Annotated in this window: 38 protein-coding genes and 2 tRNA genes; 30 read left to right on the forward strand and 10 right to left on the reverse strand. The window is 68.9% G+C overall.

The window, feature by feature from the left end; genetic code table 11:
• Positions 1-197: 197 nt before the first annotated feature.
• The 3 genes from V7E09_RS02445 (at position 198) to ilvC (ending at position 3,592) form a co-directional block, all read left to right on the forward strand.
• Entirely contained in the window at positions 198-1,943 is a 1,746-nt protein-coding gene (locus V7E09_RS02445) for an acetolactate synthase large subunit (RefSeq protein WP_442956828.1), read from the forward strand.
• Positions 1,940-2,473, forward strand: coding sequence for an acetolactate synthase small subunit (gene ilvN / locus V7E09_RS02450; RefSeq protein WP_324510178.1), 534 nt, complete (start codon positions 1,940-1,942; stop codon positions 2,471-2,473). Before V7E09_RS02445 ends, ilvN begins: the two co-directional genes overlap by 4 nt.
• Positions 2,474-2,563: 90 nt before the next feature.
• Positions 2,564-3,592: a ketol-acid reductoisomerase gene (gene ilvC / locus V7E09_RS02455; RefSeq protein WP_324510177.1), complete on the forward strand. Its 1,029-nt coding sequence runs from the start codon at positions 2,564-2,566 to the stop codon at positions 3,590-3,592.
• A gap of 151 nt (positions 3,593-3,743) precedes the next feature.
• Here ilvC and V7E09_RS02460 read toward each other — a convergent pair whose 3' ends face one another.
• The gene (locus tag V7E09_RS02460) at positions 3,744-4,487 is read right to left on the reverse strand and encodes a transglycosylase family protein (protein WP_324510176.1); all 744 of its coding nucleotides are present in this window, start codon (positions 4,485-4,487) and stop codon (positions 3,744-3,746) included.
• A gap of 169 nt (positions 4,488-4,656) precedes the next feature.
• Here V7E09_RS02460 and V7E09_RS02465 point away from each other — a divergent pair, with 169 nt between their 5' ends.
• Positions 4,657-7,059, forward strand: a complete 2,403-nt coding sequence (locus V7E09_RS02465) for an HAD-IC family P-type ATPase (protein ID WP_324510175.1) — start codon at positions 4,657-4,659, stop codon at positions 7,057-7,059.
• Between the two features lie 40 nt (positions 7,060-7,099).
• Here V7E09_RS02465 and V7E09_RS02470 read toward each other — a convergent pair whose 3' ends face one another.
• Positions 7,100-8,173, reverse strand: a complete 1,074-nt coding sequence (locus V7E09_RS02470; RefSeq protein ID WP_324510174.1) for a 3-isopropylmalate dehydrogenase — start codon at positions 8,171-8,173, stop codon at positions 7,100-7,102.
• A gap of 124 nt (positions 8,174-8,297) precedes the next feature.
• On the opposite strand from V7E09_RS02470, the gene V7E09_RS02475 reads away from it, so the two are divergent.
• The 3 genes from V7E09_RS02475 to V7E09_RS02485 are packed head-to-tail and all read left to right on the forward strand — an operon-like array spanning position 8,298 to position 10,906.
• Positions 8,298-9,383 carry a branched-chain amino acid aminotransferase gene (locus V7E09_RS02475; protein ID WP_324510173.1) on the forward strand — a complete coding sequence of 362 codons (1,086 nt, stop codon included), beginning with the start codon at positions 8,298-8,300 and terminating at the stop codon, positions 9,381-9,383.
• Positions 9,384-9,392: 9 nt separating this feature from the next.
• Positions 9,393-9,923 (forward strand): hypothetical protein, encoded by a 531-nt coding sequence (locus tag V7E09_RS02480; protein ID WP_324510172.1) that lies wholly within the window; start codon positions 9,393-9,395, stop codon positions 9,921-9,923.
• On the forward strand, positions 9,920-10,906 hold the full coding sequence (locus V7E09_RS02485; RefSeq protein ID WP_324510171.1) for an N-acetylmuramoyl-L-alanine amidase: 987 nt from the start codon (positions 9,920-9,922) through the stop codon (positions 10,904-10,906). The genes V7E09_RS02480 and V7E09_RS02485 overlap by 4 nt, the downstream gene beginning before the upstream one ends.
• Here V7E09_RS02485 and V7E09_RS02490 read toward each other — a convergent pair.
• Both V7E09_RS02490 and tpx read right to left on the reverse strand, forming a co-directional pair.
• Positions 10,820-11,869, reverse strand: a complete 1,050-nt coding sequence (locus V7E09_RS02490; protein ID WP_324510170.1) for a hypothetical protein — start codon at positions 11,867-11,869, stop codon at positions 10,820-10,822. The genes V7E09_RS02485 and V7E09_RS02490 overlap by 87 nt on opposite strands.
• A gap of 66 nt (positions 11,870-11,935) precedes the next feature.
• Positions 11,936-12,433 (reverse strand): thiol peroxidase, encoded by a 498-nt coding sequence (tpx, locus tag V7E09_RS02495; RefSeq protein WP_324510169.1) that lies wholly within the window; start codon positions 12,431-12,433, stop codon positions 11,936-11,938.
• A gap of 163 nt (positions 12,434-12,596) precedes the next feature.
• Here tpx and cimA point away from each other — a divergent pair, with 163 nt between their 5' ends.
• The 6 genes from cimA (at position 12,597) to V7E09_RS02525 (ending at position 17,112) form a co-directional block, all read left to right on the forward strand.
• Positions 12,597-14,201 carry a citramalate synthase gene (gene cimA, locus V7E09_RS02500; protein ID WP_324522969.1) on the forward strand — a complete coding sequence of 535 codons (1,605 nt, stop codon included), beginning with the start codon at positions 12,597-12,599 and terminating at the stop codon, positions 14,199-14,201.
• A gap of 9 nt (positions 14,202-14,210) precedes the next feature.
• On the forward strand, positions 14,211-14,873 hold the full coding sequence (locus tag V7E09_RS02505; RefSeq protein ID WP_324510167.1) for a DUF1707 SHOCT-like domain-containing protein: 663 nt from the start codon (positions 14,211-14,213) through the stop codon (positions 14,871-14,873).
• Positions 14,874-14,937: 64 nt separating this feature from the next.
• Positions 14,938-15,753 carry a fumarylacetoacetate hydrolase family protein gene (locus V7E09_RS02510; RefSeq protein WP_324510166.1) on the forward strand — a complete coding sequence of 272 codons (816 nt, stop codon included), beginning with the start codon at positions 14,938-14,940 and terminating at the stop codon, positions 15,751-15,753.
• A complete protein-coding gene (locus V7E09_RS02515; RefSeq protein WP_324510165.1) occupies positions 15,750-16,784 on the forward strand; it encodes a CPBP family intramembrane glutamic endopeptidase in 1,035 nt (344 codons plus the stop codon). Before V7E09_RS02510 ends, V7E09_RS02515 begins: the two co-directional genes overlap by 4 nt.
• Before the next feature lie 112 nt (positions 16,785-16,896).
• A tRNA-Gln gene (locus V7E09_RS02520) sits at positions 16,897-16,968 on the forward strand.
• Between the two features lie 68 nt (positions 16,969-17,036).
• A tRNA-Glu gene (locus tag V7E09_RS02525) sits at positions 17,037-17,112 on the forward strand.
• Positions 17,113-17,170: 58 nt separating this feature from the next.
• Here the strand turns inward: V7E09_RS02525 and V7E09_RS02530 are convergent.
• Positions 17,171-17,896, reverse strand: coding sequence for an IclR family transcriptional regulator (locus V7E09_RS02530; protein ID WP_324510164.1), 726 nt, complete (start codon positions 17,894-17,896; stop codon positions 17,171-17,173).
• 102 nt (positions 17,897-17,998) lie between these two features.
• Between V7E09_RS02530 and leuC the strand changes: the two genes are divergently transcribed.
• The 6 genes from leuC (at position 17,999) to V7E09_RS02560 (ending at position 25,426) form a co-directional block, all read left to right on the forward strand.
• Complete coding sequence (gene leuC, locus V7E09_RS02535; RefSeq protein ID WP_324510163.1) at positions 17,999-19,405, forward strand: 3-isopropylmalate dehydratase large subunit; 1,407 nt, start codon at positions 17,999-18,001, stop codon at positions 19,403-19,405.
• A gap of 2 nt (positions 19,406-19,407) precedes the next feature.
• Positions 19,408-20,013 (forward strand): 3-isopropylmalate dehydratase small subunit, encoded by a 606-nt coding sequence (gene leuD, locus V7E09_RS02540; protein WP_324510162.1) that lies wholly within the window; start codon positions 19,408-19,410, stop codon positions 20,011-20,013.
• A 136-nt stretch (positions 20,014-20,149) separates the two neighbouring features.
• Positions 20,150-21,271: a D-alanine--D-alanine ligase family protein gene (locus V7E09_RS02545; RefSeq protein ID WP_324510161.1), complete on the forward strand. Its 1,122-nt coding sequence runs from the start codon at positions 20,150-20,152 to the stop codon at positions 21,269-21,271.
• The gene (locus tag V7E09_RS02550; RefSeq protein WP_324510160.1) at positions 21,271-22,227 is read left to right on the forward strand and encodes a thiamine-phosphate kinase; all 957 of its coding nucleotides are present in this window, start codon (positions 21,271-21,273) and stop codon (positions 22,225-22,227) included. The genes V7E09_RS02545 and V7E09_RS02550 overlap by 1 nt, the downstream gene beginning before the upstream one ends.
• 60 nt (positions 22,228-22,287) lie before the next feature.
• A complete protein-coding gene (locus V7E09_RS02555; protein WP_324510159.1) occupies positions 22,288-24,750 on the forward strand; it encodes an FtsK/SpoIIIE family DNA translocase in 2,463 nt (820 codons plus the stop codon).
• Between the two features lies 1 nt (position 24,751).
• Complete coding sequence (locus V7E09_RS02560; protein WP_324510158.1) at positions 24,752-25,426, forward strand: SDR family oxidoreductase; 675 nt, start codon at positions 24,752-24,754, stop codon at positions 25,424-25,426.
• A gap of 16 nt (positions 25,427-25,442) precedes the next feature.
• On the opposite strand, the gene V7E09_RS02565 is transcribed toward V7E09_RS02560, so the two are convergent.
• The 5 genes from V7E09_RS02565 to V7E09_RS02585 are packed head-to-tail and all read right to left on the reverse strand — an operon-like array spanning position 25,443 to position 36,432.
• Positions 25,443-26,981 carry an MFS transporter gene (locus tag V7E09_RS02565; protein WP_324510157.1) on the reverse strand — a complete coding sequence of 513 codons (1,539 nt, stop codon included), beginning with the start codon at positions 26,979-26,981 and terminating at the stop codon, positions 25,443-25,445.
• Positions 26,982-27,036: 55 nt separating this feature from the next.
• Positions 27,037-29,742, reverse strand: coding sequence for a beta-ketoacyl synthase N-terminal-like domain-containing protein (locus V7E09_RS02570; protein WP_324510156.1), 2,706 nt, complete (start codon positions 29,740-29,742; stop codon positions 27,037-27,039).
• Positions 29,720-30,568 carry a hypothetical protein gene (locus V7E09_RS02575; protein ID WP_324510155.1) on the reverse strand — a complete coding sequence of 283 codons (849 nt, stop codon included), beginning with the start codon at positions 30,566-30,568 and terminating at the stop codon, positions 29,720-29,722. The genes V7E09_RS02570 and V7E09_RS02575 overlap by 23 nt, the downstream gene beginning before the upstream one ends.
• The gene (locus tag V7E09_RS02580; RefSeq protein WP_324510154.1) at positions 30,531-35,240 is read right to left on the reverse strand and encodes an SDR family oxidoreductase; all 4,710 of its coding nucleotides are present in this window, start codon (positions 35,238-35,240) and stop codon (positions 30,531-30,533) included. The genes V7E09_RS02575 and V7E09_RS02580 overlap by 38 nt, the downstream gene beginning before the upstream one ends.
• Before the next feature lies 1 nt (position 35,241).
• A complete protein-coding gene (locus V7E09_RS02585; protein WP_324510153.1) occupies positions 35,242-36,432 on the reverse strand; it encodes an aminotransferase class I/II-fold pyridoxal phosphate-dependent enzyme in 1,191 nt (396 codons plus the stop codon).
• Between the two features lie 114 nt (positions 36,433-36,546).
• Here V7E09_RS02585 and V7E09_RS02590 point away from each other — a divergent pair, with 114 nt between their 5' ends.
• From V7E09_RS02590 to V7E09_RS02640, 11 genes are all read left to right on the forward strand, one after another.
• Positions 36,547-37,194, forward strand: a complete 648-nt coding sequence (locus V7E09_RS02590; RefSeq protein ID WP_324510152.1) for a MerR family transcriptional regulator — start codon at positions 36,547-36,549, stop codon at positions 37,192-37,194.
• A gap of 24 nt (positions 37,195-37,218) precedes the next feature.
• The gene (locus V7E09_RS02595; protein ID WP_324510151.1) at positions 37,219-38,190 is read left to right on the forward strand and encodes an NADP-dependent oxidoreductase; all 972 of its coding nucleotides are present in this window, start codon (positions 37,219-37,221) and stop codon (positions 38,188-38,190) included.
• A gap of 13 nt (positions 38,191-38,203) precedes the next feature.
• Positions 38,204-39,103: an aldo/keto reductase gene (locus tag V7E09_RS02600; RefSeq protein ID WP_324510150.1), complete on the forward strand. Its 900-nt coding sequence runs from the start codon at positions 38,204-38,206 to the stop codon at positions 39,101-39,103.
• A 229-nt stretch (positions 39,104-39,332) separates the two neighbouring features.
• Positions 39,333-40,778, forward strand: a complete 1,446-nt coding sequence (gene rimO / locus V7E09_RS02605; protein ID WP_324510149.1) for a 30S ribosomal protein S12 methylthiotransferase RimO — start codon at positions 39,333-39,335, stop codon at positions 40,776-40,778.
• On the forward strand, positions 40,775-41,377 hold the full coding sequence (gene pgsA, locus V7E09_RS02610; RefSeq protein ID WP_324510148.1) for a CDP-diacylglycerol--glycerol-3-phosphate 3-phosphatidyltransferase: 603 nt from the start codon (positions 40,775-40,777) through the stop codon (positions 41,375-41,377). Before rimO ends, pgsA begins: the two co-directional genes overlap by 4 nt.
• Positions 41,374-41,865 carry a CinA family protein gene (locus tag V7E09_RS02615; RefSeq protein WP_324510147.1) on the forward strand — a complete coding sequence of 164 codons (492 nt, stop codon included), beginning with the start codon at positions 41,374-41,376 and terminating at the stop codon, positions 41,863-41,865. The genes pgsA and V7E09_RS02615 overlap by 4 nt, the downstream gene beginning before the upstream one ends.
• 114 nt (positions 41,866-41,979) lie before the next feature.
• Positions 41,980-42,273 carry a helix-turn-helix domain-containing protein gene (locus V7E09_RS02620; protein ID WP_324510146.1) on the forward strand — a complete coding sequence of 98 codons (294 nt, stop codon included), beginning with the start codon at positions 41,980-41,982 and terminating at the stop codon, positions 42,271-42,273.
• Positions 42,274-42,275: 2 nt separating this feature from the next.
• The gene (locus V7E09_RS02625) at positions 42,276-42,470 is read left to right on the forward strand and encodes a DUF3046 domain-containing protein (protein WP_324510145.1); all 195 of its coding nucleotides are present in this window, start codon (positions 42,276-42,278) and stop codon (positions 42,468-42,470) included.
• A 206-nt stretch (positions 42,471-42,676) separates the two neighbouring features.
• On the forward strand, positions 42,677-43,732 hold the full coding sequence (gene recA, locus V7E09_RS02630) for a recombinase RecA (protein ID WP_324510144.1): 1,056 nt from the start codon (positions 42,677-42,679) through the stop codon (positions 43,730-43,732).
• Between the two features lie 89 nt (positions 43,733-43,821).
• Positions 43,822-44,283, forward strand: coding sequence for a regulatory protein RecX (locus tag V7E09_RS02635; RefSeq protein ID WP_442956829.1), 462 nt, complete (start codon positions 43,822-43,824; stop codon positions 44,281-44,283).
• A gap of 14 nt (positions 44,284-44,297) precedes the next feature.
• On the forward strand, positions 44,298-45,234 hold a 937-nt coding region (locus V7E09_RS02640), incomplete at its 3' end, for a MiaB/RimO family radical SAM methylthiotransferase (RefSeq protein WP_324522970.1).

Raw genomic sequence — 45,234 nt, forward strand, 5'->3', positions numbered from 1 at the left:
GGACGTCCGGGGTTCGGATGCCCGGTCGAGCGGCGCTATGCTCGGCCTCGTGCATATGTCGGCTCTCGTAGTTCGCAAGCGCGTCGCCTGACGGCAACGTCTACGACGCGCTCCCTCGTACGCCTTCTCGGCGACGGGGGTTTTTCTTTGCAATGAGGCAACCGAGCACACCGAACCGATCAGAGGGGATGATCACGATGACGCAAGAGCAGCAGTCCAAGATCCTGACCGGCGCGCAGGCGCTGGTGGAGTCGATGGAGAGGCTCGGGGTCGAGGTCGTATTCGGCATTCCCGGCGGCGCGATCCTTCCGGCCTACGACCCGCTCGGCCAAAGCGAGCTGATCCAGCACATCCTGGTGCGGCACGAACAGGGCGCGGCTCACGCCGCCGAGGGGTACGCGATGACCACCGGACGCGTCGGCGTCTGCATGGCTACCTCCGGGCCGGGGGCCACCAACCTGGTGACCGGCATCGCCGACGCCTACCTGGACTCGGTGCCGATCGTGGCGATCACGGGTCAGGTCGCCTCCGCGGCGATTGGCACGGATGCGTTCCAGGAAGCCGACATCCGGGGCATCACGTTCCCGATCACGAAGCACTCCTTCCTGGTGACCCGCCCCGAGGACATCCCGGCCGCGGTCAAGGCGGCGTTCCACATCGCCAGCACGGGGCGTCCTGGACCGGTGCTGGTCGACATCTCCAAGGACGCGCTGGCGTCCTCGGCCCCGTTCGAGTGGCCGGCCGAGATCGACCTGCCCGGCTACAAGCCGACCGTGCGGCCGCACGCACGTCAGATCCGGGAGGCGGCACGTCTGATTCGTGAAGCCCAGCGCCCCGTCCTGTACGTGGGCGGCGGCGTCGTCAAGGCGGAGGCCTATGAGGTCCTCGCGGAACTGGTGAAGCTCACCGGCATTCCCGTCGTCACGACGCTGATGGCCCGCGGGGCGTTCCCCGACAGCGACCCCCTCCACATGGGTATGCCCGGCATGCACGGAACGGTGTCGGCCGTGGCGGCGATGCAGCGCGCCGACCTGCTGGTGACCCTCGGAGCCCGGTTCGATGATCGGGTGACCGGACGCCTGGACAGCTTCGCGCCCGATGCCACGATCATCCACGCCGACATCGATCCGGCGGAGATCGGGAAGAACCGCAACGCGGACGTCCCGATCGTGGGCGACGTCAAGCTGGTGATCGAGTCGCTGAACGGGGTGCTGCGCGGCGAAGACATGGCGGACCGGTCCGCCTGGGTGAGCTACCTCCAAGGCCTCAAGCAACGCTACGCCCCCCACCCGGAGCCCACCAAGGACGGGCAACTCAGCCCGGAGTACGTCATTCAGCGGCTCGGGCAGCTCGTGGGCGACGCCTACTACGTGGCCGGGGTGGGGCAGCATCAGATGTGGGCTGCCCACTTGCTGCCCTTCGAGAAGCCCGGACGTTGGCTCAACAGTGGCGGCGCCGGAACCATGGGCTACTGCGTCCCCGCCGCCATGGGAGCCCAGGTGGGCGTGCCGGGGCAGACCGTGTGGGGGATCGATGGCGACGGCTGCTTCCAGATGACGAATCAGGAACTCGTCACCTGCACGCTGAACAACATCCCCATCAAGATCGCCGTGATCAACAACGAGAGCCTGGGCATGGTCCGCCAGTGGCAGACCCTGTTCTATGAGGGGCGCTACTCCAACACCGACCTGAAGAGTCGTCGGGTCCCCGACTTCCCGATGCTCGCCGAGGCCATGGGGGCCGTCGGGTTGCGCGCGGAGACCGTCGAGGAGGTCGATGACGTCATCGCGAAGGCGATGGAGATCAACGACCGACCCGTGGTCGTGGAGTTCCTCGTCCACAAGGACGCCATGGTGTGGCCGATGGTGCCCGCCGGCACGAGCAACGATGACATTCTGATCGCCAGGGACCTGGCGCCGAAGTGGGAGGAAGAGATCCTGTGAAGACCCATACCCTCAGCGTCCTGGTCGAGAACAAGCCCGGCGTCCTCGCCCGCATCTCCGGGCTGTTCGCCCGCCGCGGTTACAACATCGAGTCGCTGGCCGTCGGCCCGACCGAGCGTCCCGAACTGAGCCGGATCACCGTCCAGGTCGCCGCCAACGCCCCCGCCGTTCTCGAACAGATCACCAAGCAGCTGAACAAGCTCGTCGAGGTGATCAAGATCGTCGAGCTTGAGGACACGGCCGTGCGCCGCGAGATGATCTTGATCAAGCTGAAGGCCGATCCGGTCGCCCGCAGCCAGATCATCGACATCGTTCAGTTGTTCCGCGGCAAGACCGTCGACGTGCACAACGACTCGATGGTCATCGAAGCCACCGGCAGCCCCGACAAGCTGGAGGCGTTGCTGGAGATGCTGCGCCCCTACGGCGTCCGGGAGTTGGTGCAGTCGGGCCTGGTGGCCATGGCGCGTGGCTCGAAGTCACTGACCGATCGTTCGACCCGGGGGGAGCGGCTGAAGCCGTCCGCCTACTGACCGCGGGGCGCGCGGTGCGAACCGACGCCCCATGCTGGGTGGTAAGCCACCCGTACAGACCCATCAACAATGGAAAGAAGAGTTCCCGCTATGGCAGAGATGTTCTACGACGACAACGCCGACCTGTCGATCATCCAGGGCCGCAAGGTCGCGGTTATCGGCTACGGCTCCCAGGGGCACGCGCACGCGATGAACTTGCGCGACTCCGGCGTCGACGTCCGTATCGGGCTCAAGGAGGGCTCCAAGAGCCGCGCCAAGGCCGAGGCCGAGGGCTTCCGGGTGCTGACGGTCGCCGAGGCGTCCGCGGAGGCGGACCTGATCATGGTTCTGGCCCCTGACCAGCATCAGCGATCCATCTACACCGAGTCGATCGAGCCGCACCTGCAGCCCGGCGACGCGCTGTTCTTCGCGCACGGCTTCAATATCCGCTTCGGCTACGTGACGGCCCCGGCCGGTGTTGACGTTGCCATGGTCGCCCCGAAGGGCCCGGGTCACCTGGTCCGCCGTGAGTACGCCGAGGGACGGGGCGTCCCGGTCATCGTCGCGGTCGAGAAGGATGAGACCGGCAACGCCTGGCCGTTGGCGCTGTCGTACGCGAAGGCGATCGGCGGCCTGCGTGCCGGCGGCATCAAGACCACCTTCACCGAGGAGACCGAGACCGACCTGTTCGGTGAGCAGGCCGTCCTGTGTGGGGGCGTGTCCGCGCTGGTCGAGGCGGGCTTCGAGACTCTCGTCGAGGCGGGCTACCAGCCTGAGGTCGCCTACTTCGAGTGCCTGCACGAGCTCAAGCTGATCGTCGACCTGATGTATGAGGGTGGCATCGCCAAGCAGCGGTGGAGCATCTCCGACACCGCGGAGTTCGGCGACTACGTCTCCGGTCCGCGCGTCATCGACGCCCAGGTGAAGCAGAACATGAAGGGCGTGCTGTCCGACATCCAGTCGGGCGCGTTCGCGAAGCGCTTCATCGACGATCAGGACGCTGGTGCACCCGAGTTCAAGGCGTTCCGTGAGCAGGCCGAGAAGCACCCGATCGAGGCGACCGGGCGTGAGTTGCGCAAGCTGATGGCGTGGGTGAAGAGCCACGACGACGATTACGTCGAGGGCACCGCCGCCCGCTGACGCGGCGGTGAGTTCTCAGCGGGGCGCCCGGACCTGGTCCGGGCGCCCCGCTTTCATGTCTTCCCCTGACTGGGCCCGGGATCACCGCCCCGCGACATGCCGCGACGGCGGGGTGCCCCTGGGGACAGCCCGCCGTCGCGCGGTAGTGAACTCAGCCGATGGCCAACTGCTGGCCGACGAAGATGAGGTTCGGGTTGGAGACCTGGTCCTGGTTGAGGCTCCACAGCGAACGCCAGCCGCCATCGACGCCGTGCGCGGCAGCCAGATCGCTCATGGTGTCCCCGGCCTTGACCGTGATGAACCGCTTGCCGGCCGTCGCGGTCGACTTGACCGTGGTGGCGCGCTTGGCGCTCGTGGTGGTGGAGGACGACGTCGCCGCGCTCTTGGTGGAGGCCTTGGCCTTGGTGGTGCTCGTGGTGGAGGCGGTGGACGCCTTCGTCGTGGTCGCCTTCTTGGTGGTCGACTTAGTGGTGGTCGACTTGGTCGAGGACGATGCGGTGGAGCGGGTGGCCTGCTGCGCGGCCGCCTCAGCGGTGCCATCGGAGGAGCCACCGTTGGCCTTGGTCAGGCCCGCCTTCTTCGAGCAGGTGGGCCACGCGCCGGCGCCCTGGCCAGCCAGCACCTTCTTGGCCACCGCGATCTGCTGGGCCTTCGTCGCCTGTGCCGCGGTCGGGGCGTACGCGGTGCCGCCGTAGGCCCGCCAGGTGGAGGAGCTGAACTGGAGGCCGCCGGAGTAGCCGTTGCCCGTGCTGATCGCCCAGTTGCCGCCGGACTCGCATTGGGCGACCGAGTCCCAGACGTCCGCGTGTGCCGGGGCCGCCAAGGCGACGGATCCGCCGACGGCGACGGCCGAAGTGGCCATGATCGCGAGCAGACGCTTCGGAGTGTGGTTCATGGTTTTCCTTTCGAGCGGTATCCCCCCGGCGCAGGGCCGACCAGAGGATGTTGCAGCGTCAGCCTAAGCCAAAGTCTGAGAAAAACCAAAGTAACTTCACGGGAGTTTCTCAGGGATGTGGGGTTGGGGTCCCCCAGAGGGCTGGAAGGGGTCTGGCATTCTTGCCTGCGTGCAGGACATCCGAACCCAGGGACTGACCGCGGCAGACGTGGCCGAACGGGTCGCGCGAGGCCAGGTCAACACACTCCCTCCCCGTAGCGGTCGGACGGTCGGGCAGATCGTCCGAGACAACGTCTTCACCCGCATCAACGCCATCCTGGCCGTCTTGCTGGTCGTCGTCTTGACCACGGGATCCTGGATCAATGCGGCCTTCGGGCTGCTGATCATCGCCAACTCGGCCATCGGGATCATCCAGGAGCTCCGCGCGAAACACACGCTCGATTCGCTCGCAGTCGTGGGCGAGGCCCAGCCGCTGGTCCATCGAGCCGACGGCGTCCTGCGGCTTCCCCGAGACCACGTGGTCCTCGACGACCTCATCGAACTGGCCCCCGGTGACCAGTTGGTCGTCGACGGCGAGGTCGTCAGCGCCGACCATCTCGAGGTCGACGAAAGCCTGCTCACGGGAGAGGCCGACCCGGAGCCGAAGCAGGTCGGTGACTCCGTCATGTCCGGCAGCTTCGCGGTCGCCGGGGCCGGGCTCTATCGGGCCACCAAGGTCGGCGCCGATGCGTATGCGGCCCAGTTGGCGGCCGAGGCGTCCAAGTTCACCTTGGTCCACTCCGAACTCCAAGGCGGCATCAACAAGATCCTGCGGTTCATCACCTGGCTTCTGATCCCGGTCGGGTTGGCGACGATCGTCGTCCAGCTCACGCTGCCGGGAGTCGCCTGGAACCAGGCCATCCTGGGCATGGCCGGGGCCCTGGTCCCGATGGTGCCCGAGGGGTTGGTGCTCATCACGTCCATGGCATTCGCGCTCGGGGTGATCCGGCTCGGCCGCCAGAAGGTGCTGGTGCAGGAGCTTGCCGCCATCGAAGGGCTCGCCCGCGTCGACGTGGTCTGCGCCGACAAGACCGGGACCCTCACCGAACAGGGGATGCGCTGCCAGCGCATCCTCCCGATCGCCGACCTTGCTGAACCTGAGGTGCGCGACGTCCTGGCGAACCTCACCGCTGCCGACCCGCATCCCAACGCCTCCCTTGTGGCGATAGCCGAGGCGGTCGGGACGCCGGAACGTCCCTGGACGCCGACGCAGCGGGCACCGTTCACGTCGGCCAAGAAGTGGTCGGGGGCTCGGTTCGGGGACCGGGAGGGCTGGGTGCTCGGTGCTCCGGACGTCCTGGCGGATGGCCCGGTGGCAGCCCAGGCCGAGGAGTTGGCCTCCGGGGGGCTGCGGGTGCTGCTCGTCGGCCGCTCGGACGACATCGCCACCGAGTCGGCACCGGGGCACGTCGACCCCGTCGCCTTGGTGGTCCTCGAGCAGCGGGTCCGCCCCGACGCGCGTGCCACGCTGGAGTACTTTCACGACCAAGACGTGACCGTGAAGGTCATCTCAGGAGACAACGCCCGCTCGGTGGGGGCCGTGACATCGGCTCTGGGGGTCAGCACTGGGGAGCCGGTGGACGCCCGCACCCTGGACACCCCGGCCAGACTCAGCGAGGCCGTCGCGGAGCACAACGTCTTCGGCCGCGTCACCCCCGACCAGAAGCGCGCCATGGTCGGGGCACTGCAGCAGCAGGGCCACACGGTCGCCATGACCGGCGATGGGGTCAACGACGTGCTGGCCCTCAAGGACGCCGACCTCGGAGTCGCCATGGGGTCGGGCGCGCCCGCGACTCGGGCCGTCGCCAAGATCGTGCTGCTCGACGACCGGTTCGCCACCCTGCCCGCCGTGGTGGGGGAGGGGCGTCGGGTCCTGGGCAACATCGAGCGCGTCGCGAACCTCTTCCTCACCAAGACGATCTACTCCGCGATCCTGGCCCTTCTCGTGGTGCTGTGGCGGCTTCCGTTCCCCTTCCTGCCGATCCACGTGACCATCACCGGGTGGTTCACGATCGGGATCCCGGCATTCCTGCTGTCGTTGGCCCCCAACAACGAACGTGCGCGGCCCGGGTTCGTGCAGCGGGTCATGCGCCTAGGGCTACCTGCCGGCAGCATCGTCGCCGTGACGACGTTCGTCACCTATCTGATCCTGCGGAACGGGAACCAACTCGGTGATGCGGTCTCCCTGCAGGTCTCCACGGCCACGCTGGCGTGCCTCATCGTGGGGGCCACCTGGGTGCTCTCGGTCGTGGCTCGCCCTTATCGCTGGAGTCGTGTCGCCCTCGTCGCGGCCGCCTATGGTGCGTATGCGGCGATCTTCGTCCTCCCCGTCACCGCGCACCTCTTCCGGCTCGACATCTCGAACGGGCCGATGATGCAGACCGGCGTGCTGATGGGCCTGCTCAGTGCGGGACTCGTCGAGGCCGCCTGGTGGATCCGGGCGAGGATCTTCGGCGTTCCGGCGATCCTGTGGGCTCCTCGCGGTGAGGACGCCGAGGAGGCCGTCGTGACGAGACGTCACGCCGAGCGCTGAGCCTCGGCCCTCGGCGCGCAGGGACCTGGCGCCGCGGTGCTCAGCCGGCCACCCGTGCCGCGATGGCGTCCCCCACCTGCGACGTGCTGCGAGCTGCGGTGCCACGGCTGGCGACGTCGGCGTCCACGGCCTGCTCGATCGCCACGGCTTCGGTGTGCCGCCCGAGGTGGTCCAGCAGCAGCGCCATCGAGGAGATGGTCGCGGTGGGGTCGGCGATACCCTGGCCGGCGATGTCGGGGGCCGAACCGTGAACCGGCTCGAACATGGAGGGGAACGCTCCGGTGGGGTTGATGTTGGCCGAGGCGGCCAGCCCGATCCCGCCGGTGACGGCCGCAGCCAGGTCGGTGATGATGTCGCCGAAGAGGTTGTCGGTGACGATGACGTCGAAGCGCTGCGGATCCTGCACCAGCATGATCATCGTGGCGTCCACGTGCAGGTAGTCGGTGGTCACCTCGGGGTACTCCGAAGCCACCGCGGTGAAGACCCGGTTCCACAGCCCGCCCGCGTTGACCAGGACGTTGTGCTTGTGCACCAGCGTGATCTTCTTGCGGCGGCGCATGGCACGCTCGAATGCGTCGCGCACCACACGCTCCACCCCACGGGCGGTGTTCACCGATACCTCGTTGGCCACCTCCGCGGCCGTGCCGCGGGCGAGTGAGCCGCCCACCCCGGCGTAGAGACCCTCGGTTCCCTCCCGGACCACGGTGAAGTCGATCGGGCCACGCGCAACGATGGCGTCGGACAGCGGCGTCACGACCCCCGGGTACAGCTTGGAGGGACGAAGATTGACGTAATGGTCGAAGGCGAAGCGGAGCTTCAGCAGGAGGCCGCGCTCCAGCAGGCCCGACGGGATGGCCTTGCTGCCGGGCGCCGCGCCGACGGCGCCGAGGATGATGGCGTCCACGCCGGCCAGTTCGGTCAGCACGCTCTCGGGGAGCACCTCGCCGGTCCGCTGCCAGCGTTCGGCGCCGAGGTCGTAGGGGACGTAACTGAAAGCGTCCGCACCAACCGCCGCGTCGAGCACCTTCAAGCCCTCGGCGACGACCTCGGGGCCGATGCCGTCCCCCCCGATCACGGCGATGGTGGGGCGTGCGGCGGCAGCGGTGTCGGTCATGGACGCAGCCTAGGGAGGCGGGCCCACGGTGGACGAATCCGTCTCGCCTCTCGGGCCCCAGGATGCGGGATCGCACGGTGGTCGGACGCCCACACCGAGCGGTCCGGGCGATACTGTGATGGGCATGTCCGTGACGTTCGAGATTTCGCCCAACCCGTCGCCCCGCACCGATGCGGAGGTGGCTGACCTCATCAAGGATCCGGGTTTCGGCCAGTACTTCACCGACCACATGGCGCAGATCACGTGGACGAAGGGGCAAGGGTGGCACTCCGCCAAGATCGTGCCCTACGGCCCGCTGTCGCTGGATCCCTCCGCGGCCGTCTTGCACTACGGTCAGGAGATCTTCGAGGGCATGAAGGCCTACCGGCACGAGGACGACTCGGTGTGGCTGTTCCGCCCCGAGCGCAACGCGCAACGGTTCCAGACCTCCGCAGCGCGGCTGATGCTGCCCGAACTGCCGGTCGATCTCTTCGTGGCCGCGGTCCGTGAGTTGGTCACGATCGATGCTCGTTACGTCCCCGAGGCGCAGGGGGAGCACAGCCTCTACCTGCGACCCTTCATGTTCGCCTCGGAGGCATTCCTCGGGGTGCGGGCGGCCGAGGAGGTCACGTTCTACGTGATCGCCTCCCCGGTCGGGCCGTACTTCGCCCAGGGAGTCACCGGCGTGGACATCTGGGTCACTGACCGCTGGGCGCGTGCCGGCGTGGGTGGCACCGGGGCGGCCAAGTGCGGCGGCAACTACGCCGCCAGCCTGATCGCCCAGTACGAGGGCTACGAGCATGGCTGCAACCAGGTCATGTTCATCGAAGCCTCCGAGAAGGACCGCGTGGAAGAACTCGGCGGGATGAACGTCTTCCTGATCAGCGCGCAGGGTGAACTGGTCACCCCTGCCTTGACCGGCACCATCCTGGACGGCATCACGCGCGACTCGATCCTCGCGGTGGGGGCTTCGCTCGGGCTCACGCCCGAGCAGCGTCGGTTGTCGGCGTCGGAGGTCTTCTCCGGTATCGCCGATGGCACGTTCGTGGAGGCGTTCTGCTGCGGCACCGCCGCGGTGATCAGCCCGATTTCGGGGTTCGTGACCGAACAGGGAGAGTACCGGCCCAGCGGCCAGGGCTTCACCCAGACGCTGAGCATCCGCGACGCTGTGCTCGATGTGCAGTACGGCCGTACCCCCGACGTGTACGGCTGGCTGCAGCGCGTCGTCTAGATTGGTGTGGTGACCTATTCCAACCCCGTGCAGCCGCGCGGCAACGCGTGGCTGGGCGCCGCCTTGGGCGTCGTGGCCGGACTGGTGATTCTGGGGCTGGCCTGGTTCGCCCTGGGCGGCCCCGCCTCGGCACAGCCCGTGCCGTCCCCCTCCGTGGCAGGGACGCCGACGCCGACGCGCTCCTCGGCAGCGGCCACCCCGACGGCGACCGCCAGCGCCACGCCCACGGGTTCCGCCAGCGCGGATGTCCCCGGCATCGTGCGGGAGTTGGCCGCCGGTAGCTGGGTGACGGTGCTGGACTCGCTGCCACAGCAGGGCACCACACCGCAGGCCGCCCTGGCCCGCGCCGCCGCCCTGAGTCGCGACGGCTTCACCGCTTCCCCAGTCGACACCAACGCCATCGCTGGCCTCAACCCTGGGTTCTACGCGATCGCGGTGACGGGTCTCGGCTCGCAGGCCGACGCCTACGCCGTCTGCGACCAGATGGGAGTGCCCCGCGGCGCCCGCTGCTATCCGCGGGAGATCCAAGGCGCACGGTGAGTGTGCACCGGCGGCACCTGCTGGTCGCAGGTGCGATGCTTCCGCTCGCCGTCTGGACGGCTCCGCCGGTCGGCGCGGCTCCGGCGCTCCCGGTCATCCGGCCGCGCAGCGCCTGGGCTAAGGGGCTGATGCCCACCGGCACCCTCATGGCGGAGACGGACGTCAGGTTCCTCCTCATCCACCACACTGAGACCCCCAACACCGACGCGCCGGACGACACCGCCCAGCGTCTGCGGAGCATCTTCTCGTTTCACACCGGACGCCAGCGCGGCTGGCCCGACGTGGCCTACAACTTCTTCGTCGACCGGCATGGGGTGATCTGGGAGGGTCGCCAGGGCAGCATCGCGGGACCGGTCCGGGGCGATGCCACCGGCGGCTCGCAGGGCTTTGCCGAACTGGCCTGCTTCGTAGGGGACTTCACCGCCGAGACTCCCACGGAAGAGGCGTTGACCTCCATGTCTGCACTGCTCGCCTGGCTGGCCGCCCGCAACGGCCTCGACCTGACGACGCCCGCGACGTTCGTCTCGCGCGGCTCGAATCGCTGGCGCGCGGGCGCCCAGGTCACCACCGACCAGATAGCCGGGCACCGAGACATGTCGCGAACCGCCTGTCCCGGCGACGCGTTGTACCCGCTGCTGGCCGCACGTCTCCAGCCCGCGGCGGTTCGCCTGCTGCACGGAACGTCGCCGGCGACGGCGAGTCCTGAAGCTGATGCCACGGCGTCGGCGCCCCCCGCGCCCAGCCCGACCCCGACGTCGCCTCCGGTCGCCTCGGAGGTCCCAGCACCGACGGAGGCGATCCAGTGGGCGGGTGCTGCCCTCGCCGTCGCCGGGGCAGCAGGCGTCGCCCTCGCGAGCCACGAGATCCCTGGCGAGCCCGATGAGCGGGGAGTGGCGTCAGCCCAAGAGCAGGAAAGCCAAGACGATGCTGCCGAGCACGACGGTGAGCAGCAGCCCGATGACGAACCCGCGCAAGGTCGCTGAACCGCCCGGGCCCTCCTCTGCCACAGGTGCCAGCCGCGCCTCGGGCGTCGGTGCAGGTGCCCATGCCGGGCGCTGCGTCGGTGCCGGCAGGTAGTCGGTCAGATCGGGGAGCACCTGGGTGCGCTCGGGGATCGGGGCGGGCTCCCGGAACAGTTCGAACGGCGCTGCGGCTCCCCAGGGTGCCACCGGCTGTTCCCGCTGCACGGGTATCTCCTGGGTGGCTTCCTGCGCCGGATCGCCCCCAGGCCAGGGGACAGGGACCGTGCGGGTGGGCTCGGCGTCCACGTCGGGTGGGGTGAACGGCTGGGTGGCATCCAGGTCCACGGCGGATGGCTCGGGTAGCCGGGGGATCGGGCCAGTCTCCTCGACCGGTGCCGGGCTGACCGGTTGAATGGCCCGGACAGGTATGGCCGCGATCGGCGCCGCCTGGGCGGTCGGAAGGTCGCGGGTCGGGATCACGGTGGTCGGCAGTGACTCCTCGATCGCCACCGGAGCCTCGCGGAGCACCGTGGCGGGGGCGGGCCCGGGGACCGCCTGGAAGTGGCTGACCAACGTGGGCAGCAAAGCCTGGCTCCGGACCGGCGGAATCAGGAAGGTGAGCCGTGAGGCCAACCCGACGCTGAAGCGCACCCAGGACTCGCCCCCCAGGTGAACGGTGCTGTAGGTGGCTGGAGTACCTGCGGTGACGGAAACTGTCGCGTGCTGGTCGACGCCCGAGGCATCGCGCCACACCAGCCCCGCCGACTCAGGCTGCAGCACCAGTGCGCCATAGTCGATACGCTCACCGGCCACGCCGACCGGGATGACGTAGGAGATGGCTTGTCGCTCGTCGATGATCTTCGTGAACCGGGACGCCCCACCGGTCAGCACCTGCCGAGACAACGCCGCGAAACGCTCGTCGAAAGGCGCGAGATCGAGAGCCGTCACCGCGGCACGGCTGATCCGATCAGCGAGGTCGGGCATGGCTAGGCGCTCCCTTCGTCACCGCCAGCATAGTGGCGCTGGCGGTGACGACGGATCGCGGTCGTCTCAGGCCAGGGCCGCGACAGCCGCGTCGTAGTCCGGCTCGGTGGTGATCTCGGGAACCACCTCGGTGTAGAGCACCGACCCGTCGGAGTCGACCACGACGACGGAGCGGGCGTTCAGCCCGGCCAGGGGTCCGTCCGTCATGAGGGTGCCGTAGTCGCTCGGGAATGAGGAACGGAATGTCGAGCCGGTGGCGACGTTGTCGATCCCTTCCGCCCCGCAGAACCGGCCCAGGGCGAACGGGAGGTCGGCCGAGACACACACGACGGAGGTGTTGTCCAAGGACGCGGCGAGTTCGTTGAAGCGACGCACGCTGGTGGCGCACACGCCGGTGTCGATGCTGGGGAAGATGTTCAGCACGACGCGCTTGCCCGCGAGGTCATGGAGTGCGATGTCCCCCAGGTCGGCGCCGGTGATGGTGAAGTCGGGTGCCTGCTGGCCCACGGTCGGCAGATCGCCCACGGTGTGGACGGGAGTTCCCTTGAATGCAGTCTCAGCCATGCCATGTTTCTAGCACGCGGCCCCCAACGGGGTCGACGATCCCGGTCGAGCCGCCACGACGCGGCGCGCCACAGTGAGAGATTTGCGTCCGGGGACCGAGACGTGGCCATACTTTCGCGATGGGCCAGCCGTGCGCCGGCCGGACGCCTCGACGAAGGAGCCGATGATGGTGCTTCCCGCCATGCCGACCACGTTCCACCTCTACGACACCACGCTGCGCGACGGGGCGCAGCAGGAGGGGCTGCGCCTGTCGGTGAGCGACAAGCTCAGGATCGCGCGGGTCCTCGATGAATGGGGGGTCGGTTTCATCGAGGGGGGCTGGCCAGGCGCCAACCCGACCGACACCGCCTTCTTCGCGGCCGCCGCGGCGGGTGACCTGCCGTTGCGCCACGCGACGCTGGCCGCGTTCGGCTCGACGCGCCGGGTCGGCGGCCGGGCGGAGAGCGACCCGCTGACCCGAGCCCTCCTGGACGCGCGCACCGAGGTGGTGTGCCTGGTCGCCAAGAGCCACGACGAGCACGTTCTCCGGGCGCTGCGCACCGACCTGGCTGAGAACCTGGCCATGATCGCCGATACGGTCGCCTTCCTCACCGCCGAGGGCCGCCGGGTCTTCGTCGACGCCGAGCACTTCTTCGACGGCTACCGCGCCAACCCGTCCTATGCGTTGGAGGTGGTCAAGGTGGCGGCCGACGCGGGAGCGGAGGTGGTCGTCCTGTGTGACACCAACGGCGGCATGCTGCCCTCGCAGATGGGGGAGGTGGTGTCCGCGGCAGCACAGGTCGGAGCCCCACTCGGGATCCACTGCCACAACGACACCGGGTGCGCGGTGGCCAACTCGCTGGCCGCCATCGACGCCGGGGCGATGCACGTGCAGGGCACGATCAATGGCCATGGAGAGCGCACCGGCAACGCGGATCTCATCGCCGTCGCCGCCGACCTCCGGCTGAAGTATGGCTGGCCGGTGCTGCCGGCCGACCAACTGGCACGGTCGACGGCCGTCAGCCACGCCGTGTCGGCGATCACCCATGTGGCACCCAACCCCCGGCAACCGTACGTGGGAGCGTCTGCCTTCGCGCACAAGGCTGGCCTGCACGGGTCGGCCATCAAGGTGGACGCGAACCTGTATCAGCACACGGACCCGCGGCTGGTGGGCAACGACATGCGCATGCTGGTCTCCGATATGGCAGGCCGGGCATCCATCCAGCTCAAGGGCGACCAGTTGGGGTTCGACCTGTCCGATCGGGATCTGGCCGCGCGGATCACCGATGTCGTGAAGCAGCGCGAGATGGAGGGCTACTCCTACGAATCGGCCGATGCGTCGTTCGATCTGTTGCTGCGTCATGAGACGCAGGCGCTGGATCCGGCCTTCGAGGTGCTGCGGTGGCGCGTGCTGACCTCCGACGAGGCGACCGAGGACGGCGACTCCGAGGCGACGGTCAAGGTGCGGGTCCGCGATCAGGTGCTCGCGCGGGTGGGCGAGGGGTTCGGGCCCCTCAACGCGCTCGACCACGCGCTGCGCTCCGCGCTGGAACCCAGCCACGCGGGAGTGGCCGACTTCGAACTGACGGACTACCGCGTCCGCATCCTGGAGACGGGGCACGGCACTGATGCCATCGTCCGGGTACTGATCGATACCACCGACGGCGAGCGCAACTGGACGACGGTCGGCGTCGGCACGAACGTGGTGGAGGCGTCCTGGGAGGCGCTGCACGATGCCTATCTGTGGGGTCTCCTGGCCACGCCGGGGTCTGCGGTGGCCCCTCGGTAGGGTGGGGCCATGACTCACGCCCCCGATGGACAGTTGCGCATCGGCCACGCCGAACGCGACGCCGCTGTGGCGCAATTGCGAGACGCTGCCGCGGAGGGTCGGCTGACTTTGGAAGAGCTGGACGTCCGCATCGGCGTGGCCTTGGCGGCCCGTACGCGGGACGAAGTGCGCGCGCTGTTGGCCGACCTGCTGCCGCAGCAGCAGCTCGAGGCGGCGATCAACCCCGCGGCCTTGCTGGTCTCGGCGAGCGAGCCTGGGTGGAGTTGGCAGGACCCCCTGGTGCTGACGGCCCGGTGGGACGACGTGTTCCGCGGGGGTCCCTGGCCGGTCCCTCCGTTCCTGGAACTCAACCCCGTCGCGGGCAACGTCAAATTGGATTTCGTCGATGCGCGGACGTCGACGCCGATCATCGACGTGAACATCATCGGCGGCGCCGGGGACGCGATCCTGGTCGTCCCGGGCGGGTGGGGGGCTGATGTCTCCCGGATGGACAAGGGGCTCGGCTCGGTGAAGTCGACCGTGGACGCCCGGCCCACCGGGACACTGCCGCTCCTCGTCGTCCGCGGGCGTACGACGCTGGGATCGATCCGGGTGCGTCACCCGAACTGGTGGGACACCAAGCAACGGGAGCGCCGGCTCGGGCGCGGTGGCGGGATCGTGTCGAAGAACTGACCTCGCCGTGCCTCCGCAGCGGTGCCCGGCCATGCTGCACCCCTGGTGTCGGTAGCCTGAGCGCATGCGTATCGCTCGTTTCGTCCACAACGACAGCATCGGGTTCGGCACGGTCGAACTCGCCGAGGATGCCGGGGAACACCCCGATACGGTCCAGGTCCTCAATGGTGACCCCCTGGTGGGGCCGGTGAACTACACCGGTGAGCGGCTCCACCTCGATGACGTCCGCCTCGTCGCTCCCGTGATCCCGCGGAGCAAGATCGTCGCGATCGGCAGGAACTACGCCGCCCACGCCGCCGAGTTCGACCACGAGGTCCCGGCGGTGCCGATGGCGTTCTTCAAGCCGAACACCTCCGTGGTCGGACCGGGCGAGCCGATCGTGTATCCGCCCCAGACCACCGCGGTCGATCACGAGGCCGAACTCGCCATCGTGATCGGGCACATCTGCAAGGACGTTCCCGTCGAACGCGCTGCGGAGGTGATCTTCGGCTACACGGTCGCCAACGACGTCAGCGCGCGCGACCTGCAGGAGTCGGACGGTCAGTGGGCGCGCGCCAAGGGCTTCGACACCTTCTGCCCGCTCGGCCCGTGGATCGTCACCCACCTCAGCATCGACGAGGCCTCCCATCTGGGGGTGCGCGCCGTCGTCCGTCGGGGCGATCAGACGTTCGAGCGTCAGGACTCGACCACGGCGAACATGGTGCACGGCATCGCCGAACTGGTCGCGTTCGTCTCGGCGTTCACAACGCTGCTCCCCGGCGATGTGATCCTCACGGGCACTCCCGAGGGAGTGGGTCGGATCGAGCCCGGCGACGTCGTCGATGTGACGGTCGACGGGATCGGGACGCTGTCCAACCCGGTCGTCGCCGCCCAGGCATGAGCAGCCGTCGTCGCCGTCTCGGCAACCCGGCCACCGCCGCCCAGCAGGCGCGCTCCCCTCAACGGGTCCCCGTGGCACGCACGGAACGCCGGGGGCCGTTTCGCGGACTTCTGGAGCAGTTCGCCACCGAGAAGATCCCGGGTGGGGTGGACTATCCCCACGCACTGCGCACGACCACCGCGAACCCCTTCACGTCGCTGCTTGGTGTGACGCTCGGCTTGTTGTCCTTCATGATCGTGAGCCCGCTGATCGTACGGGGGCTGGCGGGCGCCTACTGGCTCGCCGTGGGGTCACCGGGGGAGTTCTCCGCTACGAACGACGCGCTGGTGGCCTACGAGGTGCCGTTCGGCCTGGTGGTGGGCCACCTGGGGCTGGCCACCCTCATACCGATTTCGTTCGCCCTGGTGCTGTTCGTTCACCGGGTCCGGCCCGGGATTCTCAGCTCGGTGGTCATCGGGTTGCGGTGGCGTTGGCTCGGGATCAGCCTGCTGGTCGCCTTCGCCTCGCTGTGGGCCGTGTTGGCGGTGCAGGGGCTACTGCAGTCCGGTGGCGGGAGCTTCGCCCTGAATCCGCAGTCGGGTGCTGTGTGGTTCCTGCTCGTCATGGTGCTCACCACGCCCCTGCAGGCCGCAGCGGAGGAGTACTTCTTCCGCGGCTACCTGATGCAATCCCTGGGGTCCATGATCATCTCGCCCTGGTTCGGGATCGTGACGTCGGCGGCCGTGTTCACCCTGTTCCACGGTTCCCTGGATCCTGCGCTCATCGCGGACCGGTTCGCCTTTGGTGTGCTCGCCGGCTGGTTGGTGGTGCGCACGGGGGGGCTTGAGGCCGGCATCGCCGCCCATGTCGCCAACAATGTGACGTCGTTCGGCATGGCAGCGCTGACGTCGTCGGTCGCCCAGGTGAAGGGGATCAGCGAGGTGACCTGGATTGCCGCAGGCTGGGACATCGCTCGCTTCGCCCTGTTCACGGTGCTGATCCTGTGGCTGGCCCGTGGCAGGAAGCCGACGGTGCTCACCCCCGGCGCCTGAGCCGTCGGTTGGCCCCGGTTTTGAGCCTGGGCCCGGTGTGCAGTAAGGTCTTACCTCGCTGGCTCAGCCTGGCCAGCCCCGCTCGATCCCCGCAGGATCGAGAGGTGAGTGAAGGGGTATGGGGTAATTGGCAGCCCGCCGGATTCTGATTCCGTCAGTCTAGGTTCGAGTCCTAGTACCCCTGCTGGGAGTGATTCGCCCGAGCTTCGCGGCTCTGGTAGTCTCTCCCGGGCACCGAGATCGGTGCGAGCTGGCCCCGTTGTGTAGCGGCCTAGCACGCCGCCCTCTCAAGGCGGTAGCGCGGGTTCGAATCCCGTCGGGGCTACCAGCTCGAACGGCCTAGCCGGACTCATGTCCAGCTAGGCCGTTCGTCATGGTCTCCTGGCTCAGGAGTCGGCGCCGCTGCGCCGCAGGACCTCGGAGAGACGTTCGGCCGCGGCCATCACGGCCGGTGCGTGGAGGCGTCCGGGCTGGCGGGTGAGGCGCTCGATGGGCCCCGACACGCTCACGGCGGCAATGACCTTGCCGGCAGGGGAGCGCACGGGAGCTGACACGGACGCCACTCCCGCCTCGCGCTCGCCGACCGATTGGGCCCAGCCGCGTCGCCGTACGGTCGACAGCGCCACCGCGGAGAAGGTGGCGTTGGTCAGTCCGCGCTGGATGCGTTCGGGTTCCTCCCAGGCCAGCAGGACCTGGGCTGCCGAACCAGCGTTCATGGTGAGCTGTGTGCCGACCGGGATCGTGTCGCGCAGACCCACTGGACGCTCTGCTGCGGCGGCGCAGATGCGGAAGTCCCCCTGGCGCCGGAACAACTGGGCGGATTCGCCGGTGATGTCACGCAGACGCGCCAGGACGGGCCCGGCGGTGGCCAGCAGACGATCTTCGCCGGCGGCGGCGGCCAGTTCGGTGAGGCGGGGGCCCAGCACGAAACGTCCCTGAAGATCGCGGCTGACGAGGCGATGGTGCTCCAGGGCGACGGCCAGGCGGTGGGCCGTGGGGCGTGCAAGCCCCGTGGCGGACACCAGCCCCGCTAGAGTGGTAGGGCCCTGTTCGAGGGCCGTGAGTACCTGAGCCGCTTTGTCGAGTACGCCGACGCCGGAAGAACTGTCCATACTCTGATATTGCCGTCTCGGAATGTGACACGCAAGTTGTACGATGGAGATCCCACCGCGGGGACTCGCCTGCGGGGATCCTGGGGAGAAGGGAACGTACCGATGGGCCAGACCCTCGCCGACAAAGTTTGGCACGATCACGTAGTGCGGAGCGCTGCGGGAGAGCCGGACCTTCTCTACATCGATCTCCATCTCGTGCACGAGGTCACCAGCCCGCAGGCGTTCGACGGTCTGCGCCTGGCCGGGCGTCCGGTGCGACGCCCCGATCTGACGTTGGCCACCGAGGATCACAACACCCCCACCGAGAACATCCTCCTGCCGATCGCCGACCCGGTCTCGCGGCTGCAGGTCGACACGCTGCGCAAGAACGCGGCCGAGTTCGGCATCCGGATCCATAGCCTCGGCGACAAGGATCAAGGTGTCGTCCACATCATCGGGCCGCAGTTGGGCGTCACGCAGCCGGGCATGACCATCGTGTGCGGGGACTCCCACACCTCCACCCATGGCGCGTTCGGCGCGTTGGCGTTCGGCATCGGCACCTCGGAGGTCGAGCATGTGCTCGCCACGCAGACGCTGAACCAGGCTCCCGCCAAGCGCATGGCGATCAACATCAACGGTGACCTGCCCGAAGGCGTCACCCCCAAGGACGTCGTGCTCGCGCTGATCGCCAAGGTCGGCACCGGCGGCGGCCAGGGCTACATCGTCGAGTACCGGGGCACCACCATCGAGAACATGTCGATGGAGGGCCGCATGACCATCTGCAACATGTCGATCGAATGGGGCGCCAAGGCCGGCATGGTGGCGCCGGACGAAACCACCTACGCCTATCTCAAGGGCCGCCCGCACGCTCCCGAGGGCGCCGACTGGGACGCGGCAGTCGCCTACTGGCGCACCCTGCACACCGACGACGACGCCGTCTTCGATGCCGAAGTGGACATCGATGCGACCACCTTGACGCCGTTCGTCACGTGGGGCACCAACCCCGGCCAGGGCATCGGACTGGGCGAAGTCGTCCCGTCGCCCGGGGACTTCGTCGACCCGGTTGCCCAGTCCGCCGCCGAACGCGCCTTGGAGTACATGGCGCTCACCGCCGGTACCCCCATGAAGGACATCGCCGTGGACACGGTGTTCCTGGGTTCGTGCACCAATGGGCGGATCGAGGATCTGCGACTGGCCGCCGAGGTGATCGCCGGACGGAAGGTCGCCGACGGCGTCCGGATGATGGTGGTGCCCGGCTCGGCGCGCGTCCGGCTGCAGGCGATGGAGGAGGGGCTCGACGAGGTGTTCAAGGCGGCGGGCGCGGAATGGCGTGAGGCCGGCTGCTCGATGTGTCTGGGCATGAACCCCGACCAACTCAAGCCGGGGGAGCGTTCGGCCTCCACGTCGAACCGCAACTTCGAAGGGCGTCAGGGCAAGGGCGGACGCACCCATCTGGTCAGCCCCGCCGTGGCAGCGGCCACCGCCGTCCGCGGCACCTTGAGCGCCCCCGCCGACCTGAAGGAGAACTGAGCATGGACGCGTTCACCACCCACACCGGCATCGGGGTCCCGCTGCGTCGCAGCAACGTCGACACCGACCAGATCATCCCCGCGGTCTACCTCAAGCGTGTCACCCGGTCGGGCTTCGAAGATGGGCTGTTCGCTGCCTGGCGCAAGGATCCGGGGTTCGTCCTCAACGTCGAGCCCTACGCGGCCGGCTCAGTGCTGGTCGCCGGACCCGACTTCGGCACCGGCTCGTCCCGCGAGCACGCCGTGTGGGCGCTGCAGAACTACGGCTTCAAGGTCGTGATCGGGAGCAGGTTCGGGGACATCTTCCGTGGTAACTCGGGCAAGGCAGGGCTGCTGGTCGCCCTCGTGGATCCCGCCGTGGCGGAAACGCTGTGGGACTACCTGGAAGCCGCGCCCGGGGCCGAACTCACCGTGTCGCTGGAGGACAAGACCATCACCGCAGGGGAGGCCCTGTACCCCTTCGCGATCGACGACTACACCCGTCATCGCCTGCTGAACGGCCTGGACGACATCGGGCTGACGCTTCAGCACGAGGACGCCATCGCCGCCTACGAGGCCACGAGGCCGTCCTGGAAGGTCAGGACGATTCCCGCCAAAGTCGCTGGCTGATCTCACAGCCTTGGACCAGGCCGACGTGAAGCATGACGGCGGCCGACGGACGCCCGGCGAGGCCCCCCGACGCTCCAGCGCGGGGGGCCTCGCGTCGCTAGGCTGAACCCACCCGAGCTTCGACGGAGGAACACCCATGGAACAGGCCACCCGAACGCGCGTCGCGATCATCTTCGGGGGCGTGAGTTCCGAGCATGACGTGAGCTGCCTGACCGCCGGAGGCGTGGTGCGGGCGATCGACACCGAGCGCTTCGACGTCGTCGGCATCGGGATCACTCCCTCCGGGCGCTGGGTGCAGGTCGACACGGCCGACCTCCTCGCGCTCGACATCTCCGATGCCGGCCTGCCGCGGCTCGATGAGACACGGCCCGATGCCGTGCTGGTGCGCCGCGAGGGCGGCGGCCGGGTCGCGACCGTGGCGGGCGACCAACTGGTCGAGGTCCGGGACTTCGACGTGGCCTTCGCCCTGCTGCACGGTCCCTTTGGCGAGGACGGCACCATCCAAGGGCTCTTCGAGATGATGGGCATCCGGTACGTGGGGGCCGGGGTGGCGGCTTCGGCGATCGGCATGGACAAGGACCTGATGAAGTCGGAGTTGCGCTCTGCCGGCTTGCCGGTATGCCCGTGGGTGACGATCGCGGCCGCAGGCTGGCGCCTCGATCGGGCGGCGATCCTGCGCCGTATCGAGGCGGACCTGAGTTTCCCCGTCTATGTGAAGCCCGCCCGCGGCGGGTCCAGCGTGGGGATCACCCGCGCCGCGACGCCGCAGGAGGTGCCCGCGGCCATCGAGGAGGCGCTGCGCTGGGACCCCAAGGTGATCGTCGAGGAGGGATTCGTCGGCGCGCGCGAGATCGAGGTGGCCGTCCTCGACGTTCGCGATGGCAGCGCTCCGCGGGTCTCCTTGCCTGGTGAGATCGTCATGCACACCGACGACGCGTTCTACGACTATCGGGCGAAGTACCTTCCAGAAGGGCAGGTCGATCTCGTCGTGCCCGCGCCGGTGAATCCCGCGCTCCTGGCGCGGATCCACAAGACCGGAGCGCGTGCCTTCCGGGCGCTGGGGGCTGAGGGATTGTCGCGGGTGGATCTGTTCGTCACCCCCGACGAAGAGGTCTACGTGAACGAACTCAACACCATGCCGGGCTTTACGCACCTGTCGATGTATCCGGCGCTGTGGGAGGCCACCGGCGTCCCCTACGCCGACCTGATCGCCGAGTTGGTCGACCTGGCGCTGACCCGTCCGACCGGGTTGCGGTGATGCCGCGCACGCTGGCCGATGTCGGTGAGTTCGGGCTGATCGCCGAACTCACCTCGGGCTTGTCGATGCCCGCGAACGTGGCGGTGGGGCCCGGCGACGATTGCGCGGTGTTCATCCCGCGTGGCCACGTGGTGGTCAGTACCGACTCCATGATCGAGGACGTCCACTTCAAGCGGGTCTGGTCCGGGGCCGGAGACGTCGGACGCAAGGCGGTCGCCTCAGCGGTCGCCGACGTGGAGGCGATGGGGGCGACGCCCGTCGGCGTCGTGGTGGCCCTGGCCGCGCCCCCGGAGACTCCCGAGGACTGGGCGCTCGAGTTCGGTCGTGGGGTGCGGATCGAATGTGACGCCTCGGGTGCGGCGCTCCTCGGTGGAGACATCACGCGCGGTCCCGCGATCAGTATCACCGTGACAGCGTTCGGCGATCTCGGCGGTCATCCGGCGGTGCTGCGGTCCGGAGCCCGCCCCGGCGATGTCGTCGCCTGCATCGGCCGATTGGGGATGGCTGCTGCGGGGTTGGCCGTGCTCACGCGAGGTTTCCGCTCTCCCGGCGCGGTGGTGCGCGCACACCGCGTGCCGGAACCGCCGTACGGACGAGGCGTCGAAGCCCTGCGTGCGGGGGCGACGGCCATGATCGACTGCTCCGACGGGCTGCTGGCGGACCTGGGTCACATCGCGGAGGAGTCGGGGGTAACCATCGATGTCGACTCGGCCGCCCTCGACGTCGACGAGGCGCAAAAGACCGTGGCCGCTGCCATCGGCGGGGGTGACCCGCTGATCTACATCCTCACCGGCGGCGACGACCATGCACTGCTGGCGACCTTTCCTGCCGCCGCCGTCCCCGAGGGCTGGACGGTCATCGGTCGAGTCCAGGCGGTGGCCCCCGACGAGGAGGCCTCCGTGACGGTCGATGGGCAGGCGTGGGGCGCCGGCGCCGGGGGCTGGCGCCACTTCTGAGCGTGCCCGGCCCGGCGTGGGTGTTTGGCCACCGCCGTGCGGATTGTTACTCTGCGGCACATGGCGACCCGCGCGTCTTCCCCCTCGCGGAGCCGTTCGAACGCGTCCTCGCGCTCGGCGTCTTCCCGGGGCGGAAGCAAATCCAAGCAGTCCCGCCGCACTCCCCAGAAGTCTGGGGGAGGAGCAGGCGGAGTCTTCGGTGCGCTCGGGCGAGGCCTTGCCGCCCTGTGGCGCGGGCTTGCTGGGCTCGTCGGTGGCGCGGTGCGCAGCCTCGGGAGCGGGGTGCGCGACCTGGATCCTGAGCTGCGCCGTGACGGCACCGGGCTCGCGCTCATCGTGATCGGCGTCGTCGTGGCGGCCGGCTTCTGGTTCATGCTTCCCGGCGCCTTCGGGGAGGGCCTGCGAGCAGGCATTGCGACCATCTTCGGTGCGCCCTCCATCGTCTTGCCGCTGGCCGCCTTCGGGATGGCCTGGCGGACTCTCCGCGATCCCCGTGCAAACGGACCGACAGGACGCCAACCGGTCGGATGGCTCGTGTTCGCACTCGGCATCCTCGGCCTGTTCTCCGTCTCCCACGGGGTGCCGACCCCGAGCGAGCCGGAGGCGATGCGCGCGGCTGGCGGCATCCTGGGCTTCATCCCCTCGTCCTTCCTGATGGACCTCGGTGGCGCGTGGGTCGCGATCCCGGTGCTGGTGGCGACCGCACTGTTCGGCGCCCTGGTCATCACGGGCATCCCTCTCTACGAGGTGCCGGACCGGATCCGGGCCGTGCGCGAGCGCTACCGCCGAACCCCGGCCGAGCCCGAGCCGACCTATGGCGTCGATGAGGCCTACGACACGCCGCTCGTGGGGGAGCCTCCTCAGGCCGAGCCGCTGCCGCCCAGGACCGAGTCCAGCAACTTCGATCTGTTCGCCGACGAGGCCGGCGAGCAGGTCTCCGAGCGCGCGGATGAGCCGGTCACCGCCGGACGGGCGCCGAGCGTCGCCGAGCCAGCCGAACTGCAGCCACCCGTCCACTCCAATGAGCCCCTGCGCGCCGAGCAGACCGTCTTGTCGGGTGACATCCAGTACCTGCTCCCGGAACCCTCGCAGCTGAAGGCCGGAAGCGCCCCCAAGGCGCGCACCGAAGCCTCCGACGCGGTCGTCGATCGCCTCGCAGAGGTGTTTCGGCAGTTCGACATCGACGCCTCCGTCACCGGCTACACGCGCGGGCCGACGGTCACCCGCTACGAGGTGGAACTGGGCCAAGGCGTCAAGGTGGAGAAGGTGACCGCTCTGGGCAAGAACATCGCCTACGCGGTCGCGTCCGCCGACGTGCGGATCCTCAGCCCGATCCCGGGCAAGTCGGCGATCGGCGTGGAGATTCCGAACACCGACAAGGAGATCGTCTCCCTCGGCGACGTCCTGCGCTCCAACAAGGCCCGCAACGACCACCATCCGATGACCGTCGGGCTGGGGAAGGACGTCGAGGGCGGCTACGTGATCGCCAACCTCGCCAAGATGCCTCACCTGCTCGTGGCCGGCGCCACCGGCTCGGGTAAGTCGAGCTTCGTGAACTCGATGATCACCTCGATCATGATGCGTTCCACCCCCGACGAGGTGCGCATGCTGCTGGTCGACCCGAAGCGGGTCGAGCTGACCAACTACGAGGGCATCCCGCACCTGGTGACGCCGATCATCACCAACCCCAAGAAGGCGGCCGAAGCGCTGCAGTGGGTCTGCCGCGAGATGGACCAGCGCTACGACGACCTGGCGGCCTTCGGGTTCCGCCACATCGATGACTTCAACAAGGCGGTGCGGGCAGGCCAGGTGAAGTTGCCGCCCGGCTCTGAGCGCGTGCTGGCGCCCTATCCGTACCTGCTGGTGATCGTCGACGAGCTGGCCGACCTGATGATGGTCGCCCCCCGCGATGTGGAGGATTCGATCGTGCGGATCACCCAGCTGGCGCGGGCCGCGGGCATCCACCTGGTGCTGGCCACGCAGCGTCCCTCCACCGACGTGGTCACCGGCCTGATCAAGGCCAACGTGCCCTCCCGGCTGGCTTTTGCGACGAGCTCCATGACCGACTCCCGCGTCATCCTCGATCAGCCTGGGGCCGAGAAGCTCGTCGGGCAGGGCGACGGTTTGTTCCTGCCCATGGGCAGCTCCAAGGCCCTGCGCGTGCAGGGAGCGTGGGTGACCGAGCAGGAGATCCGTGCGGTCGTCAAGCATGTCACCGAGCAGTTGTCGCCGCAGTACCGCGAGGATGTCTCGGCGCCGCAGGAGACCACGAAGGTCGCGGAGGACATCGGGGACGACCTCGAACTCGTCCTCGAGGCCGCGCAGTTGGTGGTCAACCTCCAGCTCGGCTCGACGTCGATGCTGCAGCGCAAGCTGCGTGTCGGCTTCGCAAAGGCCGGTCGGCTGATGGACATCCTGGAGACTCGGGAGATCGTGGGGCCTTCCGAGGGCTCCAAGCCGCGCGAGGTGTTGGTGAAGCCCGACGACTTGGACGCCGTCTTGTCGAATCTGCAGGAAGGCTGACATGCGCACGGTTCTCGTCACCGGGGGAACTCGCGGTATCGGACGCGCTGTGGTCGAGCGGCTCGCACCCACGTGGCGCGTCGTCATCGGGGGGCGGGACGCCGCCGCCGTCGCCGAGGCGGTCGCCCGTCACCCGCACGCGACCGGTTTCGTCGCCGACCTGACCGACCCGGACGCCGTGGCGCGGGCCGTGGCCGGTCTCGGCGATCTGGACGCGGTGGTGCACAGTGCCGGGACGGTCGCCCACGGGCCGGCCACGTCGCAGTCGTGGGAACAGTGGCGCCGCGTTCTGGACCTCAATGTGATCGCGGTCGCGGAGCTGACGCGGCTCCTCCTCACGCGGCTCCGGGCCTCACATGGCCAGGTGGTGGTGATCAACTCGGGTGCCGGATTCACCGCCCGCCCCGGAAATGCGGTCTATGCGGCGTCCAAGTTCGCGCTGCGTGCCTGGAGTGACGCGCTGCGCGCCGAGGAGAGCGGGGCGTTGCGGGTGAGTTCGGTGCATCCCGGTCGAGTCGACACCGACATGCAGCGCGAACTGCAGGCCGCTGAGGGGCGGGAGTACGACACCACCGGCGTCATGAGTGTCGAGGCCGTGGCCGCGGCGGTGGTGTTCGCCCTGGAAGCTCCCTCGGACGCGTGCATCGAGACCGTGTCGGTGCGCCCCGCCCGCTGACGGATCGGCCCGACGCTCAGCGGCGCGAGCGGCGTTCGAAGCTCACCGCGATCAGTGCCGCGGCCACGAGCATGATCGCGGTCAGCAGTTGAGTGTTGAGATGCAGGGCTGTCAGGAAGGCGTCAGAAGCGGCGCTTCGCAGCGTCTGCGCGCCCGGTTCCGGCAATCCCGCCGCGAGCTGCTGGGCAGCCATGATGGAGTCTCCGGCTGAGCCCAGGTATCCCGAGCCTCCGATCGCGGCAGCCATCTGATCGCGGTAGACATGGGTGAGGATCGACCCCAGGACCGCGACGCCGATCGTGCCACCCACCTCGCGGATGGAGTCGTTCACGCCGGACGCGACACCGATCTCATCTCGGGGCGCGGCGGACAAGATGATGTCAGTCGCCGGGCCCTGCGCGAAGGCCAGCCCCATCGCCATGAACACCATCGCGGGGACCATGACCGCCCAGTACGGGTTAGTGGCGTCCGCGAAGGAGACGATCCAGAACCCGATCCCCATCAAGGCGATGCCGGCGGGGATGCAGCGGCCAGGTCCGAACCGGCGCGCCAGCACTGGGGCGAGCGGGGAGCAGGCGCCCATGACGACGGCGAAGGGCAGGATCGCCAGCCCGGCCTGGAGGGCGCTGTAGCCGCGTACTGCCTGGAAGTAGATGGTGATGGCGAACGTGAAGCCGAACAGGGAGAAGAAGGCCAAGCCGATGGCCGAACTGCAGGCGGGAACATGTGGTGCACGGAACAGGCTCAGATCCAGCAGCGGTGAGGCCACGCGGCGCTCCCAAGCGCCGAACGCCACCGCCAACACGACGGATGCCGCCAGCCCGCCGAGGATCAGAGGACTCGTCCAGCCGAGTTGGGGACCCTCGATGATGGAGCCGACGAACAGCCCGAGTGCGGCAACCGCGAGCACCACCCCGAGGGTGTCGAACCGGCCGAGGTTCTGGCCCCGGGACTCCGGAACCAGGAACGGTGTGATGGCGGCAACCGGTAGCACGATCGCGATGTTGATCCAGAACAGAGACGGCCACGCGAAGTGCTGCAGCAGCAGGCCGCCGACCACGGGGCCGAGCGCGATCCCGAGCCCCGCGGTGGCCGCCCACAGCCCGACGGCGAGAGCATGGTGCCTGGTCCCGTTGAAGATCGTCGAGATCAGCGACAGCGTCGCGGGGAAGACCAGCGCGGCACAGATGCCCAGCAGGGCACGCAGCCCGATGAGGACGGTGAGCTGGGTCGTCAGCGCTGACGCGAGAGAGACCGCGGCGAAGCCGAGCAGGCCCAGGATGAGGATCCGCCGCCGACCGAAGCGGTCCCCCAGATAGCCGCCGGGCAGCATCAGCACGGCGAAGACCAAGGTGTAGGCGTCCACGATCCACTGCAGTTGCGTCGTGGAGGCGTCGAAGGCGCGGCCCAGGGTCGGGATCCCGACGTTGATGATGGTGTTGTCCATCACCCCCACCAGTTCGGCCAGACACAAGACCGCGAGGGCGACGAACTTGCCGCGAGGATGGGAAGCCAGCGCGGGCTGGCGGGGGGTGACGGTTCTCGTCGGACGCATGGGAGATCCTCTCTCGGTTTTCGCCGGGTCGGGGCCAGCGAGGGGGTGCGATCGGTCAGGCGCCCTGCAGCGCGGCGGCCACGTGCCGTCGGCGGGCCGCGAGGTCGCCGTCGCCGGGATCGAATACCAGCCGCAGCCCACCAGAGGTGACCGGCTCGCTCACGTGCGGCGGGTCGGCCGTCTCCAACTGGGCGAGCAGGTCATCTCGATTCTGGCCCTCCACGATGACGGGCTGGCGCGGCGGGGACGGCTCGGTCGTGCTGGCCGGGAGGCCTGATCTCCTTGGCTCGGACAGCGACGGCGTCCGGCTGACGCTGACGCGGTGAGCAGCGTCCTGGAAGGCTGAGCGCAGCTCGATCGTGTCACCTTCGGCCTGGGAGTCGGTGGCCAAGGCGGCGAGGTGACGGACGGCCCACAGAGCGCCGTCGGCGCCCAGCGCGGTGAGTCCGACAGTGGGCGGGGTGGCTGTCGCGTGCCCTGGGCTGGCCCTGAGATAGCCCAGGGCCGGGTCGGTGTCGGTCACCCCGGTGAGGCGACGCACCACGAGGGAGACCGAGGCCTCGACGGGCCGAACGGGGGCACCCAGTTGCCGCGACCAGGCGTCGGCCAGTTCGGGGGCGACGGCGGCGTTCACCCCGCCGATCAGCACGGCGTCGGCGTCCCCCGCCCGCAGGATGGCGGCCGCCGCCTCGACCGCGGCTCCAAACGACGACAGATCCGTGTCCACGACGTAGTTCGTGCCTCTCAGATCGAGACTGTTGCCCACACGCCCGGCGACGATGTTGTCCATGTAGCCAGGAAGGGCAGCTTCGGTGGTGGCATCAGGCCCGGCGGCGAAGGCCTCCTCGAGTGCGGCCCGCCAGCCCTGCAGGGCGGAGGCAGGCAGCCCACACGCGGCGCCCGCGTCCTCCAGCAGCAGGGTGAACTCGTCCGCGCGGATGCGTTCGTTGCGTTGCAGCGACGCCTCCGACCCCGACGCTGTGGCCACCACCGTCGCCAGGCGGTCGGGGTGGGCGACGGTGCGGCCCGGCAGCAGACCGGCCCCGCGCAGCGCCTGCACGCTGGTGGCGAGGAAGAGTTGCTGGGCGCGGTCGGTCTGGTGCAGCGTGCTGGGCGGGATCTTCACATCCCGGAACGGGAACCGGAAGTCCTCGGCTCGACAGGAGGCTGCACCCTCCAGCGCCGCCCAAGCCTGGGCGAGTTCGCCCGGCTGCGGAAGGCCCGCGGTGGCGGGCAGACCGGGCAGCAGGACAGAGGCCCCCACGACGGCGAGCCACGCGTCCTGCTCCGAGGGCGGCAGCGCCGGGCTGGTCGCGCGCGCGACCAGTTGGCTGTGGTAGGTCCGATCGAACTGTTCCACCACCACGCAGGAGTCCACGCCACCGAAGCCGAAGGCGTTTGCCATGGCGCGTCGGGGACACTCGGAGGGAGCCGTCCACTCACCGCCCTCGGGGAGGTATCGGAGCGCCTCGATGCGTCCGGCGAGGGCATCGTTGGGCCCCTCGATTCCGAAGGTGGGAAAGAAGCGCCCTTCCTCGAAGCTCAGCAGGATCTTCACCAGGTTGGCGATGCCGGCCGATGGGAAGCCATGCCCGATGAGCGCCTTGCCCGAGCCGATCGTCAGGGGTTCGCGTCGGTCGTCGGAGCTCAGCAATTGCCCAACAGATTCGATCTCGGTGGCGTCCCCGGTCGGCGTGCCGGTGGCGTGGACCTCCACGTAGTCGAGGTCGCGGGCGGTGAGCCCAGCCTGCTCCAGGGCCGCCCGCATCGCGGCAACCTGCCCGCGTGAGGAGGGCGCATAGATCGCCTTGCCTGCGCCATCGGAGCGCGTCGCCACCCCGCGGATCACACCGAGCACCGGGTCCCCGTCGGCGAGGGCTCGATCCAGCCGCTTCAGGATGACGGCACCGGCGCCCTCTCCGGGGATCAGCCCGTCGGCCGTGGCAGACAGCGGATGGCTGCCGTGGGGCGACAGCCCGCCGATCTTCGCGAACGACACGTTCCCGGCGACGCCCATGTTCGCCATCGCCCCCACCGCGACGACGATGTCGAGGTCGCTGCCCAGCAGCGCCGAGACCGCGACGTCCACCACGAGCAAACCGGAGGCACACGCGCCGTCCACGAGCACGGCACCACCGGTCACGCCGACCGCGGCGGCGATGGTCGGTGCGAGCGCGCTTGCCAGCACCCGACTCGGGGCAGGCTGCGATGGTCCGAATCGCTGATCAGCCGCGTGCTCCCAGGCGGCCGACCATGCCTGCGGGGCGCTGCCCCGCGGCGCCCCCAGCAACCGCATCAGCCGTGCCTGGTGCCGGTCTGCGCGCTGCCGCATGGAGAAGTCGGCCAGTTCCTCATCGCCGAGCATGTTGCCCAAGTACAAGGCGGCGCGCGTCCCCCGGAGTTGGTCCTGATCGATCCGGGCGCCCTGCAGTGCCTGCAGGACGGCGTCGATGGCGAACTGCTGGGTCCGGTTGGCACGCGCCACCCACCTCAGCTGCTCGGGGCCGAGCGCGTACGGGGCGGGATCGAATCGGTAGTCGTCCACGAAGCCGCCCACGGTGCAGTAGGTGCGCTCCCGCGCCTGCCGGTCGTCGCTGTGGTAGTGCTCCCGGTCCCACCGGTCGCGCGGAATGGGCGAGATCCCCGACGTCCCCTCCAGAAGATTGCGTCGGTAAGCCCGTAGCGAGGTGGAGGTGGGCGGGAGGACACATCCGGCGCCCACGACGGCAACGGGCGTATCAGGATCGGCAAGGGGTGGCATGACGACTCCGTTCGGTATTCAGGGGGTCCGAGGGCGACCCCCACAGGTCAGGGTGGACGCTGGCATCGGTGGTCGCGGCAGAGATCACGTGCCCGGAGAAGACCGTGACGTCGACACGCACGCGTCGACGCTGCTCCTCCTCGGGCACCGGGGAACCGAAGCGCAGCAGGTCCGCGGGATCGCCCGGCTGCCGCGCAAGGAGCCGGAACCGTGCTCGGCCGAAGCTTGGCCGACCAAGCAGCTTGCCGAGGCATTCGACCAGCGTCCAGTAGATCGTGGGGCGGTCCTTCGCGTCCGCAGTCGCGAGTGCCGTCGTGACGAGGCGTCGTTCCTCGGTGTCGAAGAGCGACGCCGCCGCGACCGCGTCGAGCGTCACCCGAGGTTCCAGGTCGACCGAGCAGCGGGAGCGGGACAGCAGGGCCACCGAGTAGTCCCGACAGTGCGAAACCGACACCTCTGCGACGAGACGACCCTGGTCGTCCACGACGAGGGGTCGCCCGACATCCTCCGGGTCGCCCTCCTCGCAGCGAGCGAGCTGGGGGCGGATGGCGGTGAGGAGGTCGTCGGCCAGGACGAGGTCCTGTAGGCACAGGCGGCCCGTGAGCCATTGGGCGCGACGGTCAGGGTGGCGGAGCCGGGCCAGCCCCGCTGGTTCGCATCGAACCGGCCAGTCGCGGGTGGGATCGCGATCCAGGGCCGCCAGGGCGCGGCCGTGCCACACGGGACGAATCCGCCCCGACAGGCCGAGCCCGACCCGGACGCCGACCAGGTCGGCGAGCGAGCGTCCGCTACGCCGTAGTGCGAGCGAGGCTTCGACGAGCAGCATGGTTGTTGAGCTTCTGCAGCAGGATGTTGTCGACTTCGATCAGGGGCGTGCCATCGAGTTCGGCGACGTGGACCCGCATCGCGTACTGGCCCGGCCCTTCGGGGCGAACGTCCACGCTGCCGAGCACGTGGGTACTCCCCGGTGCCGGCCAGCGGATGACTGCCCGCTGAACGTTCACCGGTACGACGTGGTCGCCGAATCGGTGGAAGACATCAATGAGTGCGAGCCTGCCCACGTTGTCGAGGAGCAGCGGTTCGGTGATCAGGCGCGCTGCACCCTCGGGAAGGATCGGTCGCGTGTCGGGGGAGACGTCGAAGATCCCGGCCAGGACGCCGCTGCTGGTGCGCCAGGCCTCCCGGAGCAAGCGAAACCCCGGGCCGAACGTGATGATCGGGGCCGCGGCGGCGTAGTAGACGTCGAGATCGAACTGTGTGGCCCGATCGGCGAGCAGGTCGCGGGGGGCGTGCGGCCAGGTCGGCACAGCCCGCCGGGGTACGAAGACGGCCCGTGACCGCTGACGACCAGCAACGAGCACGACGCCTCCGGGGCTGACGACATCGGCCCGGATCGTGGCTTCGATGCGGTCAGGATCCTGGGAGGAGACTGTGATGCTCAGATCACAGACCCGACCCTCGGGGCACTTGACGAAGGTCTCGAACTCCGCCGATTCGATCATGAGATCGGTGCGCGAGGTAGCGAGCTGAGCCGCCTCCGCCATCGCCTCCAGATGGAAGACGCCAGGAAGTGTGGGGGAACCTTGGACCAGGTGATCGATCAGCATCGTGTCGAGTCGAGGGTCAAGCCGCCGCGTGAACAGGCCTTCTGCGTGGTCGTTCCGGAGCTGGGTCTCCACCATCGGGAAGGTGCCCGGATCGACCACGCTGCCGTGGCTGACCGGGGCAGCGACTCCTCTCCGGTCGGGCGTGAGGCAGTCGAGGGCCGCGCGGGGCTCGTTGGTTCCCAGCGGGCCGAAGATCATCACCTGGGGGTCATAGCCGCCTCCCGAGAGTTCCCGCAGGAAGTGTCGGGCGCCCTCGTCGGGAGGCAGGTAACGCAGTCCGCGCTGCATCTCCTGCACCTCCTGGACGCTGTGGTGGGTGGCCATCCCGACTTCCGACCAGGCGGTCCAGTCCAGCGCGACCACCGTGGTCGAACGGTGTCGGCGCGCCAACTGGCTGCACAGCGCAGATACGGCGGCCGCTCCTGCGGTGTACTCGGTCTGCCCGTCCATGCCGAAGCGTCCTGAGATGGACGTAAACGCGACCAGGAAGTCGAGCGTGTCCGGGTCGACCGTGCTGACCAGGTGGTGGAAGCCCTGGAGCTTGGTGTGCACCACCTGTTCGGCCAGGGTGTAGTTCTTCCGCGGGAGCAGGCCGAGGGACTCCAGGCCGGCTGCGTGCACCAGGCCGCGCACACCGCCATGCCGGGCCCGGATGTCGGCCATCACCTGGGCGACCGCCTCGGCGTCGCCGACGTCGCAGGTAACGTATTCGATCGGCGCGGTTCCCTGAGCGACCCGCTGCGTCGTCCGCCAGAGTTGACGATTGTTCGCGATCTTTCGGAAGCGCTCCTGCAGGTCGCGGGGGCGATTCTCGGGATACGTGCGATGCAGGAGGTCCAGAATCTCGGGCTGGGCGTGGGCGAACGCGTCATCTGTCATGGCCAGGTAGGGCAGCGACTCGGGGTCGTCGAGACGTGAACGGCCGAGGATGACGAGGGGGCTGGGCGGTGCGGAAGTGAGGACCAGGTGGCTGGCGGCGAGCGCGAGCGCGCACTCCAGGGCGATCCCGCGCGAGCCGCCTGAGAAGACGATCGCCCCCGGCGCGGTCTCACGGTGGTCGGGAACGGGCGGAACCGGCACCGGCACCACCTTGATGACGTGACGTTGATCTCCCAGGTAGCTCACTTCGTCGTCGAGCGACCCCGCCACGAGCTCATCCACCATCAGGCCGGCCGCGACGACCGGCGGGACATCGTCCACGTCCACCAGGCAGAGCCGGAGGTCGGGAAGCTCCTTGGCGACACTCTTGACGAACCCGACGCCGATGCAGCCCAGGGCGTCGCCGGGCGACGTCGCTTTGAGACCGAATCCACCGCCGCACTGGGTCAGGACTGCGATCACCGCGCGCCCACCCGCCTCGGCGAGGTCCTGGTAGTACTCCTGGCACACGCTGAACACCTGGGCATACTGCTGCCGCCACGCAATCGAGAAGGCCGTAGCGTCGAGGGCCAGGACGTCCCGAGGTGTGCTGTAGCCGCTGAGGAGCACGACGCCGTCGCGAGGGCCGAGGCGGTGGTGCTCGTCGGCGAGCGCCGAGGCGAGCTTCTCCTGGTCGACGTCCCCGTTCCGGGTCGACTCGGTCGCCGCGCTCACCCACACGTCGGCACCGGCGGCCTCCAGGAGGCGGCGGGTCCCTGAGGTCACCTCCTCGTCGTCGGCGGGGACGAGGATCAGGCGCAGCCCTGCGAGGTCGCGGGCCGCGCGCGGGGACTGCGCCAGGTCGCGCACCAGTGCGCGCGGGAGGTAGCGCAGCGCCGCCTCGGCCTGACCAGGCGGCGCGGGCGTGAGGGGCTCCTCCTCCACCGCGGGCGTCGTCTCGATGGTGGGAGCCGCCACGGCGTCGGGAGCGGGGCGTGAGGGTGCGGTCAAGTGGGTGAGGCGGGTGGCGAGGTCGGTGATCGTGGTGGCGCCGGTGAGGTCGAGGGTGTCTTCGGGGATGTGGTGGCGGTCGGTGAGGGTGGCGATGACTTGGGCGCGTTTGACGGAGTCGACGCCGAGGTCGGCTTCGAGGTCCAGGTCGGGTTCGATGACGTCGCTGGGGTATCCGGTGGCTGCGGCGAAGGCCGCCACGAACTCCGCCACCCAGGCGACCCGTGTGGGGGAGGGCGACTGCAGTGGCACGGCGTCGGAGGGCGGGCGGACCCCGGAGGGCTGCTCGTCGGACCCCCGTGGGGTGTCGGGAGCGGGCGTGTCCGACTCTGGGGCAGGTGCGCCGAGGTGAGGTGTCGCGGGAGGAGCGTCCTGGTGGCGGTGCGGTGTGGTGAGGCGGGTGGCGAGGTCGGTGATCGTGGTGGCGCCGGTGAGGTCGAGGGTGTCTTCGGGGATGTGGTGGCGGTCGGTGAGGGTGGCGATGACTTGGGCGCGTTTGACGGAGTCGACGCCGAGGTCGGCTTCGAGGTCCAGGTCGGGTTCGATGACGTCGCTGGGGTATCCGGTGGCTGCGGCGAAGGCCGCCACGAACTCCGCAACCCAGTCGGGGGAGTCCCCCTCGTCCGGACGGGTCGGTTCGGTGTCAGCGATCGACGAGACCTCTGCCGCACCCCCCTTGTCCGGCGACGACGGGACCCCGTCGGACTCCAGCAGGTGGGCGGCCAGGCGATCGATGCTCCAGGACAGGTCGCCGCATCCGGGACCGTACTCGTCTTCCAGCCGTGAGCTGAGGCGGTCGCGCAGTTCGGCGACGAGCCCGATGCGGTTCAAGGCCATCCCCCCGGCCAGGGCATAGCGCGGGTAACCCGTGACGCCGCTCACCAGGGCCGTCACGGACTGGTGGGTGGCCGCAGCCGATGCCGTCACCGCCTGAGGGGCGGGCTCGTGGATGCCAAGACTGGTCAGGTACAGACGCACCTGACGTTCGTCGTCGAGCGAGGAACGCCGGCGAGAGTCCAGGGGGACACAGGAGACATCGCCCTTCTCGGCCTCGACGATGCCCGTCAGCACGGCGCTCGGTCCGGCCTCGACGAAGTCGGAGACACCGAGGGTCGCGGCTCTGCTGATCAGCGCTCCGAAGTCGAAAGGCTGGACCAGTTGCGCGGCCAGGAGAGCGGGGAGATCGGCGCTGTCGGAGCCCTCGAGCACCTCTGCGGTGATGCTGGAGACGATGGTGAGGGCCGGAGCGCGGAACGTCAGTTGGCTGAGCCGGGCTCGGAGCGGGGCCACGCAGGACCGCAGCAGGGGCGAGTGATAGGCGTGGGTCACCCGCAGACGCGTCACCGGCAGGTGCGCGTGGGAGGCCGCCTCGGCGAAGGCCGCGATCGCGGCCTGGGAGCCGGAGACCACGCGTTGGCTGGTCGAGTTGGCGATGGCCTCCCCGAGGTCCCCGGCGGTTGTCGCCAGCAAGAGCAGGCGACGATACGTGCGACGTTCGGCGTCGGTCCGGACGCGAACCGCCAGCATCGTCCCGCGCTGGTCGGCGGGAACGTCGATCACGGTCTCGGCTCGGGCCATCACCCCGGCGAGGCCGTCGGCGAAGCTCAGGACCCCGCCGGCCACGTAGGCGGCATACTCGCCGAGGCTGTGTCCGATCACGATCGTCGGTGGTTCCGCGAATCTGGTCAGCCGGCGGTACTGGGCAACGCTGGCAGTGAAGATGGCGCACTGCATCGCCGTTGGTTCGGCCAAGGTGGCTGGGGTGGCGCCCAGGTCGGTGTAGATGCAGGCGGAGAGGGGCCGGCCGTAGCGGGCGTGGTAGGCCTCGTCTGCCTCGTCGAACGTGGCGGCGACGCACCGGTCGCTGCCACGAAGGTCGGCCAACTGGTCGAGATACTGGCTTCCATGACCGGGGAACAGCACGCCATAGGCGGCCGGGGTCTGGATCGGGGCGAGGTAGATCTCCTCGCGCCGCAGGGCGCGGCGCTGAGCGTTCAGGCTGGTCTGGTCGGCGGCCTTCATGTCAGATGATCCCCTTCTCGCGAGCGATGGTGCCGATTACTGAGAGCGCCCGGTCGAGATCGCGGTCCTCCAGGATCGCGGTGACGGTGGCACGGAACCGGCTCTTTCCCCGTGGCACGGCGGGGAAAGCCGCCACGGAGAGAAAGACCCCCCGCTCGCGCATCAGGCGCGTCATCTGCATGGCCAGGTCGTCGTCACCCACCGGGATCGGCACGATGGGCGCGCTGCCGGACTCGATCACGAATCCCTCGTCGATCAAGCCTTGTCGAAAGGCGATGGTGTTGGCCCAGAGCCGCTGACGCAGCTCCGGTCGGGTCTGGATGGCTTGGAGTGCGGCACGTGCCCCGCCGATGAGCACGGGCGGCGGGATGGCATTGAAGAGGTAGCCGTGTGCTGCGTGTCGGATGTAGTCGCACACCTCATGGTTGGCGGCGATGAAGCCGCCCGAGGAGCCGAATGACTTGCTGAGCGTCCCCATGAGGATGTCGGGGGTGACGCCGAAATGCTCGCAACTTCCGCGTCCGGTCTCCCCGAAGACGCCGAGGCCATGAGCGTCGTCCACCATCAAGAGCGCGTCGTAGCGCTCACAGAGGCCCGCGATCTCGTCGAGCGGAGCCAGGTCGCCGTCCATCGAATAGACGCCGTCGACGACGACGAGCCGGCACGCGTAGTCCTGACTGCGCCGGAGGATGTACTCCAGCTTGACCAGGTCGTTGTGCGGGAAGATCCGTAGCTCCGCCCCGGATTGGGCGCAGCCGTCGGCGATGCTTTGATGGTCGAGCTGGTCGGCGATGAACACCACCCCGGGCCCACCCAGCGCCGACAGGGGTGCCACGTTGGCCAGGAAGCCAGAGCTGAAGAGCACGGCGTCCTCGAACCCGAGCCAGCGGGCCAACTCCTGCTCGAACTCGCGGTGGATCACGGTGGTGCCGTTGTGCAGGCGAGCGCCGCAGGTGGACAATCCGTAGTGCTGCAGGACGCGCTGGGCCGCGGCAAGCACCTCGGCATCGACGCTGAGACCCAGGTAGTTGTTGGACGTCAGCATGATGACCGGATCCCCGGTGGGGAGATCCGCGGTGTTGCGCTGGGCGCTGGCCACAGGCTGGCCATACGGGTAAGTGCCGCCCGCGATGCCTGCGCGAACGGCAGCGGAGACTTCATGGAATCGGTGTGCGTAGCTGGCGTTGATCACGGGGGCTCCAGACTGGGGGCGAACGGTGAATCCGTGGGGATAGTAGCACTATCCCCACGGATCTCCCGGGAGGGTCTCGGGTAAGAAACTTGTGGAGAGTGCTACTATCCGGCCATGGCCCTGAACGTGACTCAAGGTGGGGAAACGGTGCCTCTCTCGGTGCTGTCGCAGCGATCGGGCGTCTCGATCGCCACCATCAAGTACTACATCCGCGAAGGACTCATCCGATCCAACCAGGATCCCGAGGCCGATGATGCGGAGACGGTGGATCAGTTGCGGCTGATCCGAGGGCTCGTTCACGTGGTCGGGCTGTCCATCCTGCAGGTTCGCGAGATCCTCAGGCTGGTGCGCGATCCCGCTCTGAGTCCCGCCGCGTCCATGACCGACGTCACCGTGGTCCTGCCCCTGGCGGGTGCCCGGCCGACCGACCGCGCCGCAGACGACGCAGATCTCGCCGACGCCCGGGCCGCGCTGGCGAGGGTCGGCTTCGACGCTCTACCGGATGCCCCTTACGTGACGCAGTTGCTGGCCGCCATCGCGCTCGCGGATGAATGCGGAGTGGGCATGGACGCCGATCACTTGGCCGCCTACGCCGCGGCAGCGCGCATCTGCGCCTCCGCCGACTTCGACAACCTGCCGCTCGACTCCCCGAGCAGGGCGGCGCAAGTCGCGGTGCTGGGCACCGCCATCTATGACCCGATCCTGGTCGGCCTGCGACGCCTGGCCCACCGTGAGCTGGTCGAGGAACTTCCCGTCCCCTAACCACGCAGAAGGATGATGTCCGCCATGCAGGAGCAACCCCCCGAATCCGGCACGGTATCCACGGCTCAATACCAGCGGTTCGGTCCTCCCGAGGTGATGCTCATCCAGGAGGTTGCCGTGCCCGTGGCAGGCCCGAGCGACGTGGTCGTGAGGGTCGCCGCCCTCAGCGTCAATCGGATCGATACGGCGGCGAGATCCGGACGCCAGACCTTCCTGACGGGACGCCGTTTCCCGCAACGCACCGGCCTGGACTTCAGCGGCACCGTCATCGCCGTCGGATCCCAGGTGGAAGGGATCGAACCGGGTCAGCGGGTCTGGGGATTCCTCGGAACCGACCGGTTGGGGAGACGAGGCACGGCCGCGACCCGCATCGTCGTGGCCGCCGATCTGCTCTCCTTGGCCCCTGCAGCAGCGGAACTGGCTGACGCCGCCGCACTTCCTCTGGTGGGCCTGACGGCCTGGCAGGCGATGGAGGAGCTCAAGGTCGAAGCGGGCTCGAGGCTGCTCATCGTGGGAGGTGCGGGCGGCGTCGGGAGCGTCGCCGTTCAGGTCGCCCGGTCGCGAGGGGCCGTCGTGGACACGGTCAGCTCCGCCCGACATGAAGAACTCCTGCGGAGGTTGGGCGCAGCCTCGCGGTTCGAGCCGGGCGCGGTGCCCTGGCAGACGTTACGCGGCCGGTACCAGGCGGTCCTGGACACGACCGGCGCCCACCTGTGGCGGCTACGCCGCACCGTCGCACCGGGCGGGCGCCTGGTCACGATTTCTCCCGCAGGCCTGCCGATCAGCATGGTGAGCAAGGCACTGCCGGGTGCTCACGTGTCATTCCTGTCCGTCCGACCCAGCCGCACCGGACTGTCGGCGCTCGCCGATCTGGTCGACGGCGGTCAGGTCACGCCAATCATTCGTGCACGGTTCGCCCTGGCCGACATCGCCCGCGCCCATGCCCTCGTGGAGACCGGGCACGGTCAGGGAAAAGTCGTTGTCGACGTCGAATGACTAGGGTGGGGGCATGATCTCGACCCCCCGGCGCCGTCTCGGACGCTTCACTGTCTCTGCGATCGGGCTGGGCGCGATGCCCCTCTCGATGGGGGGTAACGCCAAGCCCAGCCATGACCAGGCCATCGCCACCGTGCACGCGGCCCTGGACGCGGGCGTCACGCTGTTGGACACCGCGGACATCTACGCCCCGAGCTGGGATGCGATGGGGCACAACGAACGCATCGTCGCCGAGGCGCTCGCGTCGTGGAGCGGCCAGAGCGGGAGCGTTGTCGTGGCCACGAAGGGCGGCATCACCCGCCGCTCGGCTGCCACCGACTTCGGCCGCGATGGCTCCGTGGAGTACCTCCGCCAGGCCGCTCTCGCCTCTCGGGAGCGCCTCGGCGTGGAAACCATCGACCTGTACTACTGGCACCGCCCCGACCGGCACCGGCGCTATGCCGAGTCGGTGGAGGCGCTCGCCACCTTGAAGGACGAAGGCATCATCGCCGAGATCGGGATCTCAAACGCCAACGTCGAAGAACTGTCGCTGGCCCTCGAAATTCTGGGCGACGGCGGACTGGCGGCCGTCCAAAACGAGTTCTCCCCCAAGTTCAACCACACCTCCTACCAGGAGTTGCGGTGGTGCGCCGAGCACGGGGTCGCGTTCCTGCCCTGGTCGCCCCTGGGCGGGACGAGCGGGGGCGCAACGGCCGTGGGGGAGCGGTTCCCGGTGATCGGAGACGTGGCGCGGGCGCGGGGGGTGTCTCCGCAGCGAGTCACCCTCGCCTGGGAGCTGTCCCTAGGGGATCACGTCATCCCGATCCCGGGCGCATCGCGCCCCACGTCGATCGCCGACTCCGCCGGCGCCCTGACCCTCGAGCTGTCCGCCGACGATCTCGAGCGCATCAGCGCTGCGGTGCTGAGCCGCTGACCACGACCGCCGCCGGCGATCCAGGCGTCACCTTCGACCCGAGGGAATCCACCCGGCACTTCCGGCGCGCTCAATCCGAGTTGCCTCAGTACCTCCGGCGCACCTCTGAGGTACGCAACACCGCCGTGCCCGGTGACGCGTGGGTCGAACTCGCAGAGTCTCGGGTGGACCGAAGCGCCGCTCGGGTCGGTGGTCCGGCGGTGAGTCCCTCCTCGGCTAGCCTGGTCGAATGACCTCCCCGACGCGCGTCCACATCGTCTCGTTGGGTTGCGCGCGCAATGACGTCGACTCCGAAGAACTAGCGGGCAGGCTCGAAGCGGGCGGGTTTGAACTCGTCGACGAGCCCGCTGCGGCCGAGGCCGTGGTGGTGAACACCTGCGGGTTCATCGAGTCGGCGAAGAAGGACTCCATCGACACGCTTCTCGCGGCCTCCGATCTGAAGGGGTCCGGCGTGACTCAGCGGGTGGTGGCCGTGGGGTGCATGGCCGAGCGGTACGGCACCGAGTTGGCCGACGCGCTGCCCGAAGCCGATGCGGTCCTGGGATTCGATGACTACGCCGATATCGATTCCAAACTCCGGCTCATCATGGCCGGTGCACATCTCGAAGCGCATACGCCCACCGATCGCCGCCGGCTGCTCCCGCTCGCCCCCGCCGACCGTCCTGACGCCCGAAGTTCAGTGTCCATCCCCGGGCTCAGCTCGTCCCCCGACCTCCCAGAAGGGGTCGCCCCCGCCTCCGGCCCACGTCCGATGCGTCGGCGGATCGGGGGAGGTCCCAGCGCCCCGGTGAAGATCGCGTCCGGGTGCGACCGGCGGTGTGCTTTCTGCGCCATCCCGAGTTTTCGAGGATCGTTCGTGTCCCGACCAGCTCACGAGATCGTGGCCGAGGCGTCCTGGCTCGCCGATCACGGAGTGCGCGAGGCGTTCCTGGTGAGTGAGAACACCTCCTCCTATGGCAAGGACCTGCGCGAGATCGCAGCCCTCGAGAGGCTGCTCGGCGACCTGTCGAGGATTCCTGGCCTGGACTGGGTCCGGGTGTCCTATCTCCAGCCCGCCGAGACCCGCCCGGGCCTCATCGAGGCCATGTGCTCGCTCGACAAGGTCGTCCCCTACTTCGACCTGAGCTTTCAACACGCGGCTCCCGCGGTGCTGCGCCGCATGCGCCGGTTCGGGGACCCTGAGAGCTTCCTGGGGTTGCTCGAACGCATCCGCGCCCTGCAGCCGTCGGCCGGGGTGCGCAGCAACGTCATCGTCGGGTTCCCGGGCGAGACCGAGGAAGACGTGGAGATCCTGATCGACTTCCTCAGCCGTGCTCGCCTGGATGCGCTGGGCGTGTTCGCCTACTCCGACGAGGAAGGCACCGAGGGAGTCGGCCTGGCCGACCATGTCTCGCCCGAGGTGATCGCCGATCGCTTCGAACGAGTGAGCGATCTGGCCGCCCTCCTCGTTGAGGAGCGGGCGCGCGAGCGGATCGGCGAGCGGGTCCGCGTCCTGATCGAGTCGGTCGAGGACGGCGTTGCGATCGGTCGAGCCGCGCATCAGGGCCCGGAGGTCGACGGCACCTGCGCTCTCCCGGACGCCACCGTGGCGCTCGCGGTGGGCGACCTGGTCTGGGGTAGGGTCGTGGCAGCCGAAGGGGTCGATCTGATCGTGCGCGAGGAGCAGCCGCAATGAGCGAGCAAGCAAAGGTCAGCAACTGGAACGTCCCGAACGTGCTGACCGCCCTGCGCGTCGTCATGGTGCCGGTGTTTGCCTGGGTCCTGTTGGCTCACGCCCAGGATCCCGCCATGCGGTGGATCGCCACCGCCGTCTTCCTCATCGCCATCGCAACCGACGCCCTCGACGGCCGGATCGCCCGCAAGTACAACCTCATCACCGACTTCGGCAAGCTGTGGGATCCGATCGCCGACAAGGCCCTGACCGGCATGGCCTTCGTGGGCCTGTCGATCCTGCACGAACTCCCCTGGTGGATCACCGGCATCATCCTGGTGCGTGAGTGGGGGATCACGGCGCTGCGCTGGGTCATCATCAAGTACGGCGTCATGGCGGCCAACCGCGGGGGCAAGCTGAAGACGGTGATGCAGTCGGTCGCCCTCGCCCTCTTCCTTCCTGGCCTGCAGTTCCTCCCCGCATTCTGGGGAGTCATCGCCTGGATCTGCATGATCGTGGCGTTCGCCCTCACCGTGCTGACCGGCGTGGACTACCTGCGGGAGGCGTACCGACTGCGCCGTACGTATCTGGCCGCCCACCCCGAGGAGGGGGCGCACTCATGAGCGATCTCGCCGCCACCGTCATCGCCACCCTGACCGAGCGTTCTCTCTCCTTGGCGTCCGCCGAGTCGCTGACCGGGGGCCTCATCGGCGCGACTCTCACCGAGGTTCCGGGAGCGTCGAAGGTGTACCTGGGCGGCACGATCGCGTACGCCACGCCGATGAAGACCGCCCTGCTCGGCATCCCCTGGGAGGTGATCCGGCGGTACACCGTTGTCAGCGAGCGGGTTGCTCTCGAGATGGCGGTCGGGCTTCAGCAGCGCACGGACGCCGACTGGGTCATCGCCGTCACCGGGGTCGCTGGCCCCGACGGCCAAGACGGGCATGCTCCGGGAGAAGTGTGGGTGTGCGTCCTGGGGCCGCGCGTCCCCAACACCCCTCAGTTCCAGCGCGTCGAGCGATTCGACTTCACGGGGGATCGCTCGGAGGTTCGCCGGCAGACGGTGGACGCGGCTTTCGGGATCCTCTTGCGGGCGACCTCGCCCGTGTAGGTTGGAGCCCGGCGCGACGGCGGAACAATCCCTGGAGCACCGGCGTTGTGGGAAGACAAGCGTCCGGCCCCCGGGGCCGGGCGAGTGGGGCACCGAGGGAGGGGAGGTCCGAGCATGGCCGAGGTCTTGATGCGTGACATGGTGGGGCAGACCCTGCGTGAGTTGCGGCTCCAATCCGGTAAGACGCTGCGCGATGTCTCCGGCGCTGCTCGCGTGAGCCTGGGGTACCTCTCCGAGGTCGAGCGCGGGCAGAAGGAGGCGTCCAGCGAGCTGCTGAACGCCATCTGTGGAGCCCTCGACGTGGAGCTCTCGCACATGCTGTTGCTGACCAGCGAACGCGTGTCGGCACACGAGTCGGTGACGACTCTGCCGGTGCGTGCGATGGCACAGCAGCGCGCCGTCGCCTGATCGTGCGCGAGCAGGAGTTGCTGCGGCGCATCGCCGCGCACGTGGGCAACGGCTATGCGGCGGTCTGGCGGCGCGACGTGTCGCTGCCAGACCTCGACCACCGGACCGTCGACGAGGCGCTCGCCGCCGGGGTCGGCGCGCAGCAGGTCTGGCGCGCGGTGTGGGCGTTCTTGGAACTGCCCGAACGCGATCGTTGAGGGATCGAGTGGGTTGCGCGACACGCCGTCCCTGACTTTCCGTTCGAACATATGTTCGGTAATCTGATCCTCGCCGTGAAGGTTACGGGTCGAACCGCATCGCTGTGACGCATTGTCGGACCGGCTGCCTAACGTGAACGGTGTCAGGAGGCCTGATCGTCTCCCCGAACACGGGTCCACGCCGGTACACACGAGAGGAACACGTCATGGCTGTTGCAGATCGCGAAAAGGCGCTGGAGGCGGCGCTCGCACAAATTGAGAAGGCCCACGGTAAGGGCTCGGTCATGCGTCTGGGCGAAGAGACCCGGCAGCCGGTGGAGGTCATCCCCACCGGATCCATCGCGCTCGATGTGGCGCTCGGCATCGGCGGTCTGCCGCGCGGCCGGGTGGTAGAGATCTACGGCCCCGAGTCTTCCGGCAAGACGACAGTGGCCCTGCACGCCATCGCCAACGCGCAGGCGGCAGGCGGCATCTGCGCCTTCATCGACGCTGAGCACGCCCTCGACCCCGACTACGCGTCCAAGCTGGGCGTCGACACCGACGCCCTGCTGGTCAGCCAGCCAGACAATGGTGAGCAGGCCCTGGAGATCGCGGACATGCTGGTTCGCTCGGGGGCGCTGGCGTTGATCGTCATCGACTCCGTGGCTGCTTTGACGCCGCGGGCTGAGATCGAAGGCGAGATGGGCGACAGCCACGTCGGTCTCCAGGCCCGTCTGATGAGCCAGGCCCTGCGCAAGATGACCGGTGCGCTGTCCGGCGCGAACACCACAGCGATCTTCATCAACCAGTTGCGCGAGAAGATCGGGGTCATGTTCGGCTCTCCGGAGACGACGACCGGCGGGCGTGCGTTGAAGTTCTACTCCTCGGTTCGCTTGGATGTGCGGCGCATCGAGACGCTGAAGGACGGCTCGGAGGCGGTGGGTAACCGTACCCGGGTGAAGGTCGTCAAGAACAAGGTCGCCCCGCCCTTCAAGCAGGCCGAGTTCGACATCGTCTATGGCGCGGGCATCAGCCGCGAAGGCAGTCTCATCGATCTGGGAGTGGAGCATGGCCTCATCCGCAAGGCGGGCGCCTGGTTCACCTACGAAGGCGATCAGCTCGGTCAGGGCAAGGAGAACGCCCGCAACTATCTGCGCAACAATCCCGAGGTCGCCAACGAGATCGAGCAGCGCATCAAGACCAAGCTCGGGATCGGCGTGCCACCCGAGAGTGCGGGCGTCCCCGAGGGCATCGACCCCGTGACCGGCGAGGTGGTGTTCTGACCTCCCGCCGAGGTCGGTCGGCCCGCGAGGAGCCGGCCGACCTCGCCGAGGTTCAGCCTCCCGCGGATCCCCATGCCGTCGCCCGGGAGATCGGGCTGCGGCTCTTGGACGCGCGGGCGCGTTCCCGGGCGGAGTTGGCGGAGGCGATGGCCAAGAAGGCTGTCCCCGACGACATCATCGACGAGGTACTGGAACGCTTCGAATCGGTCGGCCTCGTCGACGATGCCCAGTTCGCGTCGTTGTGGGTCGAGGGCCAGCAGCGGCGGATGAAGTCCGGGCGCGTCCTGCGGCAAGAGTTGCGCCGCAAGGGCGTCGACGACGACGTCATCTCCGCGGCCCTGCAGGAGACATCGGACGACGCGGACTACACCGCTGCCTTGGCTTTCGCGGCGAAGCGGGCCCGCAGCATGACCGGGCTGGCACCCGAGGTGCGCTATCGCCGACTCGCGGGTGCCCTGGCTCGTCGCGGTTTTTCGTCGGGACTGTGCCATCGGGTCGTTCACGAGGTGACGGACGAGGGCGAGGAGTTCGACGACCCCGACCGCGGGTAGAGTCTCTCCTCGTTATGACGACGCAGGCACAGGTTCGCACGTATGAGGTCATCACCTACGGGTGCCAGATGAACGTGCACGATTCGGAACGCATCTCGGGATTGCTCGACGAGGCGGGTTATCTCCGCGCCCCCGACGGCGACCAGGCCGACATCGTGGTGTTCAACACCTGCGCGGTCCGGGAGAACGCCGACAATCGCCTCTACGGCAACCTCGGGCACCTGGCGCCGGTCAAGGCTGGACGGCCGGGGATGCAGATCGCCGTCGGCGGCTGCATGGCGCAGAAGGACCGCGAGACCGTGGTGCGCAAGGCACCCTGGGTGGACGTCGTGTTCGGGACCCACAACATCGGCTCGCTGCCGACGCTGCTGGAGCGTGCCCGGATCGAGGAGGCGTCCCAAGTTGAGATCGAGGAAGCGCTGGTGCGCTTTCCCTCAACGCTGCCCACCCGACGCGAATCGCCCTACTCGGCATGGGTGTCGATCTCGGTGGGCTGCAACAACACCTGCACGTTCTGCATCGTCCCTCAACTGCGCGGCAAGGAGACCGACCGTCGTCCCGGGGACATCCTCGCCGAGATCCGCGCGCTGGTCGCCGAGGGCGTCCAAGAGGTGACGCTCTTGGGCCAGAACGTCAACACATACGGCGTCGAGTTCGGCGATCGCCAGGCCTTCGGGAAGCTGCTGCGCGCCTGTGGCGAGATCGAAGGCCTCGAGCGGGTCCGCTTCACCTCCCCGCACCCCTCCTCCTTCACCGACGACGTGATCGCCGCCATGGCGGAGACACCCAATGTCATGCCCAGCCTTCACATGCCGCTGCAGTCAGGGTCCGACGCCGTGCTGCGGGCCATGCGGCGGTCCTATCGCAGTGCCCGCTTCCTGGGGATCCTGGAGCGGGTGCGGGCCGCGATGCCCCACGCGGCGATCACGACCGACATCATCGTCGGTTTCC

The sequence above is a fragment of the Propioniciclava sp. genome, from assembly GCF_036744435.1.
Taxonomy (GTDB): Bacteria; Actinomycetota; Actinomycetes; order Propionibacteriales; family Propionibacteriaceae; genus Propioniciclava.

Bases quoted from the DNA above. Each gene is read 5' to 3' on its own strand.
- V7E09_RS02445 (WP_442956828.1), top strand. From the start codon at position 198: ATGACGCAAGAGCAGCAGTCCAAGATCCTGACCGGCGCGCAGGCGCTG.
- ilvC (WP_324510177.1), top strand. From the start codon at position 2,564: ATGGCAGAGATGTTCTACGACGACAACGCCGACCTGTCGATCATCCAG.
- V7E09_RS02460 (WP_324510176.1), bottom strand. From the start codon at position 4,487: ATGAACCACACTCCGAAGCGTCTGCTCGCGATCATGGCCACTTCGGCC.
- V7E09_RS02470 (WP_324510174.1), bottom strand. From the start codon at position 8,173: ATGACCGACACCGCTGCCGCCGCACGCCCCACCATCGCCGTGATCGGG.
- V7E09_RS02475 (WP_324510173.1), top strand. From the start codon at position 8,298: ATGTCCGTGACGTTCGAGATTTCGCCCAACCCGTCGCCCCGCACCGAT.
- V7E09_RS02490 (WP_324510170.1), bottom strand. From the start codon at position 11,869: ATGCCCGACCTCGCTGATCGGATCAGCCGTGCCGCGGTGACGGCTCTC.
- tpx (WP_324510169.1), bottom strand. From the start codon at position 12,433: ATGGCTGAGACTGCATTCAAGGGAACTCCCGTCCACACCGTGGGCGAT.
- cimA (WP_324522969.1), top strand. From the start codon at position 12,597: ATGATGGTGCTTCCCGCCATGCCGACCACGTTCCACCTCTACGACACC.
- V7E09_RS02505 (WP_324510167.1), top strand. From the start codon at position 14,211: ATGACTCACGCCCCCGATGGACAGTTGCGCATCGGCCACGCCGAACGC.
- V7E09_RS02510 (WP_324510166.1), top strand. From the start codon at position 14,938: ATGCGTATCGCTCGTTTCGTCCACAACGACAGCATCGGGTTCGGCACG.
- V7E09_RS02515 (WP_324510165.1), top strand. From the start codon at position 15,750: ATGAGCAGCCGTCGTCGCCGTCTCGGCAACCCGGCCACCGCCGCCCAG.
- V7E09_RS02530 (WP_324510164.1), bottom strand. From the start codon at position 17,896: ATGGACAGTTCTTCCGGCGTCGGCGTACTCGACAAAGCGGCTCAGGTA.
- leuC (WP_324510163.1), top strand. From the start codon at position 17,999: ATGGGCCAGACCCTCGCCGACAAAGTTTGGCACGATCACGTAGTGCGG.
- leuD (WP_324510162.1), top strand. From the start codon at position 19,408: ATGGACGCGTTCACCACCCACACCGGCATCGGGGTCCCGCTGCGTCGC.
- V7E09_RS02545 (WP_324510161.1), top strand. From the start codon at position 20,150: ATGGAACAGGCCACCCGAACGCGCGTCGCGATCATCTTCGGGGGCGTG.
- V7E09_RS02550 (WP_324510160.1), top strand. From the start codon at position 21,271: ATGCCGCGCACGCTGGCCGATGTCGGTGAGTTCGGGCTGATCGCCGAA.
- V7E09_RS02555 (WP_324510159.1), top strand. From the start codon at position 22,288: ATGGCGACCCGCGCGTCTTCCCCCTCGCGGAGCCGTTCGAACGCGTCC.
- V7E09_RS02560 (WP_324510158.1), top strand. From the start codon at position 24,752: ATGCGCACGGTTCTCGTCACCGGGGGAACTCGCGGTATCGGACGCGCT.
- V7E09_RS02565 (WP_324510157.1), bottom strand. From the start codon at position 26,981: ATGCGTCCGACGAGAACCGTCACCCCCCGCCAGCCCGCGCTGGCTTCC.
- V7E09_RS02570 (WP_324510156.1), bottom strand. From the start codon at position 29,742: ATGCCACCCCTTGCCGATCCTGATACGCCCGTTGCCGTCGTGGGCGCC.
- V7E09_RS02575 (WP_324510155.1), bottom strand. From the start codon at position 30,568: ATGCTGCTCGTCGAAGCCTCGCTCGCACTACGGCGTAGCGGACGCTCG.
- V7E09_RS02580 (WP_324510154.1), bottom strand. From the start codon at position 35,240: ATGAAGGCCGCCGACCAGACCAGCCTGAACGCTCAGCGCCGCGCCCTG.
- V7E09_RS02590 (WP_324510152.1), top strand. From the start codon at position 36,547: ATGGCCCTGAACGTGACTCAAGGTGGGGAAACGGTGCCTCTCTCGGTG.
- V7E09_RS02595 (WP_324510151.1), top strand. From the start codon at position 37,219: ATGCAGGAGCAACCCCCCGAATCCGGCACGGTATCCACGGCTCAATAC.
- V7E09_RS02600 (WP_324510150.1), top strand. From the start codon at position 38,204: ATGATCTCGACCCCCCGGCGCCGTCTCGGACGCTTCACTGTCTCTGCG.
- rimO (WP_324510149.1), top strand. From the start codon at position 39,333: ATGACCTCCCCGACGCGCGTCCACATCGTCTCGTTGGGTTGCGCGCGC.
- pgsA (WP_324510148.1), top strand. From the start codon at position 40,775: ATGAGCGAGCAAGCAAAGGTCAGCAACTGGAACGTCCCGAACGTGCTG.
- V7E09_RS02615 (WP_324510147.1), top strand. From the start codon at position 41,374: ATGAGCGATCTCGCCGCCACCGTCATCGCCACCCTGACCGAGCGTTCT.
- V7E09_RS02620 (WP_324510146.1), top strand. From the start codon at position 41,980: ATGGCCGAGGTCTTGATGCGTGACATGGTGGGGCAGACCCTGCGTGAG.
- recA (WP_324510144.1), top strand. From the start codon at position 42,677: ATGGCTGTTGCAGATCGCGAAAAGGCGCTGGAGGCGGCGCTCGCACAA.